General features: G+C 56.6%; 35 protein-coding genes (2 of these 35 cut by a window edge). 4 read left to right on the top strand and 31 right to left on the bottom strand.

Features of this window, described 5'->3' with window-relative positions; translation table 11 throughout:
- The 4 genes from NSS83_RS14770 to xylA form a co-directional block, all read right to left on the bottom strand.
- Positions 1-299, bottom strand: partial view of a histidine kinase gene (locus tag NSS83_RS14770; protein ID WP_341183880.1) — the 5' portion only. The gene continues 1,480 nt to the left of window position 1, outside the view; 299 of the gene's 1,779 nt are visible here — the first part of the coding sequence; the start codon lies at positions 297-299; its stop codon lies off the left edge, out of view.
- A 195-nt stretch (positions 300-494) separates the two neighbouring features.
- Positions 495-2,039: a response regulator transcription factor gene (locus NSS83_RS14775; RefSeq protein WP_341183879.1), complete on the bottom strand. Its 1,545-nt coding sequence runs from the start codon at positions 2,037-2,039 to the stop codon at positions 495-497.
- Positions 2,040-2,256: 217 nt separating this feature from the next.
- The gene (gene xylB / locus NSS83_RS14780) at positions 2,257-3,753 is read right to left on the bottom strand and encodes a xylulokinase (RefSeq protein ID WP_341183878.1); all 1,497 of its coding nucleotides are present in this window, start codon (positions 3,751-3,753) and stop codon (positions 2,257-2,259) included.
- Positions 3,754-4,553: 800 nt separating this feature from the next.
- Positions 4,554-5,873: a xylose isomerase gene (gene xylA / locus NSS83_RS14785; protein ID WP_341183877.1), complete on the bottom strand. Its 1,320-nt coding sequence runs from the start codon at positions 5,871-5,873 to the stop codon at positions 4,554-4,556.
- 424 nt (positions 5,874-6,297) lie between these two features.
- Here xylA and NSS83_RS14790 point away from each other — a divergent pair, with 424 nt between their 5' ends.
- Positions 6,298-7,458, top strand: coding sequence for an ROK family transcriptional regulator (locus NSS83_RS14790; protein WP_341183876.1), 1,161 nt, complete (start codon positions 6,298-6,300; stop codon positions 7,456-7,458).
- A gap of 227 nt (positions 7,459-7,685) precedes the next feature.
- A complete protein-coding gene (locus NSS83_RS14795) occupies positions 7,686-7,880 on the top strand; it encodes a hypothetical protein (RefSeq protein WP_036694925.1) in 195 nt (64 codons plus the stop codon).
- A 177-nt stretch (positions 7,881-8,057) separates the two neighbouring features.
- On the opposite strand, the gene NSS83_RS14800 is transcribed toward NSS83_RS14795, so the two are convergent.
- The 14 genes from NSS83_RS14800 to NSS83_RS14865 form a co-directional block, all read right to left on the bottom strand.
- Positions 8,058-8,294 carry a glutaredoxin family protein gene (locus tag NSS83_RS14800; RefSeq protein WP_036694922.1) on the bottom strand — a complete coding sequence of 79 codons (237 nt, stop codon included), beginning with the start codon at positions 8,292-8,294 and terminating at the stop codon, positions 8,058-8,060.
- Between the two features lie 83 nt (positions 8,295-8,377).
- Complete coding sequence (gene trxB / locus NSS83_RS14805; RefSeq protein ID WP_340957931.1) at positions 8,378-9,319, bottom strand: thioredoxin-disulfide reductase; 942 nt, start codon at positions 9,317-9,319, stop codon at positions 8,378-8,380.
- 205 nt (positions 9,320-9,524) lie between these two features.
- Complete coding sequence (locus NSS83_RS14810; RefSeq protein WP_341183875.1) at positions 9,525-11,492, bottom strand: heavy metal translocating P-type ATPase; 1,968 nt, start codon at positions 11,490-11,492, stop codon at positions 9,525-9,527.
- Between the two features lie 757 nt (positions 11,493-12,249).
- Entirely contained in the window at positions 12,250-14,781 is a 2,532-nt protein-coding gene (locus NSS83_RS14815) for a glycosyl hydrolase family 65 protein (protein ID WP_341183874.1), read from the bottom strand.
- On the bottom strand, positions 14,778-18,992 hold the full coding sequence (locus tag NSS83_RS14820; protein WP_341348502.1) for a glycoside hydrolase family 2 TIM barrel-domain containing protein: 4,215 nt from the start codon (positions 18,990-18,992) through the stop codon (positions 14,778-14,780). The genes NSS83_RS14815 and NSS83_RS14820 overlap by 4 nt, the downstream gene beginning before the upstream one ends.
- A 2-nt stretch (positions 18,993-18,994) precedes the next feature.
- Entirely contained in the window at positions 18,995-19,660 is a 666-nt protein-coding gene (locus NSS83_RS14825) for a hypothetical protein (protein WP_341348503.1), read from the bottom strand.
- A gap of 721 nt (positions 19,661-20,381) precedes the next feature.
- Complete coding sequence (locus NSS83_RS14830; protein WP_341183871.1) at positions 20,382-22,679, bottom strand: helix-turn-helix domain-containing protein; 2,298 nt, start codon at positions 22,677-22,679, stop codon at positions 20,382-20,384.
- 84 nt (positions 22,680-22,763) lie between these two features.
- On the bottom strand, positions 22,764-26,840 hold the full coding sequence (locus tag NSS83_RS14835) for an Ig-like domain-containing protein (RefSeq protein ID WP_341348504.1): 4,077 nt from the start codon (positions 26,838-26,840) through the stop codon (positions 22,764-22,766).
- Between the two features lie 539 nt (positions 26,841-27,379).
- Positions 27,380-29,155 carry a hypothetical protein gene (locus NSS83_RS14840; protein ID WP_341183869.1) on the bottom strand — a complete coding sequence of 592 codons (1,776 nt, stop codon included), beginning with the start codon at positions 29,153-29,155 and terminating at the stop codon, positions 27,380-27,382.
- 31 nt (positions 29,156-29,186) lie between these two features.
- Positions 29,187-30,851 (bottom strand): extracellular solute-binding protein, encoded by a 1,665-nt coding sequence (locus NSS83_RS14845; protein ID WP_341183868.1) that lies wholly within the window; start codon positions 30,849-30,851, stop codon positions 29,187-29,189.
- Positions 30,852-30,906: 55 nt separating this feature from the next.
- Entirely contained in the window at positions 30,907-31,782 is an 876-nt protein-coding gene (locus tag NSS83_RS14850) for a carbohydrate ABC transporter permease (RefSeq protein ID WP_341183867.1), read from the bottom strand.
- A gap of 16 nt (positions 31,783-31,798) precedes the next feature.
- On the bottom strand, positions 31,799-32,650 hold the full coding sequence (locus NSS83_RS14855; protein ID WP_341185210.1) for an ABC transporter permease subunit: 852 nt from the start codon (positions 32,648-32,650) through the stop codon (positions 31,799-31,801).
- 283 nt (positions 32,651-32,933) lie between these two features.
- Positions 32,934-33,974, bottom strand: a complete 1,041-nt coding sequence (locus NSS83_RS14860) for an SGNH/GDSL hydrolase family protein (protein ID WP_341183866.1) — start codon at positions 33,972-33,974, stop codon at positions 32,934-32,936.
- On the bottom strand, positions 33,967-35,031 hold the full coding sequence (locus NSS83_RS14865) for a glycoside hydrolase family 88 protein (protein WP_341348505.1): 1,065 nt from the start codon (positions 35,029-35,031) through the stop codon (positions 33,967-33,969). Before NSS83_RS14865 ends, NSS83_RS14860 begins: the two co-directional genes overlap by 8 nt.
- Positions 35,032-35,263: 232 nt before the next feature.
- Here NSS83_RS14865 and NSS83_RS14870 point away from each other — a divergent pair, with 232 nt between their 5' ends.
- Complete coding sequence (locus NSS83_RS14870) at positions 35,264-36,064, top strand: polysaccharide deacetylase family protein (protein WP_341183864.1); 801 nt, start codon at positions 35,264-35,266, stop codon at positions 36,062-36,064.
- Positions 36,065-36,756: 692 nt separating this feature from the next.
- Here NSS83_RS14870 and NSS83_RS14875 read toward each other — a convergent pair.
- The 8 genes from NSS83_RS14875 to NSS83_RS14910 form a co-directional block, all read right to left on the bottom strand.
- Entirely contained in the window at positions 36,757-37,815 is a 1,059-nt protein-coding gene (locus NSS83_RS14875) for a hypothetical protein (protein ID WP_341348506.1), read from the bottom strand.
- Between the two features lie 867 nt (positions 37,816-38,682).
- Complete coding sequence (locus NSS83_RS14880) at positions 38,683-39,978, bottom strand: homocysteine synthase (protein WP_341183862.1); 1,296 nt, start codon at positions 39,976-39,978, stop codon at positions 38,683-38,685.
- A 145-nt stretch (positions 39,979-40,123) separates the two neighbouring features.
- Positions 40,124-41,122, bottom strand: a complete 999-nt coding sequence (locus NSS83_RS14885) for an alpha/beta hydrolase (RefSeq protein ID WP_341348507.1) — start codon at positions 41,120-41,122, stop codon at positions 40,124-40,126.
- A 199-nt stretch (positions 41,123-41,321) separates the two neighbouring features.
- Positions 41,322-42,044 carry a GntR family transcriptional regulator gene (locus NSS83_RS14890; protein WP_341348731.1) on the bottom strand — a complete coding sequence of 241 codons (723 nt, stop codon included), beginning with the start codon at positions 42,042-42,044 and terminating at the stop codon, positions 41,322-41,324.
- 10 nt (positions 42,045-42,054) lie between these two features.
- The gene (locus NSS83_RS14895; RefSeq protein WP_341348508.1) at positions 42,055-43,068 is read right to left on the bottom strand and encodes a sugar kinase; all 1,014 of its coding nucleotides are present in this window, start codon (positions 43,066-43,068) and stop codon (positions 42,055-42,057) included.
- A complete protein-coding gene (locus NSS83_RS14900; RefSeq protein WP_341348509.1) occupies positions 43,061-43,816 on the bottom strand; it encodes a KDGP aldolase family protein in 756 nt (251 codons plus the stop codon). The genes NSS83_RS14895 and NSS83_RS14900 overlap by 8 nt, the downstream gene beginning before the upstream one ends.
- Positions 43,816-44,922 carry a DgaE family pyridoxal phosphate-dependent ammonia lyase gene (locus NSS83_RS14905; protein WP_341348510.1) on the bottom strand — a complete coding sequence of 369 codons (1,107 nt, stop codon included), beginning with the start codon at positions 44,920-44,922 and terminating at the stop codon, positions 43,816-43,818. The genes NSS83_RS14900 and NSS83_RS14905 overlap by 1 nt, the downstream gene beginning before the upstream one ends.
- Positions 44,900-46,000 (bottom strand): amidohydrolase/deacetylase family metallohydrolase, encoded by a 1,101-nt coding sequence (locus NSS83_RS14910; RefSeq protein WP_341183857.1) that lies wholly within the window; start codon positions 45,998-46,000, stop codon positions 44,900-44,902. The genes NSS83_RS14905 and NSS83_RS14910 overlap by 23 nt, the downstream gene beginning before the upstream one ends.
- A gap of 269 nt (positions 46,001-46,269) precedes the next feature.
- On the opposite strand from NSS83_RS14910, the gene NSS83_RS14915 reads away from it, so the two are divergent.
- Entirely contained in the window at positions 46,270-48,606 is a 2,337-nt protein-coding gene (locus NSS83_RS14915) for a helix-turn-helix domain-containing protein (RefSeq protein ID WP_341348511.1), read from the top strand.
- A gap of 385 nt (positions 48,607-48,991) precedes the next feature.
- Here NSS83_RS14915 and NSS83_RS14920 read toward each other — a convergent pair whose 3' ends face one another.
- The 5 genes from NSS83_RS14920 to NSS83_RS14940 form a co-directional block, all read right to left on the bottom strand.
- Entirely contained in the window at positions 48,992-50,008 is a 1,017-nt protein-coding gene (locus NSS83_RS14920) for a glycosidase (RefSeq protein WP_341348512.1), read from the bottom strand.
- Between the two features lie 257 nt (positions 50,009-50,265).
- Positions 50,266-53,442, bottom strand: a complete 3,177-nt coding sequence (locus tag NSS83_RS14925; protein WP_341348513.1) for an alpha-mannosidase — start codon at positions 53,440-53,442, stop codon at positions 50,266-50,268.
- Between the two features lie 3 nt (positions 53,443-53,445).
- Positions 53,446-55,749, bottom strand: a complete 2,304-nt coding sequence (locus NSS83_RS14930; protein ID WP_341348514.1) for a glycoside hydrolase family 3 N-terminal domain-containing protein — start codon at positions 55,747-55,749, stop codon at positions 53,446-53,448.
- Positions 55,750-55,778: 29 nt separating this feature from the next.
- Positions 55,779-57,389 (bottom strand): extracellular solute-binding protein, encoded by a 1,611-nt coding sequence (locus tag NSS83_RS14935; RefSeq protein ID WP_341348515.1) that lies wholly within the window; start codon positions 57,387-57,389, stop codon positions 55,779-55,781.
- Positions 57,390-57,426: 37 nt separating this feature from the next.
- A protein-coding gene (locus NSS83_RS14940; protein WP_036694906.1) for a carbohydrate ABC transporter permease crosses the window boundary here: on the bottom strand, positions 57,427-57,671 show its end. The gene runs 667 nt beyond the window's last position; 245 of the gene's 912 nt are visible here — the last part of the coding sequence; its start codon lies off the right edge, out of view — the gene reads right to left on this strand; the stop codon is at positions 57,427-57,429.

A 57,671-nucleotide genomic window follows, 5' to 3' on the forward strand; every position in this document is an offset into this window, starting at 1 on the left:
TCGGTATAATTCAGGTAAGCCTTGGTCAGCTCCAGGATACTCGGATAATGCGTATTAACCAGCCGCTCCAGATCCTCATCGAAATAGAGCAGATTCGAAATATCTGTAGGGACACGCAGCTTGCTGTACAACTGGCTTTTGATCTTTTCCACGTTGTTGGTGGCCTGATCAATCGCTCTGTTCAAGGCTCCTTCCCGAAAATAATTTGTCAGAATAATCCCTGCAATCAGCACGGGAATCATCACCACTATGATATAAAAGAAGATCAGCTTGTATTTCAGCTTCATATTATTGACCATCCGCACCAGCTTCTTGATATCAATCTCCCCTCTCTATACAAACAGGCTGCTCCCGGTCTTCTGTAAGAAGGGGAACAGCCTGTATATCATAAGCCTCATACCTGATTTTCTGCAAGCTTGCCGGCCTACAGTTCCAAATTTCCCCTCCGCTTCTTTTTGCTTTTCGTTAAGTGCTTTAGCGCTTCTTAGATAAGTCTAGTTCTCCTTGCGGTAGGCGCTTGGGGAGACGCCGACATATTTGCGGAATTTGGCGTTGAAGTAATCGGAGTTCATGTATCCAACCTGCTCGGCCACCTCATAGACCTTCATGCCCTGGGTCAGCAGCTGCTTGGCCTTCTCGATCCGCACCTTATCCAGATACGTATTGAAGTGCTCGCCCACCTGGTTCTTGAACATTTTACCCAAATAGGCACTATTGTAGTTAAAAATCTCCGCAAGGGTGCCCAGCTTCAAATTCTCCTTATACCGCCGCTGGATCAAATCGGTGATCCGCTTAATCTCATCGCCGCGTCCGCCTCCGCTGCCCGTCAGCCGGGAGAGCTGCTCCATGTAGCCCGACACCAGCCGCTCTGCATCATGCAGGTACCTGCTGCTGTAGACCTCGCCCATCGGCGAAGCTTGTCCGGCAATCAGCGGGCGCAGCTCGGGACTCGCCGCCTCCAGCCGGGCAATTGTACTGCTGACAATCCGCAGCAGCTGATCCTTGATATAGGTCTCATCCCGCTGGGTATGCACAAGCTGGCGTATAATCTGCAGCGTAAGCTCCCTGGCCACCTCGCTGCTTCCAGCCTCCACTGCCAGTAACAGCTGCACCTCAATATCACGCTCGGGGTCCGGCTCCTCCTCCAGTTCCACCGCGCCTTGTGCAGGCTCCTCCCACAGGTCCGGCATTTCGCAGAGGAGGGTATTCTTCTGCCCGAAGAAGGCATCGTCCAGCCGGGCGCGTGCGGCCCCGAAGGACTCTCCAGCCTCCTCCGGCCGGGCAGCTGCTCCGCCCGCTGCGGCCACGAACTCCAGCCCCTCCTTCGAGATCAGGTGATGCAGCTCCTGCCAGAGGGCCGCCCGGGCGCGTTCATCCCGGAGCGGCTCCTTCAGCAGAATTCCCATATACGGGGGAAGGGTGAAGAAGAAGAAGCCCTCCGCCTCCTGCCAATGCCGCTCCATCAGCCGCTTCACTGCATCTTCGCGGGCATCCTCGCCCTTGTTAAGCCCTTTCAATTCCAGCAGCACCACTTCGCAGCTGCTGTCCTTAAGACCCAGCTCAGCCGCCGCCTCTCCGGCTTCCTTCGACTGCAGCAGCTCCCGCACCAGCACCTCGGTGGTTCTTGCCGGCTCCAGCGCCTGCCATTCGTTGATCCGTTCTTCCTGGCTGATCTTCTCCCGCAGCTCCTGCAGATAGCTGATCAGCTCCTCCTCATCCACCGGCTTAAGCAAATATCCGTCAATATGATAGGAGATGGCCTGCTTCGCATATTCAAAATCGGCATAGCCGCTCAGAATCAGCACATGGCAGCCTGGATTCTCCTTGCGCAGCTCAGCGATCAATTCCAGCCCGGTCATTCCCGGCATACGGATATCCGCCATCACAAGTCCAGGTTTCAACTCACGGAATTTGTCCAGCGCTTCATAACCGTTAGCCGCTGTCGCCACCACGGTATACCCCTCTTCCTCCCAGGGAATCAAGGTGCGCATCCCTTCCCTCAGCTTGGGCTCATCATCCACAATCAGTACTTTGATCAATTGGGGCCTCCCTTCACAGAGCTTATTACAAACTTTACAGCAAGCTTATACCATAACCTATATAAGTGGAAACGGCATTGCCGTCCTTTTAAAGGACGGTACCGTTTCAGCGAGAAATAGAAGGATAAATTATCGTGTGAAACATATAAATTCTTATATTTTAAAAGAAAATAAGCTGCCACCCTGTACAGGATGGCAGTCATTCCGTGCGGATATTCTATTTCCGGTAAGAAGCCAGCTTCTCATTCAGCTCGCGGGTCTGGCCGTATACATCCTGATACAAAGCGAAGATTCCGTCATATAGCGCCGCCTGCTCTGCATTAGGGGTATAGGTCTCTGCCGGACGGATGAAGGCTTCCGCACATGCACCAAGAGATTCGAACCAGCCTGCACCATAGGCTGCCAGCATAGCTGCGCCCATAGCCGGACCCTGCTCGCTCTCCAGCTTGATGATCGTAGCGCCGAAGATATCGGCCTGCATCTGCAGCCAGGCTTCATTCTTCGCCCCGCCGCCGATCGCCACAACCTCGGTAATCTCTTTGCCGGATTCACGCACAATCTCGATGGATTCGCGCAGCGAGAAGGTGATGCCTTCCAGCACAGCCCGGGTAAAGTGGGACAGCGTATGTCCGGAATCCATACCGATGAAGCTGCCGCGGATGCTCGCATCCGGGTGCGGTGTACGTTCCCCGCTGATGTAAGGGGTGAACAAGAGACCGCTGCTGCCAGCCGGGATTTCGTTCACTCCCTGCAGCAATTCGTCGAAGCTCTTGTCTTGCGCAAAGGTCTCCTTGAACCAGGTCAGGCTGTGTCCTGCCGCCAGGGTCACGCCCATAATGTAGAAGGCATCCTTCTCACTGTGGTTGAAGAAATGCACTTTGCCTTCGAGGTTAAGATCCTTGTTGCTCTCATAGGACAATACCACACCGGAGGTCCCGATGCTGCACATCGTCCGGCCTTCGCCCAGAATGCCGGCTCCCAGTGCGCCGCAGGCATTGTCTGCCCCGCCGGCGAACACCTTGGTGGTAGGCAGCAGGCCGGAGGCTTCGGCAACTGCCGGAAGCAGGGTTCCGGTCTGCTCGAAGGATTCCACGAGTCTCGGGCAGAGGGAGACCGGCAGATCGAACGCTCCGGCAATCTCCGCACTCCACTGCTTCGCGCCAACGTCGAGCAGCAGGGTTCCGGCTGCATCGGAGTAGTCCATGGCATAGTCACCTGTCAGGTGATAACGCACATAATCCTTCGGCAGGAGGAATAATTCAGCCTTCGCGAGCACCTCCGGCTCATGCTCCTGGACCCACAGAATCTTCGGAAGCGTGAAGCCTTCGAGCGCGCGGTTTCTGGCGATATCGATCAGCTTGCTGCCAAGCTTCTTCTCAATCTTACGGCATTCCGCAGTCGTACGTGTATCATTCCATAGAATGGCGGGACGCAGCGCCTTGCCTTCACCGTCAACGAGCACAAGCCCGTGCATCTGGCCGGAGAAGCTGATACCGTCGATCTGTTCAGGCTTAGCGCCGGATACTTCCATCAGACGCTTCAGACTGGCGATGGTTCCCTTCACCCAATCCTCCGGATTCTGCTCACTCCAGTTCGGCTGGGGTCTGCTGAGCGGATACGCCTCAGAGTGCTCAAAAGCCACTTTGCCCTGAGGATCTACCAGTACAGTTTTTACCGCGCTGGTTCCAAGATCGACACCAATTACATATTTCATAGTTATCCTCCTAAAAGTTATATGTAGCATTACTTCTTATGAAACTTCTCTGCAGCCGTTCAAAAGCACCTTCCACTAAAAGGTAAGGCGAAAGTAAGCGAGAGGTACGCCTAAGATGCGGCTACGATTGTATTTTCTGCAATAGATTCTCGTTAAATCGGCCGAAAATCGCAGGCTATTGCACTTTGTACACTAGAACTTGTTGAAAAGGCTGTTTTGTAGGGTACGCTCAAATATCTGTTGTACCAAATACAGCAGAATGCTATTTTCCAGCCAAATCAGATCATTCTGCTGCACAAAATACACTCACACGGTCCTGGTAGAGTATCAGATTAAAAGGATGGATAAGCTTATTAAACCCTATCCACCCAAAATCTAACGGACCGGAGAGATCTTATCCCCGCGAAAACGCCACTTTTGGCAGCGTAACGGACTCAGGCGACCTCATAGTCTCTCTATGAGACGTTTCTTAGCTGAAGTGCAAAGGATAAGGCCTGTGGAGTCCGTTAATCGCTCAAGTGACGACTTTCTTCCCGGATAAGAGCACCTCAGTCCGTTACGCTAAGCCAAACGTCCCCTGAAGAACAACACCCGCTTGGAAAAGATGTAATTGGAAGGGGCATTGCGTCTGATCCACTATTTTAAATCTGATGAAGTACTTGTAGAGTATCAGAACCATTCCGCCACTCAAGTATTCCAGTATTAAAAAAGGGGGCTGCCGAAGAATGCTCTCTTCAGCAACCCCCGTTGCGTGTATTCTCTAATGAATCTGCGGGCAATCCCGCAAATCCGGCAGCGTCTTACTCAGCAGTCAGGATGTACTGGTTAAGTGTAGCTCTCAGCAGTTCCTGACGTCCGGATTTGTTCGGACGCGGGCTCTCGTTGTTCAGCGCGTAGTCAGCCAGCGAAGCCAGTGTCGCTTTGCCGGATACGATGTCAGCGCCAACGCCTTCGTTGAAGCTGCTGTAACGATCAGCAATGAAGTTCTCGAATACGCCGTCTTCCAGCAGCTTAGCAGCTACCTTCAGGCCCTTAGCGTATACGTCCATACCGGAGATGTGTGCCAGGAACAGATCCTCAGGCTCGAAGGAAGGACGGCGTACCTTGGAGTCAAAGTTGATTCCGCCTTTGCCCAGACCATCGTTCTTCAGTACTTCATACAGAGTCAGTGTAGCATCGTAGATGCTTGCAGGGAATTCATCTGTATCCCAGCCGAGCAATGGATCGCCCTGGTTCGCATCGAGTGATCCCAGCATGCCGTTGATACGGGCTACATGCAGCTCGTGCTCGAAGGTGTGGCCAGCCAGTGTAGCATGGTTCGCTTCAAGGTTCAGCTTGAAGTGCTTATCCAGGTTATACTTCTGCAGGAATGCGATGCAGGTTGCTGCATCGAAGTCATATTGGTGCTTGGTAGGCTCTTTCGGCTTAGGCTCGATCAGGAACTGGCCGTCGAAGCCGATTTCCTTCGCATAATCAACAGCCATAGTGAACAGACGGGCAATGTTGTCCTGCTCCAGCTGCATGTTGGTGTTGAGCAGAGTCTCGTAACCTTCACGGCCGCCCCAGAACACATAGTTATCAGCGCCCAGACGTTTACCCACTTCCAGACCTTTCTTCACTTGTGCAGCAGCGTGTGCGAATACGTCAGCGTTGCAGGTGGAGCCTGCACCGTGCATGTAGCGCGGGTTGGTGAACATGTTGGCAGTGTTCCACAGCAGTTTTTTGCCGGAAGCCTTCATGCCTTGTTCAAGGATATCTACGATGGTATCGATGTTGCTGTAGAATTCACGCAGGGACGCGCCTTCAGGAGCGATGTCCACATCATGGAAGCAGTAGTACTGCAGGTCCATCTTCTCCATGAATTCGAATGCAGCTTCCGCACGGGCTTTAGCCTTGTCCAATGTGCTCAGTTTGTCCCAAGCGCGGACTGCAGTTTCAGCGCCGAACGGATCGGAACCGCCAGCTGTTAATGTATGCCAGTAAGCCATTGCAAATTTCAGGTGCTCTTCCATTGTTTTGCCGGCTACGATTTCTGTAGGATTGTAGAATTTGAATGCATAAGGGTTGGTGGAACGGCTTCCCTCGTAAGAGATCTTGCTCACTGTTTCAAAATAAGCCATTTGTAAAATCCTCCTCAATATTTGCTTTATCCGCAAGCGTTTACAGCAACATCTTAACACATCCCTCTGACTTTGTATATTGGTTAAACAAAGTTTTTTTATTTTTATTTTTCCCGCTGTTTCACAGAGATCCCGGAGCTTAATTTCACCTCCAGAAGTTCGGGTTATACAAAAATATGTTGCGGCGGGTTCGTCCGGATTCAACGGATTCAGTTGCATTTTTGCGCTCTTCATTCTAGACTAGGGGGCATACCCGCGCAGCGGAGCCTAGCTTCACAGCTACCCTCTTCCTGCACGTGCAAAGCCCCCGTTCTATCCTGAAACAACGGCTTTCCTCATTGTTACATGCCGCCGATCAGCAGACCGGACAAAACTTATGGTGTGAAACCTATAAATTCTTATATTGTAAAAGGAAGTGTGCTGCTTGAAAGTTACCGGTGATCAGGCGCTGGTCAAAAAAATAAACAAATCGATTATTTTACATACCATCCGTATGCATTCCCCCATCTCACGGGCCAAGGTATCCGAGGTGACTGGCCTTAATAAAGCCACCGTCTCCAATCTGGTAGCCGAGCTATGCGGGCAGCAGCTGGTTACCGAGGCTGGACCCGGAGAATCCAGCGGCGGGCGCAAGCCGCTGATGCTGCATTTTAATGAGATGGCGGGAAGTGTGATCGGGATCGAGCTGCGCGTGAAACAGCTTAAGGCCGTACTCTGCGATCTGGGGGGCGGCATTCTTCATGAACGGGACAGTGTGCTGGAGAACCACGACTTCCCTTATGTGCTCGGGCAGATGCAGCAGATGATCTCGGAGCTGATCGCTACGGCCCCGCCTTCTCATTACGGACTAGTCGGCATTGGTGTCGGCGTCCCGGGAATGGTCGATGAGCAAGGCGTTGTCCTGTTCGCGCCCAACCTGGGCTGGGAGATGGTAGACCTGCGTTCGATTCTGGAAAGCGCCTTCGCGGTGCCGGTCACCATTGATAATGAGGCCAATGCAGGCGCCCAGGGTGAGCTGAACTTCGGAGCGGCCCGCGATGTGCGGCATCTGCTCTATATCAGCGCAGGGTCGGGGATCGGGTCGGGGATTATTATCGGCGGAGAGTTGTATAAGGGCGCGCGCGGCTATGCGGGCGAGACCGGACATATGACGATTGAAGCGGAAGGCAAGCCCTGCAGCTGCGGCAGCCGGGGCTGCTGGGAGCTGTATGCCTCTGAGAAAACCTATGATAATCCAGGTCTCTCCCTCCCGTCGCGCACAACGACCGGGCTGGTCAAGTATGCACTTGAGGGGCAGCCCGATACGCTAAGCCATTTCAACTCCATTGGCGAGTATCTGGGGATCGGAGTTACCAATCTGATCAACAGCTTCAACCCCGAGCTGATCGTTATCGGCGGCGCTTTATCGGAGGCAGAGCCGTGGCTCGGCGAGCCGCTGCGCCGGGTAGTAGCTGAGCGTACCCTCCCCTACCACAAGCAGCAGCTCGAAATCACCTTCTCCAGGCTGGGAAGCCGGGGAACCATGATTGGAGCGGGTTTTTCAGCGGTGATGCATTTTCTGGGCAACATCCGCGTGACCCTATAGAGCACACTACAAGCGGAACGGCTGCGGCATACTTTATATGACGCGGCTTGTTTTTGCGTGAAGGTGGAGGATCACTTTTGGTCTACGGCATAAATTCATATATTTCTTAAAATCGCCGCATTTTTTTCTGCATTTCCTGCTCTAAAAGGAGTAGCTATCCTATATAATAAGGATACTTGTGTGACATTTGTCACCATACCCTTTTTTCTGAAATGGAGAGAGAATCCATGACTTATGTTGATACGTCTGATATTTCGGCGAAGATGTTCATCGCAGTGCTGCTGCTGCTGCTCATCATTGCTCCGCTCGTCAGCCTCGGTGTCCTGCGCCTGTTCCAGTCGCGGAAGAAATCGGGATTCCTCCTTATCGCCAGCGGCATTGCCGTCTATGCTGTCTTTCAGATGTTCATGTCACTTACCTGAGACCTGCTAGGAGACAGCAATGACGTAAGCAAGTGGAGAAGCAGTATTTAAGATTGTTCATATTCGCTGAAGCAGGCCAGGCCCATGGGCAGATTTAAATGTTGTTTTTCCGCCGCCGCACGCAAAGAGCCGCCTCCCACCGGGAAGCGGCTCTATATATTTCAGGATTGCCGGCTATTATTCCGTTGCAGCCAGAGCCTTGTCGAACTTGGTCTTGTTCATGCCTACGATCTTCATATCCCCGATCACCGTAATCGGTACGGCTCTCATGCCCATATCCCACACCTGCTGGGCGTACTCTTCGTTCTGCTCGATGTTGCGTTCTTCGTACGCTACCCCTTTATCGCTCAGGAAGCTTTTCACCTGACGGCAATGCGGGCAATTCGTCGATGTGTATACAATTACATTCTCCATAGTATGATTTCCTCCTCGTATCTAAGTATTAGACTCTGAGATCTATTGTAGCACCGGAATCCTTGCTTCTCCAAATGCCAGACTTACATAATTACTGCGCTGTGCTCCAGGCTCTCGATATATTTCTCGGCATCCATAGCCGCCATACAGCCGCTGCCAGCAGCCGTGATGGCCTGTCTGTAACGGGTATCCTGCACATCGCCGCAGGCGAATACGCCGGGAATGTTCGTCTCGGAGGTTCCGGGATTCGATACGATATAGCCGTTCGCATCCGTAGTGATCTGTCCGCCCAGGAATGCCGTATTCGGATGATGGCCGACCGCCACGAATACCCCGCTGGCTTCAATGAACTCTTCTTCGCCAGTCTCGTTGTTGACAACCTTCAGCCCGGTTACGCCCTTATCTCCGGCAATCACTTCAACAGGGGTACGGTTCAGTCCCCAGGTCACTTTGGCGTTATCGCGGACACGGTCCTGCATAATCTTCGAGGCCCGCAGCTCTTCACGGCGGTGAACCAGGGTTACCTTGGAAGCAAAACGTGTCAGGAAGCCCGCTTCTTCAAGCGCGGAATCGCCGCCGCCGACCACCACGATCTCTTTGCCGCGGAAGAAAAATCCGTCACAGGTAGCACAAGTGCTGACCCCGCGTCCGATGTTATCCTGCTCCCCGGGAATCCCGAGATACTTGGCTGTAGCACCCGTGGAGATAATCAGCGTATCCGTAATCAGCGTGCCCATGCCTTCCACGTTCAGCTTGAACGGACGGTCGCCCAGCTCCACGCTGTTCACCCAGCCGGTCACGAACTGTGCACCGAAACGCTCTGCCTGCTTGCGCATATTATCCATCAGATCGGGACCCAGAATGCCTTCCGGGAATCCCGGGAAGTTCTCGATCTCAGTTGTAGTGGTAAGCTGTCCGCCTGGCTGCGGACCTTCGATAACGAGCGGGTTCAGGTTCGCACGGGCCAAATATATAGCAGCTGTCAATCCGGCCGGTCCAGTACCGACAATAATTGATTTGTACATGATGATATCCCCCTTGAGATGGACGGAAAAGACGCCATTCCTTATTTAAAATAATTATAATCTAGTATTTATTATGATCACCTCAAGGGGAGTTGTCAATATGTCAGACCCGTTGTAAACGCTCCTTTTTGTGAACAATTCAATTTTAAGCAATTTAAAATAAACGGGCGCACATATTCTGCTGCTCCCTCCATTGTACCGGCTTCTAACGCAGCAGACGCAATCCGTTAAGGATGACGAGAATCGTGCTTCCCTCATGCCCGACCACCCCGAACGGCAGCGCAATCCCCTGCACAAAGTTGCTGATCATCAAGGCGGCAATGACCGTTACGGCAAAAATCATATTCTGCTTCACAATCCGCTGTGTCCGGCGCGCCAGGGCAATCGTTCCGGCAATCTCTTCAATATTGTCATTCATCAGCACCACATCGGCAATCTCCAGGGCAGCCCCGCTGCCCTTCATCCCCATGCCCATGCCAACCGTTGCGGTAGCGAGCGCAGGGGCATCATTCACCCCGTCGCCTACCATGACCACATGGCCGTATTGCTCCCGAAGCGCCTTGACATGCGATACCTTATCTTCCGGCAAAAGTCCCGCGAACACGAGGTCAACGCCGCTCTGTCCCGCAATTACCCGGGCTGTAGCCTCGCGGTCTCCGGTCAGCATCGCTACCTTGATCCCCAGATCATGCAGCTTGCGCACGGCAGCCGCCGCCTGGGGGCGTACGGTGTCCTGCAGGGCAATCATTCCGGCGATGGTCTCTCCGGCAAGGATCAGCGATACCGTTTTCCCTTCCTGTTCCAGACTGCTGCGCAGAGCCTTCCAATGGTCCGTGGCCGCCCCGGCAGCCGACCCTTCCGCTTCATCCAGCAGATTGGACTTGCCGATCCTCCACAGCTGGCCGTCGATGACGCCTTCAATTCCCCAGCCGGTAACCGACTGGCTCTCTTCAATATCCCGCAGTCCGATCTGCTCCGTTTCCGCCAGCGCGACAATGGCCTCTGCCAGCGGATGCCCCGACAGCTTCTCGATGGAGGCACTCACGGCCAGCAGTTCTTCCCGCACATACCCTTCTCCGGCGATGAAGTCCGTGACCTGCGGAATGCCTTCCGTCAGAGTACCCGTTTTGTCAAAAGCAACAACCGAGGTCCGCGCCATATTCTCCAGATGAACCCCGCCTTTGAACAGGATGCCTTTGCGGGCGCTCTTGGAGATAGCCGACAGCATGGCGGGCATGATTGAGGATACCAGCGCACACGGGGACGCCACGACCAGGAAGACCATAGCCTTGTAGAACGTATCGCTCCAGCTCCAGTCCAGCACAAACGGCGGCAAGGTGATCAGCAGAACTGTTGCAGCTACCACTACACGGGCATACACGGATTCAAGCCGTTTAATGAAACGCTGTGAATCCGGCACTTCGTTCTCTGCCTCTTCTACCATGCGGATGATTTTGGCGAACAGCGTATTCTCGGCAGTCTTCGTTACTTCTATATAGAGGGGGCCTTCTCCATTAACGGTACCGGCGAATACTTCACTGCCAACAGTTTTGTCTACAGGAAGCGATTCTCCCGTGATGGAGGCCTGATTCACAGATGATTCCCCCCGGCACACCTTGCCGTCAGCAGGAACCAGTTCACCCGGACGGATCAGCAGCAGATCGCCCAGCATGAGCTGATCAATGGTAACCTCACTCATCGCTCCCTGTTCAATGCGCACGGCGGTAGCAGGCTTGAGGGCCAGCAAAGCGGAGATGTCCTTTTTGCTGCGCTCCATCGTGTAGCTCTCCAGCGCTCCGCTCAGGGCAAAGATGAAGATCAGCATCGCCCCTTCATTCCAGTACCCGATAGAGGCGGCACCCAGCGCTGCGGCAATCATCAGCAGATTAACATCCAGGTCACGCTCCTTGACCAGCGTCTCCACGCCTTCCTTCGCCTTCATCCAGCCGCCTAGTGTATAAGAGATCACGTAGAGAATGACGGATAAAACCTCCGACCAGCCGCTGGTAGCCCAGGCTACCAGCATAATCAGCCCGCTCCCAAGAGCGGCCTGCATTTCGGAGTTGCTGAGCATCGCCAGCGGATCGAAGCGGCGCGGCCCCGGAGTGCGGGGCTGCTGCGCCCCTCCTTGACGCGCTATGGATTTGGGCATTGATTTCGAGGTTGCTTGCATAATAAATCACCTTCCTGAATGGTTTTGGTTAAGCGCACACTTGAGAATGAGAGCCATTATTAACACCCTTAAAATGACACATGCTGCCCCGGCATCGCCGGGACAGCATGTTGAATAGGTATGGTTGTTGAGGATAATGACTGGGATGATGGCATGACTCAAAGTGATGACTAAAAGAAAGACATGCCTGAGAGATAAATGAGAATGATAATCATTGTTGCAACAGAGAAACTATATTTCCTTCATGCAACTTATACCTATACTATACCACGCAAGGCGTAAAAGTAAACCCGGGGGCAAGCCTGATTTTCGGGAAAGAGGGTTGGCCTGGAGAAAGAGTCAGGATTGCTGGGGGCAGATGAAGAGAATTCCGATTAGGGAGGTTATTGAATGTACTTGGGAATTGGTGGAGTTAATGAGGTTGCGATTAATGAGGTTAATAGAAAGATGAATTTGTTTAACGTCATTAACAGTAACTTCTGGTTCACCTGCGAATTCAGGTGTACTTCTGCACCTCATTTCCTCATATCTCTCACTTTAGGCGAATTCAGGTGCACTTCTGCACCTCATTGATCCAGCGGTTCCATGGCGGGTTCCAAGCTGCGTAGTTCCTGGTTGCATCAGCCGGCTGTTCGTTGAACGCCAAAAAAATGTCCCGCACGGGCGTTGCTAGGAGCCGCCTACGGGACACTTTTTATATACTGCTTGTAAACTCTGTATCTAACTTAGTCCCTCTGTCTCTACAGAAAGCCTACCGTTACAGTATGACTTCCACTTTCACGGATTGTTTGTGCGGGTATGGGGGGATGACTGTCCCTTCGAGCCGTTCGCCGTCCACCCGGATTTCTTGAACGCCAGAGCAGACATGGCTGTTGTTCTTCACGGTAATCTCATACTCGCAGCCACGGAACCGGCGGGTGACCGAGAAGCCCTCCCAGGCAGACGGGATGCACGGGTTAATGGACAGTCCGGCCAGCACAGGCTTGATGCCCATAATATACTGCGTAGCGGCTACATACATCCACGCGGCCGTCCCGGTCAGCCACGATACATTCGCCAGACCGAATCTGTCCGACTCCGGCCCGAACAGGTTCGAGGCATAGACATACGGCTCTGCTTTGTAGCGCCAGATTCCGGCCTGCTCCATGGCGATGTTCGGGATCAGCTGGCGGTAATATTTGTACGCCTGGTCCCCTCTGCCCAGCATACACTCCGCAATAATCGCCCAGGTATTGGCGTGGCAGAAGACGGCCCCGTTCTCCCCGGTTCCTTTGTTATAGTTGGTTAACGGATCGGCGGGATCGGGGAAGTTCGTGATGGACGGATGCAGTTTTTTGATGCCCAGCTCTGTATCGAGAATGTCGCGCACACTGTCCATCGCCTTCAGCCCCTTGTCAGCCTCAGCCATCCCGGACAGGGTCGCCCAGGTCTGCGCATTGAGCCAGATCTGGGCCTCCTCATGCTCAGCGGTACCCAGATAACGCCCGTCATCCATCACCGCCCGCCGGAACCATTGCCCGTCCCAGCCCAGCGTGTTCACAAGCGACTTCTGCTCATCGTAGAGCCGGTCATACTCCGCCGCATGCTCCGGGTAGCCGGAGGCCGCCGCCAGATCCTTCATGCGCAGCAGCACGGTCCCGAACTGCATCGCTGTCCAGATGCTCTCTCCCCTGCCCTCACGGCATACGCGGAAAAGCTGGTCATTCCAGTCCGAGCGCAGCATCAGCGGGAAGCCGTTTGGCCCCAGCCGGGAGACGGTGAAGTCCACCGCCCGCTTCAAATGATCATACAGCGGCGCTTCACCGCCATCATAGAACGGGATACTCTCCTGAAGGAACGCCGCGTCCCCGGTCTCAGCCAGAATGTCCCATACGGCAAGCGCCGTCCACAGGTGATCATCCGAATGGATGCTGGTCACCGGGTCCCATCCCTCATTCGGGAAAAAGTAATGATTCACATGCCCGTCCTGATACTGCTGCCCCACAAGCAGGCGTACCTTATCCTTGGCTGCCTCGGGATCGTACGGTACGACCGCCAGAATATCCTGGGCGGTATCCCGGTAGCCTACGCCCCGGAAGGTTCCGGTAGCATAATACGAAATATTGCGCGAGAACAGGAAATTCCGCTGCGCTTGGTACGGATTCCAGGTGTTAAGCATACGCTGTGCATCCTGATCCGGCAGCTCGCAGCTCCAGGCCCCGAGGTAACGCTCCCAGTTCTCCTGAAGCGCCGCGTAGGAACGGGTGACGAAATCCGCCTCCCGCGAATGGCCGATGGCCCGTTCAATCTCGTCCTCGTTCATCGCTGTCCCGAGGAAAAAGTTCACGGTGCGCGTCTCACCGGGCGCAAGTCTTACCCGAACCTGGAGTGCGCCGCAGGGGTCGCCTCCCAGAATCGCCGAGCCAGTGCAGCCCCCCTGCTCAATAGCGGCCGGATTGGATTCGCTGCGGTAGCTGCCGATGAATTCTTCACGGTCTCCGTCATATCCGGCAAGCGGTGCATCGGACATCATATAGACCAGCGGGGTTTCGTCCGGCTTGGGCTGGTTTTCCACCCCGTATTTGTAGATCAGCGCTTCCTTGTCATGGTACTGCACCGACACCTGATGCTTGTTATAGCATTGCCATTGCAGCTCGCGCATGAATTCCATCATCCCAAATTCGGCGTAGGCATACACGTTCAGCTCTTTGACCTCTGCGCTATTGTTCGTCAGCGTCAGATTCCAGATCAGGGAATTCTCATAGGGCCCGACAAAATAAACCGTCTTCGCCGCCAGCTCATCCGCCTGTGCTTCAAAGCGGGTATAGCCCATGCCATGGCTGCTCCGCCATTCCTGCGGCTTCCGGAAGGCCGGCTCATACGTGGGACACCAGTAGCTGCCTGTTCCGGCATCCTGCAAGTAAATATACGGGCCGGAGCGGTCGGTCGGCAGATGGAAGAAACGGTAACGGGTAATCCGCCAGATCTGCGGAGATTTATAGAAAGATAGTCCCCCGCCTGCATGGGACAGCATCGTATGGAAGGTCCCGTTGGATAAATAGTTCAGCCAGGGGGTCGGCATATCATGCCGCTTGAACTCTACCTCCCTCGCCTCATCGTTGAAGGCAAAATACTGGTCCAGCTCATTTGTACGCGCAAGCAGACTGACTCCATTAGGCGGTTCTACAGCCTTGTTACTCTGTGCGTGGGCGGATGGGCCTGCGGGTGGTGCGGATGATGCAGATGCTGCGGATGGTACCGGTTCATTGCCGTTCATATCGGTCTGCTCCTCTCCATTGCTCTTGCTCATTTGGGCTCCACCTCATCCATCGTCAGGCGGAACTCCAGATCATTCATATACGTGCCGTCTGTATTCAGGAACACCATGCCGAAGGCGATATCCTCCTGCGCTCCCCGGACGATGGCGATCAGGCGGTTGATCCCGCTTACCAGCGAAATCTCCTGTTCAGGATTTGCCACCAGCCGTCCATTCATATAGATCTCAAAAGCGCAGGCCGAGTTCACCCGGAGTCTGCCGGTTCTTGTTTTGCCCACTGTCTCCGGCAGATGCACGAAGCAGCTCAGGAACAGAGGGCGTCCATCCGGTGCGGGGATGAGGAAGGTTCCGTCCGGGCGGCGTTCTTTTTTCTTCATCCAGCCATATAGGCCTTCCCCCAGGTTATTCAGGGAGAATTCGGGGTCTGTATAGTAGTCCTTCATCGCCTCGTAGTCGATGTGCGGCGGACAGAACAGCGTCATTGCGGCCTCCACCGCCCACTGCGCATCCTCCTTGTCATGAAGCAGCAGCTCATCGGCGAACGCGCCTCCGAGATTGCCGAGCAGGCGGGTGTAAAGCCTGATGCTTTTGTCGCTGTCCTGGTCCACAAGCAGCTGCGAGCAGAGGATCTCTCCCGCTCCGGCCGCCTGCCGGATCACAAAGGCCCCCGGAGCTGCGGCCTGGCGGCGGTTCAGCTCGACCAACGCCAGCCGGCTGTATTCCGCCGTATGCTGCCCGGCGAAATAGTCCTTCCAGGCTGTGCCTTCCACGCTGGTGCACAGCACCTCCGCGTCCGGCACCTCCAGCCTGCATACGGCCAGCTCCCAGTTGACGACATCCCGGGGCGAGAGATGCACCTTGTCGAAGCCGAACAGGTCGACCGGGCTGATGCCCTGGACGGCGGCGTGCGCATAGTCCGCCGCCATATGATACGTCCCGTGCGGCGCGATGCGCACGGGAGCGTCCAGCAGGCGGGCGAGGGCCTCCTGCCCGCCGGGCTCTGCCGGCAGCACCAGCACGCTGCCGCCGGCCAGGGCCGCCTGGCGCACGGCTTCCGCCGCGCCCGGCCCGCCCAGCAGTTCGGCCTCCACGACGAGGAGGCCGGGGGGCAGGCCGGACAAGCCTGCGGCGCTGTCCAGCATGTGGCCCTTGAGGCGGAGCTTGCTGAGCAAGGCCTCCGCCATTCCGCCGCTGCGGACCCACACCGCAGCGGACCTTGCCGCCGCGGGCACCAGCGCGGCGGCGGGCTCGGCTGCGACGGATCGCGCAGCCGTTGGAACGGCCGCGTGGACCGCGCGGCCCGCATACTGCAGCAGGCTGCGCAACAGCAGCAGTGCCTGGGGAACCCGCTGGAGATGGTCCATAATCTCCAGCTGATTCGCCAGGAACATGCCCGCTCCGCTGCGGTATTCCAGCAGCGGCGACCACAGATCGCCGCCGTCTCCAAAGTCCCCTGCGCTGCATTCCAGCAACAGGGTGAAGTCGCCGGTTACCGGCTTCTCGAAGGCCGCCCGGATGATCGGCAGCGGCCCGTCCTCGCGCAGCTCCTCATGCCAGTACATCAGATCCTCTGCGCCTAATCCCCGGAGCACCGGATGCCCGTAATCCCCGCTATGTGCACGGATGAATTCCCTGCGGTTGAGCGGCAGCCTGCCGGGAGAGAGATGAAGCTGCTCCAGCAGCAGCAGCCGGCCGCCCTGCTGCACGAACCCTCGCAGCCTCCGGTCCAGCGTACCGTCCTTATCCTCCATCTTGCTGCCGACAATCAGCAGAGTCCCGGCCGCAAGCTTCTCTACCGCGTCCGGCTCTGCCCGGACCAGTGCGGGCACCAGCGCGTGAATTGCCTGGAAGTCCCGGTCAGAACCGATGTAAGCTGCGGACAGGGCGATCTCCACCGGCTCGGTCCGGCAGCTCCCGGACACCAAACGGTAGCTTACGTTCAGTTCATGCATCAGCTCGCCGCCATGGAACAGCCGGGCGGACAGCTTGGCTTCCCCTTCGCCTACTGGTGCGCCTACTCTAGCCCCCTCTCCTCCCGCTGGTCCTATTCCTACTCCGGCCCCATCGCTTCCTACAGAACCTTCCCCGGAGACCGCCTCCGGCATCCATTCCAGCCGGATGCTTCTGCGCTGAGCAGGCTCATGACGGAAGCGGAAGGTCTCGCTGTGTACCCTGCGCCCGCCCTGCATGACCTCACATTCGACCGTTACTTCCTGAGCTGACAGTGTATCGTTATAGACATCGAAGCTGCGGGAGACCGGCGCATCATCGAAGAAGCAGCGGTTGTATTCGGCGGCAATCAGCGTGACCGGCTTGAAGGCCGCGGCCATAATGGCAAAAGCCGGATTAGGCCTGTAGACCGGATATTCCTCCGGCAGCAGCCCGTTGTTCAGCGAAAGCGAGTAGGCCGGAATTACGGCAGGCTTGGGACCGGGTGTGGTCAGGTCGGCCTGCGGCAGCTTGATCTCCTGCTCCGGCATCGCCCGCATGAAGTAGTGGACAAAGTTGAAGGTAGAGATACCTGATACGCCCTGCCGCCGTGCATATTCCACGAACAGCCGCTCCTTGATGGCCAGCCCGGCAGCACTTGCGTCCGAATCCTTATATACATCCATTCCCGAGTACATGCTGCTGTTCTGCGGACAGATGTACCACCAGCCGCCATGCTCGCCGAAGGTGAGCGGAACCTGCCGGTCCCACTGCGCGATCGTGCCGTCAATGTTGTAATGGCGGCTCTCCACCTCAGTCTGCTGCTTGGAGACCAGGCGGTTATCCCCTTCCACCATGACCGGGCGGGTGTCATCCAGCGCCTTCATCAGTTCAATCAGGCCGGGGATATGCTGCTTGTAGTGATCGCGTCCGTCCACCCAGCGCATCTCGTTCTGCACACTCCACAGAATGACCGAAGGATGATTCTTGTCCCGCTGCACCAGCCGCTGCACATGCGCGCAGCAATTGCCGATGAAATCGGGATGAGCCGCATCCATGCTTTTGCTGGAGCCGTAGATGGCCGTCTCATCGACAATCAGCACCCCCTCCTCATCGGCAATCCGCAGATAATCTGACGGATACGGCTGCGCATGCAGCCGGATGCTGTTAATGCCCGCTTGCCGGCACATCCGGTACCAGCCCCGGATATAGTCCTCTGTCTGCTGGGCCGCCCCCTGAAAATGCCAGGAGTCCCCCCGCAGATTAACGGGAATCCCGTTCAGCATAAATTGCGGACCCTCGCACCAGAACTCCCGGAAACCGAAGGTCTCGCTCCGGCGGTCCAGAACCACACTATCCGATTGCAGCACAAGCTCCAGCTCATACAGAACAGGGGAATCCGGGCTCCACAGCATAGCCTCCTGCCAGGGCAGGCTGAAGGCCGCTCCGCCCCATTCCCGGCTGCCGGTATTGCTGCATAACTGCCGCCCGGCAACATCCTCCGCAGGGCGGGACGCTACTGCTGCTTCCGCTTCAAGGACGGGCAGCGAACGGGCGGCCGCCAGCGGCTGCGGCCGATTCTGCGGCTCTGCCAGTGCGGACTGGACGACGGAATCCCGCTCGCGAACCTGCAGGAGCACCCGCAGTCCTTCGGGTAAGAGCCCCTCTTCAGTGCTGCTGATCAGAGCGTCCACTTTCAGCCTGCCCTGCCGGACTGAGGTGCGGATCGTAAGATCCTCCAGCGTAACCAGCGGATAAGCCTCCAGGAAGACATCCTGCCAGATGCCCCGGGCGATTCTGCCGAACCAGGAGCCGGAGAGTCCGGTGATTTTTGTCTCCCCGGAGGGGAGCACCGCCGTGTCAAAGCTGCCGCAGACTACATGCAGCTGCTGCTCCCGGCCGGGCTTCACCAGCGCGGTGATATCCAGCCGCAAGGGCAGGAATCCGTCCTCCCAGAGCGCAACCCGCTCGCGGTCCAGATAGATGGCCGCTTTTTGCATAATGCCGTCGAACCGCAGTACGATCCGCTGCCCCAGCATCGTCTCCGGCACCTGGAAGCTGCGGTGGAGTACCCCGGCTTCAGCCTCATTCCATTCCTCGGGGTATCTGTACACATCGAAGGGCTGGAATTGATATTCGGGGACTTCGCCGAATTTGCTGCCCGAAGGCGCAGTATAGCTGTAGCGCCAGCTCGAGGGAACCTGTATTTTGCGGGCCTCGTATTGCAATCTCTCCGGAAGCGCGCGGCTGCGCGGCTGGTCATAAAGCGGCATGAAATCCCACTCACCATTGAGACATATGGATGTACGTAGCATAATCATTCTCCTTTTCCTGTATGGGGGCGGGGGATGGTTAGGACTAGCGCAAGCTTTTTCCAAATGGCCTGATCCGGCTGCACCCCACTCCATTTCCTGAAATGCGGGTCCATCACCTCACCCCAGTTCTCCGGCCGGAGATTCGTGGCAAGCTTCCCGGCGTACGGGGCAGGCTCTACCGTTGCAGGCAGCTCGGAATAAAAAAACAGCAGGTTCTCATGCAGCCCGATGATCCCGTACTTGTCGCCGTCTCCCGGGCGCTCCTCCTGATACTGGTAATGGTGATACACGTAGCTTGCGACCTGCTCCGGCTTCAGCGCCGCCACTCGTCCGTAGGGGGTTCCCGCCGAATGACTGCGCTTCCAATGCTCTGCGGAGACCGGCTGCTGATAATGAAAAATATCCATCATAGGCACCCACAACCGGGGCTGCCCCCCTCCCGGCCATTCCTTAAGAATCTCTGCCGCACCCTGAAATAACTGCTCCGGCTCCACCTCCCGGCTGGTGCACTCATAGTACAGAAACAGCTCCTTGCCATCCTGAAAAATACTAAGCCGTGCAAGGCCCAGCCTGTCCATGTGTTCACTCAGCAGTCCGGTCTGTGCGCCCCAGTACGCTGACGGATTAGCATCCTCCCTGCACTCGGCTCTATATAAACAACGCTGCATCGTGTCCCTCCAACCTTATGTCATCTCCCCCTTTAGAGTAGCGTATCCGGCGGGCCGATTCCTTGACGATCATGCCCTTCTTTAGCATAATAACGACATACGAAAATTCAGCCATAAGCTCATGTGTTGCGGTAGCGGAATCCGGCTTAATCTTAGCGCAGTGCAGACTGCCCGCCGATGGTTGGGGAATAAGGAGAGGCGTGTTCCGGGAGAAAAAAAGAGGCTGATCGAGACCTGCCAACGGCGGCGTTGGGGGCACATATACACTTGACTCATGCGCCAACGGCAGATTTTCAGAAATGTGGTGTATTTATACCCTTCTCCCTCGCTCCCACGGCGGATTTCCGAAAATGTGGTGTATTTATACCCTTCATCCGCGCACCAACGGCCGATTTACGGAAATGTAGTGTATTTATACCCTTCATCCGCTCACCAACGGCGGATTTCCGAAAATGTGGTGTATTTATACCCTTCATTCGCTCACCAGGGCCAATTTACGGAAATGTGGTGTATTTATACCCTTCATCCGCGCTCCGATGAGAGGATTGAGGGGGTGGAAGGATTGGAGGGATTGGCGAAATAGCCGAATGTAGTGTATTTACAGCAGCGCCTGCGCAGCAGCAAGCACGCGAACAAGACGGCCAGGTTCCCCGGCCGTCTTGCTACACACCTATCAGCTCGTAATCGCTGGGCCCCCCGCTAATGCCACGCGCCCATGAGCCTAATCCTTCCCAACACCATCCCCATCCCCCTCAAGATCACCACCATTCAGGGGACTGCCCTGGGCTTTGCGGTATTCGCCCGGCGTGATGCCTTCAAGCTTCTTGAAGACGCGGATGAAGGACATGGGGTACAAATACCCCACACGCTCCGCAATGCTCTGCACCGGATCGGAGGTCCCGGTCAGCAGGCGCTTGGCCTCCTCCATCCGCAGGCGGGCCAGATAATCGACGAAGTTCTCGCCGATCTCCTCCTTGAAGATCCGGCTTACCGTCTTGGTATTCATGGCGAAGCTGTCAGCGACATGGGTCAGGGAGAAGTCGGGATCAGCGTAATTGCAGCCGATGTATTCGCGTACCTTATTGGCGAGCGTGTACTGCTCACGGTTCATCCGCAGACTGCGCAGCGCCTCCTCCATCTCTTCCAGCGAAGAGACCAGCTCCCCGTGCAGCTCCTCAATCCATTCAAAAGACTCCGGCGATTGCGGAATTCCCCGCAGCCGCCCGTTGTTCCAGATTCCCCGCATCTCCGGCGGCAGCTCCTGCATCTCCCGGGCCAGCCCGGTCTCCAGCAGCCTCAGCAGCCGGACGATATCCTCCTTGGAGTAGTTGCCGCCTGCCAGCAATTCAAAGATCCGCTCGATCAGCGGCTTCCACTCCGCGTTCCCCAGCCGGTACAGCTGGGGAACGGCGCCGATGGCCTGGACCAGCACATCCATGCCTTCTGCCGGAGGCAGCGGTCTTCCGGCTGGCGCCGCATAGACGCGGCCGGGACCGCCGGTGATTTTGCGCTCCAGCGCCCCCAGGGCCTTGCGGTACGCATCCGATAATCCGCTGAGACCCGCTACAGGTCCGCTGAGGCCGAAGGTTGCCGTGAATTTGAGATGCTGCTTCACCCAGGAGCAGGCACTCTCGGCAATCATTAGGGCCTTCTCCGCTGCACCATCGGCGTTCTCCCCACCGGCAGAACGGCGGAACAGCAGACCCAGACGACCAGGTCCGATCCACTCTGTCCAGAGAGCTTCCCCTTCCTTCTCGGCGATCTCCTGAATCACACTGCGAAGCGTGAATTTGAATAAGGCCTGGTCCCGGGCAGAGTAGCCTGCAGCAAAAGCCTCATAGAAATCAATCTCGGCAATTCCCACAACCGCGCCGGCAAATTCACCGGTCATTCCAATCCGCTCCGCTTCCCGGCTCCATACTTCCGCCGACTCCTGCCCGCTATTCTCCAGCAGTTCCTTGAACAATTGATTCCGCCTGTGCAGGATGCCTTCCGCCTGCTGCTTCTCATAGCTGTTGGTCTGTTCAATAAGACTCTCCAGCGCATGGCCGATGAAAGAGAATTCATCATCCTCCTTGCTCTGCGGCTTCCAGCCGAAGGAACGGTCCTCTCCGAACCTGTAGATCCGGCTCATGACCTGCTCAATCGGACGGTAATTCCGGTGGCTGATATAGGTCATGGCCGCAATCCCGCCAACGACTGCAGCGAAGCCCAGGACCGCCCAGACATTGGAGAAGGCCGACAGCAGCGAGAAGGCCTCTGCCCGCGCCATTCCCACCTGGATCGACCATCCGGTATAGGAGGAGCTGCGGCTGACCGCCTGCTTCTGAAGCTGCGGGTCAGAACAGGTATCCGCACCGGCAAAGGCACGCCCTCCGGCATCTTTTAGGCAGATTTCCGTATTCGCCATATTCATATCCTGAATCAGTGCCTGCAGAGATTCCTTGCGCACGTTGATGACGATCATCCCCTGCTCGCCGGAGAAGTAAGGCACCTGCTCCACAAGTGAAATGACTGATTTCGGCCGATCCTCCCCGGAGAAAAGCTGCAAGTCACGGATGCCGCTCCAGACATAGCCGCCGGTATTTCCCGTCGCCGTCTCAATAAAGCTGCGGTCCCCAAAGTCCGGCAGGCGGGATGCGAAATGCTGCATCAGCACTTTGCCGTCAGACGCACGGTATAAATAGACCGAATCAATCATCGGCAGCGGCGACATGAAATCCAGCAGCACCTCCGTTACCCTGTAATCCTGATAAGGGTCAAGCTTCCCCGGCCGGTCAAAATAACTGCCAACCTTCTCATCCAGCAGCAGGCTTTTGATCGTTGTTGTCTCCAGGTTGCGCAAGGTGGTATCCACGATCTGCAGCACATTCTCTGCGTACACGCCGTTCGCCTTGGCTGTCTGTCTCTCCATCGCTTCATTTAAGGTCAGGAAGAACAGGATAATCAGGCAGAATACCACGGCAAACAGGATCGGCAGGTAGGAAAGAATCAGTCGGTACAGCCATTTCTTATGCATCGGTGTCATCCCCTGTAAGTCCAGATGTTGGCTATCATCGCTTAATAATATCGGCTACGGGGCCGGATTGGGAAGCATCGTCTGTCAGTACCCCAGTTCTGTGCTCGCATTGCGGGAGACCAGCCCGAAGTACCCCGCTTCACCGATGGCTCCTGCGGCGGTGTCCAGATAATTAAAGATCTGCACCCCGTTAACCTTGAGGATCAGCCGTACACCCCCGGATTCTTGAAAAGCACCCAGCTGAACGCGGCTCTGCACCCCGAAGGTGATCGCCGTATTCGGAATCGCCGGCCCGCCAAGGCTGGTCAGGCCGTCAATCTTGCCATAGATCACGGTGCGTACCCCTTCGTTGAAGCGGTGCAGCTCAATCCCCGATGTCCCTATGACCACCAGATACATGCTGCCGGTGCTATAGCTTAGCTCCTTGCTCTGGTTATTGAGCATCAGGGCGTACCAGTTGGAGGAGGCCGCGCTGTCATTGATCTTCATTTTGAAATCCAGCAGCTCATTCTGATACTTGCGGTTCTGGTAGATGACATGCCCTCCGGGGGCCCTCAGCGTAAGGCTGTCTTGCCAGGTCTCCTTCAGCCCGTTCGCGGTTGCCGATACGTACCAGCCATCCGGGTCCTGCAGCTCTGCCGTCAGGGGATGTTCGTATTGGCTGGCCTCATCCCATACCTTAACCTCATATTGCCCCTGGGTCACGGTGCCCAGATATTCGGCCGATAACGTGAGGGTAGCCGAGCCGGTCTGATGCCCCGTCAACAGGCCGCCCCCGCTGACGCTGACGATGGAAGGATCGCTGCTCGTATAGGTGACTTCCTCCAGCTCCTCGCAGTTGCCGAACAGCGTCTCGCCGTAAGGCTGCAATTGCAGGTCTGTGCCTTCACGGATATACGCCACATTGCCGTCATGCCCCTCCAGGCGGACTGTGGCTAAGGTATCGCCCACAAATACATCTGTTGTGATGGTCCGCAGAATGGAGCCGTTAATGATGTTCACGATAAGCTTCGTCTGTCCCTGGCTGATTCCGGTGACCACACCCCCGCTACTCACCGAGGCTACAGCCGGATCAAGAATGCCGTAATAGAAGGTGCTGGTTTCCTTGCCCAGCGGCTGGTCTTTGCCATCCATGGCATGGATTGAGACCTGTCCGCTGCCACCCGCGGCCAGCTTAAGCGGATCAAGCTTCCAGCGGCGGACCTGACCGTCTGCTGCAGAGGCATATTCCGGCTGAAGCCCGGCCTGATCAATGATCGAGCGTGCCGCCTGAGGCCACTGTGCATCCGGCTGGACCGTATTGTTCTCGAACAGAACATTGCGCCCGTTGTTGGTATAGCCGTCCGTCGTTGTATAATTGTTCACGAAATCCACATCATGGATGGTCGGCACATACGCCATCGCCCAGCGGAACGCTGAATGCCATAGCGGAGCATCCTTCAGGTCGATCACATTGTGCTCAAATTTCCAGTAGGCGGAGCCTTCATCCGTGTACAGGGCAGAATTGCCGTCCATCTGGTTGCGGATGTAGTTGCCGCTGACCAGATTTTTGTCCTCTGCGGTGGCTCCGGTAGGTCCGAGACTGTAGATGGCGCCTCCGTCACGCAAGCCCATTCCCATGAGGTCATAGATCAGGTTATCCTGAATCTTCACGTTCCGGGTAGCGGCGTCGAACAGCTTATCCCAGCCATACCCGATATGGGTTCCGCTGTAAGGCAGATTGTACATTTCATTATGACTGATATCCATGTCTATCGGATACCCGGCAGATACGGCGGAAGCCGATTTGTAGTCAATCCCGATGTCGTGGATCACGTTGTTCAGCACATCATTATTCTTCATCAGCAGCCTGTGGTCTGCCGGATGATAGATATTCCGGTCGGAGGAATTCGGCTGTCCCACGTTCAGCGCACTGCCTGAAATGTCATAGAAGCGGTTGCCTTCCATCCGGCTGTTCTGTACACCGTTCTGCATCCGTACGGCCGTAATGCCCAGCTTGGTGAATTCATTGTTGCGGAAATTCACCGTATTGGCCAGCTCCAGCATCACCGCCGCATCGGTCAGCTCATCGGGGATCGACGGATAACGCAGATGGTTGTTCTGGGAATCGGAGTGTCCCGCTGCCGTACTCGGCCGGTTCCAGGTGGTATACATGAATTTCAGGCCTTCAAAATTCAGATTGCGCACCGGCTCGTCAGCCGAGCTGCCATAGACTGTGGCAAGCTGTTCCAGTACAGGAACCACAACCTTGGCCGTGGACAGATTCTCCCAGGCACGCGGTTTGTAATACAGCATACCTTCATTCCGGTTATAGTACCATTCCCCGGCCTCATCCAGCAGCTCCATAGCATTCTCATAATAGACAGGTACAGTCGCCGAGGTTAATCCCCGGTTAAAGACCGCGCTCCGGCCCGGCTCCTGCAGGACGATCTGTGCTTTGCCGCCTGAAGCGGTTACCGACCCTACCTTAATCCGGGAATTCGTCCACAGCTCATTGAAGACCAGCTCTATATCGGACGTATTGTTCCACCCGGCAAGCTCCGTATTATCCGAGGTATAGCCGGTTGCCGTCTTCAGCGGATTCACGAGTCCCGCAGTGCTCCGGGCCCGGACTGCCCGGATGCCATCTACGAACAGCTGCCTTGTCTGAAGGCCGGTTCCGACATCCGCCCGGTAGATGCCCTTGGCGCTGTCGAACACCGTCCAGCCTGTGACGGACCGCCCGCCGCTGATGGCTGCCTGCTCCCCGGGGTAGCTGCGGTAAGTGACAAAATAGCCGTTCGTCCCCGAATCCTCCGGTGTGAATTCCAGCGGCTCCGTCAGCGTATACATCCCTTCCCTCAGATTGACAACAATGTCGGCGTCCATATCCTCATTCAACAGGCGTACCGCCTGCTGGGCACGGGCAATCGTCCGGAAAGGCGCCGCTTCGGTACCATTATTGCTGTCGTTCCCGCCAGGAGCGACATACAGCTCTTGACCTGTCGTTCTTCCGGTGACGGTGACTTCCGTCTCCGCGCGGACGCTTCCGGTCTCATCCGTGACGAACACTTCAGTCGTTCCGGCGCTTACCCCCGTCAGCTCTCCATAGCGGTCAATCACGGCAATGCTCTCGTCCTCTGTTCCCCACCGGATGCCTGTATCCGTGTTGTCTTCCGGTGATACTGTTGCCTGTAACACCACACGGGAGCCTACAGGAACCGCCCGCTGAAGCGGAGCGAGTACAATATCCGTGATCGGATCTTCGTAGACGGCTACCGTAGCGGTTACCGCCGGAAGCGCCTCGTTCGGCTGTGCCGTAACGGTCGTCACCCCCTCGCGGATACCAGTAACCAGACCGTTGGCGTCCACCGTTGCCACCTCTGCGCTGCCGGTGGACCAGGCTGCCGTCTGATCCGTAGCATCTGCAGGTGTGAACTGGAGCGGCAAGGACAGCTTCTCCCCTCTTCGCAGCCCGTAAGACTGCTGGGAGAAGGCTGCACTTACCGCCTGTTTGTATCCGCTTACAATAAAATCGTCAAAACCTATCTTGCCGATGCTGTCCTTATAAAAACCCATGTAGAATAAGGATAACGCTCCTCCCTCGGCCATGGGCTCCTTCGTCAGCAGACGATTGCCGTCAATGGACAGATCGAAGTTGTAGCTGCCGCTGTCGAAGGCCACCCGTACGTCATACCACACCCCTGCCGATATTGGCATTACAGAGGTCCATGATCCGGCACCTTTTTTCATATAACTGAACGCACCATTATTAATGGCGAACTTCACCAGCGTGACAGAGCCGCTCTGCGGGGTGGGCAGGTAGATCACCGCTCCGGTCTGCTCCGCTCTGAACGAATAGCTTAACAGGCTTCTGTACGTAACATCCGTAACGGATCTGCTTATAATATAGCTGCCCGCTGTTTTGGCTGCCTGCTGAATCTCCAGCAGCTTGCCAGCGTAGCCTTCCCAGGTCTGTACGGCAACGCTCACCCCCTGCGGCGGCGTCTTGATGGTCCAGCCGGCCGGCTTCGTGCCGGGGCTATACGACTCGAACGTCTCATCCAGCTTATAGGTGCTGTCTGCCCGGGCCACCGAACCAGGATTTGCCGGGAGAAGACCTGTCAGCAGCAGCATAATGATAGCGCATACAAAGAACGGTTTCCGATTGGATTGTCTCATAATAGCCACCTTTCCGTATGGAAGCATGTATAGTGTTCCGGTTGAGCATCCGAACTTAAGCAGTGAATTCATTCCATAGATGCAGCCCATAGATACGGAAATTAAGTGGAAACGGCCTTGCCGTCCTTTTAGGGGCGGCACCGTTTCAGCGATAAATGCGGCCTCTATGGAACTGCGTTCGACGCGAACATTTAGCGATAGTTGTATTTTGTACATTTAAAAACCGTGAAACGGAAGGATTTCGTCTTCTAACTGCATTCTGTACAACTAAATTCACCCAAATGGGTGAGAAGCGGGGTATAGGGGGATTTTAGTTGTACCAAATACAGCTAAATGGATATTCGGCGGTACATCGGACGATTTAGTTGTATGGAGTGCAATTAAGCCTACTGCTTCCGCCTGCACCTTAATCGGGACACGGCAACCCCTGAGGCATGCAATGGGTCAAAGGACCATGCAAGGAACAGAAAGGAATACAGTAATGAATAACAACGAACAGAAAGGCTTGCCGCTTGAACTGCGCGGCTTGGTTAAGTTGGTTAAGGGGCGTACGGATCAACGGTGAGCTGAACCGGGGGCTGGTGGCCCGCAGTCAGCTTAATGCTGCGGATCTGAGCCCATGGCTCCCGCGGCACCTCCCGATCGTCCGTCTCGATGTCTTCGATCCGCACCGCATCCAGCAGTCTGCGGACATCGCCAGCTTCCGCTGCCTCGTCCAGACATACTACCGCCCAGCCCGTTTCCAGGCGGGACTGCGCCAGCAGGGTGCTGTCGCCGGAATAGAGGACCTGGCGGAGCCTGATCCTCCCTTCCTCCCGCACCACAGTGACAGGCTGCGCGGCACGCGCCTCCGCTCCGGCACAAATCCCACTGAGCGCCGTGACCGCCACCGCACAGCCCGGATAACGCAGGACCAGCCATTCCCGGTCCCCGGCGGCGTTCACTACCCGCTCCACCTCACCGTCATAGCGGTGGATGACCCATTCATCCGCGATCTCCGCAGCCCGGTTATGCAGCCGGGTCATTGAGCGGACCACCACCAGCGCATTCGCCTGCTGGGCCGAGCGGGTCTTCACCTCCGGGTACAGCGGTTTTGCAAACAGCGCGGGCATCAGATAGGCGGTCCGGTAATCCTCCGCCGGATGCGTCCGCACGGCTGTGGAATCATCCACGTACCACCGCAGATAGGATACCTGCTGATCCTTCACGCTGAAGCTGACCGGAAAGCTCTGCCAGCCCAGCCCCCAGGTGGGATGCTGGTAGCTGCCCGGCATCACCGGAAAGCGGTTGATGCTGCCCAGCCGGGTATGCCGTCCGATCCAGCTGTAGGAACACGAGGCATCGAAGATCCGTTCCTCCAGCATCCGGGGTACGGGCAGCGCAGCCAAGGGGGCACCCCCTTGAAGCAGCTCCTCTTCAAACAGGAGCAGTGCCGCCACATCATTAAGCGAAAACTTCTGTTCCGCCAGACGGCTGAACTCGGCTACACCCGCAATCGCCCACAGCAGGCTCGGCCGCTGCGTCTCTCCCCGGAAGTTGTAGCTGCGGATGGTGGGAACCAATTCCTCCCCGTCATGGAACACGAGAATGCTCTTCAGGGTATCCATATGCTCTGACAGCCGCCCGGCCAGCTCCCGGTCATGCTGCTGAAGCACCGAACCGGCAATCCTCAGCGCATTCATCATCACCCCCTGGTAGACGAGGCTGATATTCTCTCCCCAGCCCCAGCCCCGGCGGCCGGTATATTCCGCCCATCTGGCGAAATATCCGCATGCGGTCTGCAGATGCTCAGGCTCCTCCAGGAAGTGGGCGATGGCCAGCAGCATGGCGCCGTCGCTCATCGTCTTGTTCGGGTAGAACAGCTCCGGGGTCCGGCATTCCCTGGAGAACCAGGCCGCCGCATGGCCGAACATCCGCTGCATCACCTCCAGATGACTGGCCGGGAATACCTCCGGCTTGCTAAGACGTACCGTTATAAGCGGCATGAGGATAAAAAATGCCGCATTCGAATCCTGTATCCCGCTCTCCTCCCGGTACCAGAGGAATCCCCCGTAATCCGGATGCTCCGGATCTGTAAACTGCAGCCGGGCGATGGCCTCAAGCATCTCCAGCCCGGCCTGCTCCTCCAGCCGGCCCAGCAGTGTGCCATAGGCATAATACCCTGCTGAGAACCGCGCCTCATGACAGTACGGCAGCTGTGATACCTGCCGGGTGTGGCCGGGCCAATTGTAGCGCACCAGCCCTTCCTCCACCACAATCCCCTCCGAGGCAGCCGCAAAGCTCTGCTCCAGAATTGCCCTTACCCCATTGTTCAACGCTTGCTCGCCTCCTATGCCGGAATTCCGTTTATTCGGCCGTGTCCAGCTGTTTGCCCATCTCATAAATATCCTTCAGCATGATCGCATCCGCTTTATGGTCCTGATACCAGGCTGCATAGAACTCATCGACCTTGGGTCCGCCTGCCTTCTCCCAGATTCCTTTCGCTTCTGCAATGAACTGGTCCACTGAACCGGGATCAGAGCTGACAATGGCCTGCATGGCCCGGTCGAGAATCGTTTTATTCGCGTTCGTGTTGATCTGGGTCAGATCCTGCGGCAGCAGCGGCAGGAAAGCCTTTTGCGTAATGCCGACAATCGGGCGGGCAGGATCCATATACAGCTTTTCAGACATTTCATAGATTTTGATTAAACTCTGCTCGGCAGGGGTAGGGTTAACCTTGTTCTTCAGCCCGTAATTCTTGCCGATCAGCGGAGTCAGCATGCCCATATCGCGGTTGTACTCCAGCTCCTTCTTGTTCTTCTCAGGGTCGATTACCTCCGCACGGCCGTCGGCAGTTTTCTTGTAGTGCACGCCTTCAATGCCGTTCTGGATCGTAGTGGTGTACTGCTCCGTGACCATGAAATCAATCATTTTCATTACAGACTCAGGGTCCTTGGCCGCTGCGTTCACCATACCGGTCATTTGGATCGGGGTGGTCAGGGTCGGGCTGAACTGCCCGAACTCTGTCGTCGGCAAGGCAATCGGAATGACCTCGGCTTCAGGAGAATTCTTCATCAGCGTCTCATAGGTGCCGATATCGGCACCGTTGGCCCCGTAAATCCCCAGCTTGCCGGAGATCCAGTCCTGCTTCTGCTTCTCGCCGTTCTTATCGGTGACGAAATCCTTATCCGCCACACCGGCCGCATACAGCTGCTTCTGGAAGGAGAGCGCCGCCTGAATCCGGTCCCAGTCATGCACCACCTGGTCATTCTCCAGCACCCACGGGTACTGGTCTTCGCCGAACAGCGTAAATCCGGTACCGAACATGTTGTTCAGAATAATGCCGGCCACGAAGCTGAGTCCGGTCCCGTACGTATCCGCCTTGCCGTTGCCGTCCGGGTCCTGCTCGGTGAACGCTTTTGCCACATTCAGCAGTTCTTCGGGTGTAGTAGGCACCTGCAAATTCAGCTTCTTCAGCCAGTCATTGCGGATAAACAGATAGTGCTGCGGGCCGAACTGGACCGGACGCCCCACCGTATACAGCTTGCCGTCCGCCATAGTGCCTGCCTTGCGCAGCGCCGGATATTTCTCCAGCATCGCTTTATACTCTGTACTGCTGTTCTTGATCAGGTCATCCAGCGGAAGCAGCTGCTTCTGGTTATAGAGCTGGCCCTGGTAAGCGGTATCAAATTCAAAGATCAGATCCGGGGCAGACTTCGACGCGAACAGCACATTGAACTTTTGCAGGGATTCGAAGCGCGGAACCGTAATGTATTTGACGTTCACCGGGCCGTTCTCGTTGACCCATTTCGTCCAGCGGTTGTCGCTCATTGTCCCCTCTTCCGCCGGCACGCTGCCGCGGTCATATAGAGAGACGGTGATGGAGCCGCGTTTCCCCGAAGCTTCTCCCTTGCCCCCGTCTGCGCCCTGCGTGGCGGCATTATTGCCGCCGCAGCCTGTGACAGCGATAACGAGCATCAGGGAGGCTGCTCCGGCAGCGGTTTTTTTTCTAAACCATAGTGGTTTGGACATATGAATGTGACCCTCCTATTGTGGTGTTCTTGATCGTTCGGATAGGATGCAGCGGTTAACCCTTGATCGCACCGATAGTCACGCCTTTGACAAAATACCGTTGCAGCAGCGGATACACGATCAGCATCGGAATAACCATCACCATAATCCCGGCGGCCTTGATGCCCTCCGGTGTAATATTGACAACCTCCTGCGAGTTCATCGTATTCAGCTCCTGCAGGACGGCCTGGCTCTTCACCATCTGCTGGATGAGCACGGTCAGATTGATTTTCTCCGGGCTGTTCATATAGATCATTACGTTAAAGAAGGAATTCCAGTAATACACGCCGTAGAAGAGGCCGATGGTCGCCAGCACAGGCAGGGACAGTGGCAGAATAATGCCCGCCAGCAGCCGCCATTCGCCGGAGCCGTCAATTCGGGCCGCTTCTACCAGCTCCTCCGGGATGTTCTCGAAAAAAGACCGCATGATCATCATATTATAAGTGCTGACCAGAGCGGGCAGCCACAGTGCCGAATACGAATCCACCAGGCCGAGACTGCTGACCACGAGATAGGTCGGAATCAGTCCGCCCGTGAACAGCATGGTGAACACAATCGCCAGGGTCAGCGTGCGTCTTCCGTAGAAATCACGGCGGGATAAGGGATAAGCGGCGAAGATGGTGAACAGCATGCTGGCGGCCACACCGACCAGAGTAATCAGCAGGCTGTTGCCAAAAGCGCGTACCACCGGCGTTCCCTCGAACAGCATGGTATACGAGCTGAGTGTGAATTCCACCGGCCATAGGGTGACAAAGCCGGAGAGCACCGCATCCTTGCCGCTGAGCGACAGGGAGGCCAGATGGAGCAGCGGCAGCAGACAGAGAATGCCTGCGAGCGTAAGCAGCAGATAATTGAAGCTGTAGAATACTTTTTCACCTTTTGTACTTTGCATAAATAGTGTCCTCCTGTTACCACAAGCCTTTATTGAAGCGCCGGGCAATGGCGTTGGAGATCAGCACCAAGGTCAGCGCCACCAGAGAATCGAACATCCCCAGGGCAGCCGTCAGGCTGAACTGTCCGCCTTGCAGGCCAATCGCGTAGATGTAGGTGCTGATGACCTCGGAGATCCCGGATACAATCGAATTCTGCAGCACGTAGACATGGTCGAAGCCCACCTCCATCACCCGTCCCATGGCCAGAATCAGCATAATGACGATGGTCGGACTGATCCCGGGTAGCGTAATATGGCGGATCTGCTTCCATTTGCCTGCCCCGTCCATACTCGCCGCCTCATAGAGACTGGGGTCGATGGAGGTTAGCGCAGCCAGATAGATAATGGCATTGAAGCCCGCATCCTTCCAGATTCCCGAGCCGAGGAAGATCGAGACCCAGGACCACTCCTTGAACAGGAAGGGAAAAGCCTGGCCGGTCAGCTTCTCAACCACCGCATTGGCTACCCCGGTCTGGGCAAAGATCGTTACTACCAGCCCGCCGACAATGACCCAGGAGAAAAAGTAAGGCAGGTAGACGAGGGTCTGGACTGATTTTTTGAAAAACTTGTTCCGGACCTCATTGAGCATAATCGCCAGGGCAATCGGGAACGGAAAGCTGACCAGCACCGACAATATACTGAGCACCAGCGTATTGCGGATAATCTGTACCGATTGCGCCTGGGTGAACAGATTGGTGAAATTGTCCATGCCGACCCACTGGCTGCCCCATACCCCCTCATAGAAGGTATAATCCTTGAAGGCGATGACCAGCCCCAGCATAGGGGTGTATTTGAAAATGATATAAAATGCGATAACCGGAACGAACATGACCCACAGGGGGACATTATTCTTGAAGCGGCGGGTCTGCCAGAAGCGTCTGCGGCTGCTTCCGCTCTGCCGTGAAGTGTCCAGCCGCAGCACCGCCTCATTGCTTGTATTCGCTTTCATTACGGTGCCTCCTTTCACTTGCGTGTGATGCGTGATTGCGTGATGAATGAATGCTATGGAGCTGAAATGGCCGATTTCATGTCCTCACCATAGCTGCTTTAGCGGGCCAGAGCAATATCCAGTTTTTCTGTTAATCGCCGCTGAACCCTTATACCGCCTGGGTTTACAGGATTCCTTCCAGCACCCGGGCCAGATTCTCCCCCATCCGTATATGTCCCTCATCCCCCGGGTGAATCAGGTCGCAGGACAGCCCGGCAAGGTCGTCCAGCACTTTGTTTCCCTCGATCAGGCTCAGCTTCGGGTGGTCCAGACGCTTCACATGACTGCGCAGAATATCGTTGAACTGAACATCCTTCTCCGCTATCCCGCTTCCCGGGAACCCTGCAAAATTGGGGTAGATCGTAATGACCGCCACCGGCTTCTCCGGATGCCTGCTTACCAGCTGGTCCAGCAGATAGCCGGTCCGCTCACGGAATTCGTCCGGGGACATGTGGTCACGCATATTCACGCCCAGCTCCAGCGTCATGAACGACCAGTCCTGCTGCGCCGCAAGATAATTACTCATCTCCCGTTCACAGTGGCAGGAGCCGCTCATGCCGAGACCCAGTACATCGGCGGCCAGCCTTCTTGCCGCGTGGGCAATATACGGCAGGCTGCCGTTCTCTCCATAGGTGATGGATGAGCCGTAAGCAATCCAGCGCTTGCCGGGGGTCTCCCCTTCCACCGGCGGACGGAGTGGATGGCCGAAGGTCTCAATGCCGCAGACCACACAGGCATACCGTCCGAAGCAGATCCGCCATACCTCCGGCGCAAAGCCCGCTGCCATCAGCAGATCACGCTCCGCCACCGCCAGCCTTGGCGGTTCGCTTAACTGGAGGGTGCGGATCGTCCCGGCCTGAAGCTCATGTCTGGAGTGGAACAGCCCGCCCTTGTATACCGTTACGCTGCCGTCAGTCTCAGGTAAAGTAAGCGTGACACGGATATTCGGAGCCGTGGTGACGAACCGGAGCTCGCAGCCGCCCGCTTCCCCGGCGATGAACCGCCCCCGCTCATTCAGATGCTCCCTGACGCTGCGCGGAATGCGGCGGAGATACAATCCGTAGCCCGCTGCCGGTTCCAGCTCGGCAACGTTATGGAAGGCAACCCGGTCCAGCCCCGGCAGCCCCTTGGTGCTGGAAGAATGGGTACTGGCGGAATTATACATGCTTCATCGCCTCCACCAGCAGCAGGAGCGCCATGGATTGCCCGTACGGCATCGGGCAGACCGGAATCTCGCGGTAGTCCTGTAGGGTAGCCCCCATGCCGGTGCCATAGGACACTCCCTGCACCACGCCTTCTTCATCAATCTGGCTCAGCACGTACTGAAGCGCTGCCATTGCAGGCTTGCGGCAGTCCTCAGGCAGCAGACCCTGCCGCACTGCCTTCAGCATGCCGTAAGCAAAGGCGGCGGTAGCCGAGGTCTCCAGATACGAGCTGCTGTCGTCCAGCAGGGTGTGCCATGCCCCTGACGGGTCTTGCAGCTCCGTCAGCTTGTTCACCTGGCGCGTAAGCGAGGACAGCAGGAAGCTGCTCACCCCTGACGGCAGCTCCACCATCTCCAGATAATCCGCCAGCCCGGCGGTATACCAGGAATTGCCGCGCGCCCACAGGGCCCGGGCAAAGTGATGGCTGCCCTCGAAGGTCCAGCCGTGGAAGAACAATCCGGTCACGGGATCAGTCAGATACTTAAGATGGACCAGAAACTGGCGGATGCTCTCCTGAATGCACTCCTCCTCCTTCAGTAAGATCCCCATCCGGGCCACGAACAGCACTGTCATATACAGCGTGTCGTCCCAGAGCTGTCCGGTATTCGGACTGCCGGTCACCTCATGCTGAAGCCCGCCTTCCTCCGTGCGGGGCATGTCATACAGCACGTACTCCAGCCATTCCCGGCATAGCCGGAGATAATCCGCGCGCCCGGTCTCCTCTGCCAGATAGCTTAGGGTAAGCATCGGGCACATGGTATTGACGTTTTTCTCCGGGATGCCCCCGTCAAGCTTGCTGTCGAACCAGCCGGTCAAATAGCGCAGAATCTCCTCCTCCCGGTTCTCCCGGTAGTAGCTGTATAGGGCAAACAGTCCCACCCCCTGCGGCCATTCCCAGTTGTCCATCGAGATGATGCCGATCGGGGCGATCTCCTGAATGGAGCCTTTCATATCCTTCATCCGCTCAATGACGCGGGCGATCTGTTCCTCAAGCGCTGTTCGTGACATGGTGTGCATAATGTTCCCCCTTGTGAATGTCCTGACCAGGGCTTGCCGCTGCTAAACTGCTGCCCAATCGCCCTGTTCGCCACCTCAGTGTAGTCAAGCGGCGGAATGCCGTCCATTAACAAGAATCTTGCTTATGGCTTTCATTTCTGGCATTGTTCTTGGTGGAGCCGTATTCGTCTTAGGCGGGACCGGTGCTCACATGCAAATTCGGTATATTTTATAGTTAGGGAGGATAACAGCAATGAGAATCAAATTCGATCTATTTCCAGGCGGGGTTTCTAAAGCGCTAACAACGAGCTGGGATGATGGGAGAATCCATGACCGGCGGCTTGTTGAGATTCTGAACCAGCATGGGCTAAAGGGGTCTTTTCATCTCAATTCGGGGTTCTTCGGCAATGAAGGCTACATCTCGGGGGACGAAGTGGCTGCGCTCTATGAGGGGCATGAGATTTCGGCGCATACCCGCACTCATCCCTTCCTCTCCATGACCCCGCGCGAGGGCATCGCCGATGAGATTCTGACGGACCGCAAGGCTCTGGAGGCCATCGCCGGTTATCCGGTTCGGGGCATGTCCTATCCGTTCGGCAATTACAGCGATGCGGTGCTGAGCGTGCTTCCGGCCCTCGGGATTGAGTATTCCCGCACAGTGAAGTCGCATGGCAGCTTCAGCCTGCCGGACAACCTGCTGGCCTGGCATCCCACCTGCCATCACCGCGATATGCTCGCCCTGGGCAAGCAATTCCTTGAGGAGAAGCCCCGGTTCCCGCACATGCAGCTGCTGTATGTCTGGGGACACAGCTACGAATTCAACGACAATGACAACTGGCAGGAGCTGGAGCAGTTCGCCGCCATGATGGGCGGCCATGAAGACATCTGGTATGCCACCAATATTGAGATCGTGGACTACCTGTCCGCTGTGCAGGGACTGCGCTTCTCGGCTTCGCAGGAGATGGTGTATAATCCGGCCGCTACGGAGGTATGGATCTCTGTGGGGGATGAAGTGCGCCGTGTTCCGGGCGGGGGGACGGTTAGACTGGGGTAGAAATTGCTGGCCACGAAGGAGAAATGTTGCATAAATTGCAGCTTTGATTCATTACTCCCGGGGTTTTGAGAGGAATGTTGTACAAAATGCAGGAATTGTCTCGCCCATCGGTTCGGGAGATGAGAAATGCTGCATTTCATGCAACAATCCATAGTTACAGCCGACTTAACGCGGGGAATGTTGTATTTAGTGCAGGATTTCGGATACAGCAGCCGGTTAGTTCAAAGGTACACTGTGGTGTGGTAACTCCCTGCTATATGCAGCACAATATAACCCGATTCCGCCGCAGCCTGAATGGCTGGTGGAGTCGGGTTATTGTTATAGTAGAATCGCTTAGGCACTGAGAGTTATCGGTAATGTATATATAGTCTGGCGGCCCAAAGGCCTGATTACCGGCGTGTGACGGTGATAATGCTTCAGGCGGTGGCAGCAGCTTAAGCAGCTTGAGTCGTAGCGCTGGCAGTGCGGATGAATGCAGCCTACAGCCTGATTACCGGCGTGTGACGGTGATAATGCTTCAGGCGGTGGCAGCAGCTTGAGCAGCCTGAGTCCTAGTGCTGGCAGTGCGGATGAATGTAGCCTACAGCCTGATTGCCGGCGTGTGACGGTGATAATGCTCAGGCGGTGGCAGCAGCTTGAACAGCTTGAGTCGTAGCTCTAGATGAATTAGGAGCAGCCGCCCTGTCCGCCTGCTACTGCCACCCTCCGGCGGCGGCATCTGGATTGTCCTGCCGGGCAATCCAGGTCAGGCAGGCCGCCCGCAGCAGCGCGTCGGTCCGCTGGGCCGCGCTGCAAAAGACCCCGCTCATGCCGATCTCATACAGATCGGCCAGCGCATACGCCGCCGGTGCCCCCGCGGCGAGCACTGCCGCCGCCGGCCGCACCCGGCGCACGGCGGCCAGCACCCCAGCCGCCGCCAGCGCGAAGCTCTCGGCGGCGTTCTCTCCGGGCGCGGCCTCCGCCGCCGCGCCGTCCAGCACCAGGAAATCGGCGATACGCGCGATTTCCCCGGCGGCAGCCTGCCCCACATCGGGCGCGAGCAGCGCCCCGATGCGGCAGGCTGCCGCATAAGCGTGGCCGAGGGTCTGCTCGGCCACGCCCTCAATGAATTCGCGCTGCGCCGCGAATTCCTCCAGGCTGGCGGGGTACGGCGCCAGCAAGTCAATGCGGCTGTCGCCGCCCAGCCGCTGGCTGTGCAGCGCGGCGGCGAACAGCGCATCAAGCTGCGCATCCTGAAGCGCAGCGAGTCTGGCCGGGCGGGCAGCGAGCTCCGGCGTATAGAGCAGAGCAACTGCGGCCCAGACGCCGTCCGCCGACTCCAGGAGGTCGGCAGCAGCAGCCCGCAGCCGGTGATAGATCCGCTGCAGGATACGCTCCGCCTGCTCCTCATCACTGCATGACATCCAGCTTGAATAGAGTGCTGCGACCTCCGGCGCAAGCAGCCATTCCTCGCCCCGGATCAGGCAAGGTCCCGCAGGGTAGACACCCGGCTCTGCGCGTTGAAAAGACCGCTCGCCCGCTCCATCACGCAGGACCAGGAATGCCTGACGCTCCCCCGGGCGGCGGGAATAAGTCCGCTCCCGGTTCACTTTTCCCTTACGCGGCTCCCCCTCAGCAAGAAATTCCGCTGCGGCGGAAGCTACAGATGCGGACTGGCTCATCTCTATGCCAATGGTCCGGTCGCCGGTGTTATACTTGAACGGGCGCTCTTCCTTGTTTGGATCATCCTTCTGCTGGCGTTCACCCTTCATCCTCGCACCCACCCTTTACCTTTGAATTACTGCCGCTCCGCTCCCCCTGAGGAGAAGCTGCCAGCATTTTAAGAGGCTTCAATCTATAAATACTGGCAAAGGCACTGAAATATGCAAACGGTATCAAATGAATGCAGCAGCACAATCTTACCCGGATGGGTAGTGGACAAGCGGTGGGGGGACGAGCTTCAATCGGCAGGCGAGCTGAAATAGGCGGGAAGTAACCTTTACATATTCTTTTATTAATCTCTATAGACTTCGAATTGATTTAAGGTTCGGGTTGACGCTTGGTGATCTATTGTATTTACTACAGCAGATCCTCTCATTATCGGCTGTAAAAAGCGATCTGTTGCAGTTTGTACAGCAGATTTTCGCGGAAAGGGTGTTTTGGAGGCGTATGCCGGAAATCTGTTGTATGGAATACATCAGAACGGATTTTAGCGCCAGATATGGCCTAATCTATTGTACAAAATACACTCACTGGCCCATTTCTTGCGAATCAACTCCTTACAAACCGCTTCTCTCACGAACCACTTTTCTCACAAACCCATTTTCTCATTTCCTTGCGAATCAGCTCCTCACAAACCACTTCCTCATTTCTCACATCCTCGCACCCCCGCCTCCCTCTTCCCATTACTCCCACACCCACCCCCTGCTCCCGCAAAAAAAGACCACCGCCTAATACAGAAACATTCTGCATCAAACAGTAGTCTTTAATTTATCTTCCTAATTTTCCAGGAACTGTGATCGATTGAAAGCAGTGGGGGAAATCGACAGCTTTTGCTCACCGTCTATCCAGCTACAACTCTCTAGCAGCTTAGCGGCTCAACCTCTCCCTCCAGCACAGCCCGCTCCCGCTAATCCCGCTTAAGCCTGCTGGCTGGCAGCGATCGCCTGCTCCAGGTCGTAGAGGATATCGTCGATGGATTCGGTGCCGATGGACAAGCGCAGCAGCTCCGGTGTAACACCGGCGGTAATCTGCTCCTCGACCGACAGCTGCTGGTGAGTGGTGCTGGCCGGGTGGATGATCAGCGACTTGGAATCGCCGACATTGGCCAAATGGGAGAACAGCTTCACGTTCTCGATCAGCTTCACCCCTGCGGCCGCCCCGCCCTTAATTCCGAAGGTCAGGATCGCGCCCTGGCCCTTAGGCAGATATTTCTGTGCCAGCTCATACGAAGGGTGACTCTGTAGTCCAGCGTAGCTGACCCATTCTACCGAATCATGCGCCTCCAGATACTGGGCAACCTGGAGTGCATTCTGGCTGTGGCGCTCCAGACGCAGGTGCAGCGTTTCGAGACCCTGCAAAAGCATCCACGAGTTGAACGGTGAAATAGCCGCGCCAAGGTCACGAAGCAGTTGAACCCGCGCTTTGATGATATAAGCAATCGGTCCGACTGCTTCAGTGTAGACTACCCCGTGGTAACTCGGGTCCGGCTCGGTCAGGCCGGGGAATCTGCCGCTGGCCTTCCAGTCGAACTTGCCGCCGTCCACGATGATTCCGCCGATGGAGGTACCGTGGCCGCCGATGAATTTGGTCGCCGAGTGTACGACGATATCCGCCCCGAATTCAATCGGACGCAGCAGATACGGGCTTGGGAAGGTATTATCTACAATCAGCGGAATTCCATGCTCATGAGCGATAGCCGCCACTGCTTCGATATCCAGTACATTCCCTTGCGGGTTGCCAATGGTCTCGGCGTAGAGCGCCTTGGTCTTGTCCGTAATCGCTGCCCGGAAGTTCTCCGGATTGTCGGAATCCACGAACTTCACTTGAATCCCCAGTTTAGGCAACGTTGTAGAGAACAGATTATAAGTCCCGCCGTACAGACTTGCGGAGGATACAATCTCATCCCCTGCTCCGGCAATATTCAGAATAGAGAAGGAAATGGCCGCCATTCCGGAAGCGGTCGCCAGTGCCCCTGCCCCGCCCTCAAGCGCGGCAAGACGCTGTTCAAACACATCCGTCGTCGGATTCATCAGCCGGGTGTAGATATTACCGAACTCCTTCAGCGCGAACAGATTCGCGGCGTGCTCCGCATCACGGAACCCGTAGGATGTGGTCTGATACAAAGGCACGGCACGGGCTAAAGTAGTGGGATCAATCTCCTGGCCTGCGTGGACGGCGAGGGTTTCAAAGGACAGCTTGCGCTCTTCTGACATGGGTGTTTCCTCCTCTAAAATAGGTAATGTCAAATGTTAACTCTACAAGATTGTACCTATTCTCTCACAAACCATGTCATTTGAAAAGATAAAATTCTTATTAATTCACTGTGTTTTATTAAGTTTAGCAAACCCCGGCAGAGCCTCAGGGCTGCTGCGCTATCCCCCTCATGAAGCTCATGAATTTCTCCGCAATTTGCTTGGGATGGGAACGGTATACATAATGATTGGCATCCAGCAGCTCCATTTCTGCATGTACGGAATTCTTAATCAGCTTCTCATGCTCAGGAATCCATTGATCCGTTGCCGGATGCTCCGCCTGGACAAAGAGCAGGACAGGAAGATTGGGAGGGAACGTTACCTTCCGCTGTTCAGCTTTTTCAAAATTGGAAAACATACTCTCCGCCTCATTTAACTGCGTCGTATTGTACATATTTTTCTGTATCAGCAGGTTCAATTGTTCTTTGGTATGTGCATCATAAGACAGTCCCTCATAAGGGTCGGCACTCAGCTTCAATTGCAGCCTTGCGAAGCCCAAATCGCGGAACCATTTAACCATGGTTGTCTCTGAAGACTCAATCTTTTTCTCACTGAGCGAGGGTACACTGCTGTCCAGTCCGACAAATGCACTGACTTCATCTGAATATTTGTTCACATAATAAAGACTATAAATGCCTGAAATAGAATGGCCCATAAGAATGTAACGGTCCATATGGAGCTGCTGTAATGCTTCATGAATTTCACTTACGATATTCTCTGAGGTTCGTTCTTTCTTCGTTGCGTCGCTTAAGCCGTAGCCGAAAGGCTCAACCACTACAACCTTGTAATGTGGTGACAGCTCGTCGATAAGCAGTTTGAAATCAAGCGCCGGTGAAGCAGTTCCGAACCCGGGAAGCAGCACGACCGTGTCCGGGCCAGCGCCCTCTATGAACACATTCATATTCTTGCCGTCTACGGATACATGCTGGCCGTAAGGCTCTATCCTTTTGGCTTCGGCATTGCTGCTGATTACATTCGTGATATACACAATCCCCACAAAAAGTACAACAGCGAGCAGGATGACTCCCAGTATTTTAAGCAGAATGTTGCGCACTTTCTTGAACCCCGTCTGCTTTCCCGTTGTCTTCTTCTCCGGTGATCTCATATTCATCTTCTCCTGTCTTAACTGGTAGTAAGCTTGCGTCCTTGCCGTTCATGCAAGCTTACCGGACGAAGATGTCCTCTCTATGACGACAATATGAACGGAAGATGAACGGAAGATGTACTAAAAATGCTACGGTTACCTACAAGCAAGCTTGTAGGTAACCGTAGCATTGTGATGAGAGTGATGAGAGTGACGAGCCTCAAGTATCATAGCTGACCAGATAATGATGGAGCTCCGTATTATAGCAGCCGATACTGTGTTCGATCAGCCGGCCCTCCCCGTCATAGGAGTTACGCAGACGCTTCAGCACAGGCGTCCCCGGCGGCAGCTTGAGCAGCAGGCATACCTCGGGTGGTGCCGGCTCCACGAAGAAGCGGTCCCTGAAGTTCTCCAGCACAATGTCGTTCTCCTCCAGCGAGTCGTACAGGGACTGGATGTCTGCCCCCATCTCTGCCGCTCCCCCGCCGGGCAGGGCTGCTGCCGTCAGGAAATGCACCAGATGTATATAGGGCTGGCCATCCAGAATATACAAGCGTTCGATCCGCTGGCAATACGGCCCGTAGCGGCTGTATTCCTCTGATCCTGCTTCATTCGCGAGGCGCTGGGATGCGAGCAGCTTCTTTTCCAGCTTATGGCCTGCTTCAACCAGCAATTCCGTGAACCGTTTGCCCTTGGAGAGCTTCTGGTAGGCGGTATTGCGCATGACAATGGTTCCGACGCCGCTTTTCTTCTGCACATAACCTTCCTGGGCCAGCTCCTGGACCGCGCCGCGGACCGTCATTTTGCTGACACCGAACTCTTTCTCGAGCTGAGGCTCGGAGGGGATAATGCTGCCGAGCGGGTATACCCCGTGCAGAATCCGGTCTTTGAGGATCTTCTGGATCTGCTGGTATAAGGGGCCTTGCTTGCGTTTCAGTGACACCTTACGTTCACTACCTTTCAACATCTAAGGTATGGCCATCCAGCGCCCGGAGCACCTCGCTCTCGGTAAACAGCGCGGTATCGCCCGGGAGGGTATGGGCCAGCATCGCTGCGGCTGCTGCCATCTCCACCGTCTGCTGCTGCGGATACTCCTGCAACTCACCATGGATAACAGCGCTGGCAAAAGCATCACCGGCACCAATCCGGTCAAACACCGGGAAGGTCAGCTTGCGGGAGAACGCGAATGAGCCTTGACGGTACAAATATCCTGTCAGGGAATGCGTATTGTCCGCATTAATCTCACGGTGGGTGCCCGCTGCCGCTTTGATTCCGAAGCGCTCCGCTACAGCGGGAACCGCTTGCTTCAACTGTGTTATTCTATCATAATCTGCTGCGGCGGTGCCAAGAATGTACAGCGCATCCTTTTCGTTCATCAGCACCAGATCGGCAAGCGCAAGCAGCTCCTCGTAATGAGGACGGGCTTGGGCATACCCCGCCTCACCCCATAACGCCGGACGGTAATTGCAGTCAAAAACCACCATGCCCCCCGCATGCTTCACCTCCGCCGCAAGCTGCTTCATCTGCCCGCGCACTCCGTCATTCATAGCCAGCGTAATGCCGCATAGATGGAGCACATCCACCCGGGAAGCCAGCGCCGGCATATCATACTTACCAGCCTCAGCGGTATTGAAGCTGCTGCCCAGCCGGTCGGTATACGTGACTCTTCCGGGGCGGGCGCCGAAACCGTTCTCCAGGAAGTACATTCCGAGGTGCTTGCCGCCCCGGCGGATCAGTGACGTATCCACCCCAAGCTTGCGCAGATAGGCCATCGCAGCTTCCCCCACTGGAGTCTCCGGCAAGGTTGTGATCAGTGCTCCATTATGGCCGTATCTGGCGAGCGCCGCCGTTACATTCACCCCGCTGCCCGAAAAAGAGTACTCCAGCCTGCTGCTCTGGGCCAGCGTCTCCACCCCCGGCACCTGCAGCCGCATCATCACTTCGCCGAAGGCCGCGATTCTAGGCATACCGGTCCACCAGCGATTTCATCGTACGGAGCAGCGTGCGGACATCCTGCACCTTCGTGCTTCCGGTCTGCGGATCGATAATGGAAGAATAGATATGCGGGATCACCTGCGGTACGCCTGCCTGAAGCGCAATCTCCAGAATGGGCGCGAAGTTATCGAGATCGATTCCGCCTGTAGGCTCCAGGGCAAATCCGGCTTCTCCGCAGGCCTGGGCCACCGCACGATATTCTTCTTCCAGCTCCAGCCCTTTCATCGGAAAATATTTGAGTGCATTGCCGCCCATATCCCGGACAAGGGCGATGGCGGCGTGAACCGGAACGATGGCCTGCGAAGCATTCCCCGCGCTGACCGGCCCGGTGGAAATATTGACATAGCCCGGCTGTCCGCAGGGAGAGACCAGGCTGTTAATCCAGCTGTCCTTCGCTCCCAGATTAGCACGGGTTGCGCCTACAGCCGGAAAGACCTGGTTGATATGGCTGCCCGCATAGCTTGCAGCAATCTCTGCAACCACCGCCGCCTGGCGGTTGTCCCCGGCGCCAAGCCCGATGGATACGGCATCCTGGATCGCCTGTCCGTACTCCGTCATAGCGGCGGACGCTTCCTGGGCGTTGGCGTAATTTTTGGAGAGTACGCCTACCAGCACATGCCCTTCGGCAGCCTCGTAGATATCCTTGGCGTTCCCGATACTGCCGGCCAGGACATTCAGTGCCGCTCTGTTCTTATAAAAACGCTCCTGAATCTTGCTCATTATGATCTGCCCCCTATAATCTCTTGAATTCTGCTGACGATGACCTGAAGATCATCGCCCTGGAGCGGCCTTGGATCGATATCGAAATACCCCTGCTTCACTCCATAGTCCCGCGTATACACGGCAATACCGCCTTCCCGCAGGCGGTCATTGACCTCCCTTGCATCCACACCCGCAGCAGCGGCATCAATCTGGATGCGTCCCCGGTAAATTGCCCGGCCCGCTTCATCCTGCACGATGCGTACCGACACTCCGGGAAGACCGGCCAGCGGCTGAAGCGCCTCCAGCGCCTGCTTCTCCTGCTGGCTGTTGTCAGCCTTGTCCTGGTATTCGTCCAAAGCCTGGAGCAGTCCGAAGGTGGTCTCTTTGCCCACCTTCATGCTGCGGCCGATCCCGTGCAACTGCACCTTCAGCCACTGGATGTATGTCTTCCCGCCCGCTACAATGCCCGAAGTTGGACCTTCCACAGCCTTCGAGCCGCTGTAGATGGCCAGATCGGAATACTGGACATACTTGCGCAGATCCTCTTCCGCAGCCGCATCCACAATCATCGGCACGCCTCTGCGCTGTGCAACCTCCCAGGCTTCCTCCACAGAGATCATATTCTTCTGAACAGCGTGGTGGGATTTCACATAGAGAATCGCTGCAGTACGTTCCCCGATGGCCTGTTCAATATGCTCCTTGCGGCCTTCGTTGGCATACCCAACTTCGACCACCCGGCCGCCACCGAGGAAGACCATCGTCTCCACCGGCGCTCCATACTGCACATTATGGCCCTTCAGCATGATGATCTCATTCTTCAGCACCGGCTCCTGGTGCAGGCGCAGGCTGAGCCGCGGATCTCCTGCGGTTACAATAGCTGCGACCGACAGCGCAATGCCGCTGGAAGCCGAGTTCACGACAACAGCCCCTTCGGAGCCGAGCAGACGGGCGATATAATCTCCCGATTTGTCCACCAAATCCGCGATTTCCACATACCGCTGCCCTCCTTGCTTCATTGCCTCCATGACTGAATCCGCCGGTGCAGACACGCCAAGGATGCTCATTCTTCCGCTCGCATTAATCACACGCTTCAATCCATATTTAGCCTGTAATGAGTGATCCATTGATAAAGACTCCTTTTGCTTCAATATAGTGGTGCGCGGTCCGGACCTCGCCTTCCGAGTCCTGCAGTTGCTTCTCCCCTGCTTCCAGGGTGAACAAGGTCAGATTCGCCTGCTCCCCTACCCGGATCTGCCCCAGCTCCGGCTTGCCGAGCCACGCTGCGGCGCTGCTGGTGACGGCACGGATTACCTCTTCCAGACTGTAGCCGAGATAGAGGAACTTGGTCAGTACATCCGCCATGCTGTACACCGGACCGTTCAGCCGGTTGCCCCGGTAGATGTCTGTGCTGATCGTATTCAGCACGATACCAGCCGCCTTCGCCTGTTCCGCCACCCGGAAGGAGAAGCTTGCGGTGCCATGCCCTACGTCCAGTTGGACACCCCGGTCTACAGCATCCAGCAGTTCCGGCAGCGGTGTGCCGTCCGCCCGGAACAGATTGTTGGCTTTGCCGTTCAGGTAATGAGTAATTACATCGCCCGCCCGCAGCAGCTCCAGCACTTCAGAGATAGCAGGCGGCGCGGAGCCGATATGCACCATGAGCGGAAGCTTCGTCTCATCCGATAATGCCCGTGCCAGCTTAAGCGGCTCTATGCCGCTGCCCTTAACGACGCTTTGGCTGATGCGGGCTTTCAGGCCGACGATAAATTCAGGATACGCTGCTGCTGCGGCAAGCGCGCAGGTCCGGTCAATCCAGTCTAACTGAGAGAGCTCATCGGTCCGCGCAAGTCCGATTCTTGAGATATTGAGCAGCGCGAATACCCGGGTATCGGCCAGAAGACTCGCACTGTAAAAAGCCCCGATCCGGTCTGCTCCGCAGCTCCCGGCATCCACCAGTGTTGTCACTCCCTGCTTCACCCCGATCTCGTCGATCTGATCGCCGTAGGGGTCAAGCTCCGGCACAGCATGCACATGCAGATCAATCCATCCGCTGGAGCCGTATAATCCGGAGCAGTCCAGCAGGGTCCTGCCTTCCGCCTGGCCCGGCGGGGTAATCGCGGTGATGAGCCCCTCCTTAATGGAGATATCCACACTCCGGCCGTCCACCAGCCGCAAATTGCGCAGCACGTTCTCTGTGCCCACTCGTCCCATCTCCTTCTTCAATTACAGATTTACAGGGGAATTACAAAAAATGATTAATGACATGAACTCCATACATCCTTATATTTAACAATAAGCAACGGCTCTACCGTCCCGTCATTAAAATATAAAGCTGCTTCACTCAAAAGATTATAATGTTATAATGTTTATAGTAGCACAAGTGTAATCCGGAAGAGAACTGCAATTTCTAAATCAACAGGTTCCATCCAAGCTTTCTGGTCCGAATATCTTAACACTGGAGGTACTGCTGCATGTCCAATCCCGCACCCCAGCCATCCTTGCTGAACCGGTTCCGGCTGACCTGGAATCACTTCAAGTCAAGGCTGCTGCTGAAATACGCTTTTTCCTATATCCTCATGTTCCTGATCCCGCTCACCGGCGTTACCATCTTCGTCTATGAAAACGCCGTCAAGGGCCTGCGGGTCGAAATTGAACAATCCAATGTTAATCAGCTTAATCAAGTGAAAAGCACCATCGACGGCCGGATGAATGAGCTTCAGGAGATCGCCGGACGCATCGCTTATGACAAGCATCTGACCCCTTATATGGTCCGGCATCCCTATTACAGTCTGGAGGCAATTCAGGCACTGGCGAATTACAAGGCCAGCAGCAGCATTGCCGAGGATCTGTTCCTCTATTTCCACGGCGATTCCAATATCTATTCTTACCGTGGGCTGGCTGATCTTCACGTCACCTTCGACACCCTCTATCAGTTCGAGCGCTGGACTCCGGAGGAGCTGCGGCGTGACTTGAACGAGACCCGTCAGCCGCTGGTCCGTCCGGCCGAGAATGTGACGGTCAATTCCCGGATGGAACCGATGCTCGCCATGCTCGTCCCGGTGAAGCCGAATGACCCGTTCCCTTACGGAACAGTCGTCTATCTGATGAAGGAATCCAATCTTACCGGCGTCATGGATTCAGTTCTGAGCGATTTCTCCGGCAGCAGCTATATCTTCGGCCCCTCCGGCGAGGTGCTGACCGCGAACAGCCATGGCGTCAGCTTCCCCCAGAACGAGCTGCAGACCCTATCCGCTCTTAAGCCGGGGATTCACAATCTGGAGCTGGACGGGGAGCAGTACTCCGTGGTCTCTGTAAAGTCCGAGGAGAACGGCTGGACCTACGTCACCACGATGCCCAGCTTCCAATTCTTCAGCCGGGTTGCCCATGTTCAGACGCTGATTCTGATTGTCTTCTGTATTACAGTCGTTACCGGCATAGCGGCGGCGCTGCTGCTGGCCAAGCGGCAATACCACCCGATCCGCGATCTGATGGAGTTCGCCAAGCCGCGGGGCAGCAGCAACGAAGCTCCCAAGCTGCGCAATGAATGGGAATCCATCCGCCAGACGCTCCATGACTACAGTGCCCGGATTGATCTTCAGGAGCCTTTTGTCCGCAACCAGTGTATGCTGCTGCTGCTCAAGCACGGCCAGCCGGATGATCCCGAGATTGAACAGATGATCCTGAGCGCAGGCTTCAGGCATCCGCAGGGACAGGGCCTCTACTTCTCGGCCATCCTGTCCTGGGATGATGCAGCGCCGGGCGGCAAGTTCTGGCAGGAACGCCATCTGCTGCAGGAGATGCTCAGCAATATCTGCCTGCCAGGCCCGGATGCGCAGATCTTCGGGATTGAATTCTCGGTCAAGGACCAGTTCGCTCTGATCATCTCCCTGCCAGGGGAGGGGGAGCTGCCCGTTCAGCGCCGGATGGAGCAGGTCATTGAAGGGATTCAGGATGTGATCCGTGAACACTCGCAGCTTGCACTGAGCATCGGTGTCGGCATGGCCTACCGTGATCTCGCCCGGTTGAACCAGTCGTTCATTGAAGCCGCCGCTGCCCTGGAGCACCGGATGATACGGCGCAGCGGCCAGGTCACCTACTTCGAGCAGCTTGCGGAGCTGAATCCCGCCGCGGCCGAGAGCTTCTGGATTCCGCGCAAATCCATGCTGAAGCTGGAGCAGAGTCTGAAGCAAGGGAACGAATCGGTAGCGGCCCAGATGATTGCCGACACCATTGACACGATCAAGGACGAGCCGCTGCAGGTTCATCTGCTGCGGTGTATCTGCTTCGATCTGCTGAATGCTTTTCTGCGCACCGCCTCGGAGCTGGGTATGGATGAGGTGTTCACCAATATGCCGGAGCTGACCTCCTTCGAGACACTGGAGGAGCTGGAGAGCCGGCTGCTCTCGCTGGCTTCCGCCATTTGCGCCCAGGTGGAGCGGAACACCGAGACCAGCGAGTCTTCCCTGATGGATGACATTCTGGCGTATGTGGACCAGCAGTTCGCAGACTATACCCTGAGCCTTGAGCATGTGGCGCTGAAGTTCGCCATCTCGACCTCTTATTTGAGCCGGAGCTTCAAGGAGAAGACCGGCAGCAATTTCTCGCAATATATCTGGCAGCGGCGTGTGGACGAGGTGATCCGGCTGCTGGAGAACACCAGCGCACCGCTCAAGGAGATCATCGAGCAGGTCGGTTACCTGGATGCGCCCAACTTCATCCGCAAGTTCAAAAAAGAAACCGGCCTGACGCCGGGGCAATACCGCAAGGAACATGCCTTGAAGGGGGCCGCTGCGAAAAGACCGGTTTGAAAAACGGGCGGAGCGTCCGCCCTGAATGTTGGCATACAACCAATCCTGCACATAATGCAACATTTTACTCATCCTATGGGCCCGAACGCATAATTGTTGTACAAAAGGCAGGATTCCATCTTTATCGGGCAGCGTGGCAGGTTTATTCCTGCATTCTATGCAACATTCCTCCCGCAAAGCTCGCTATCTGTGAACCGGGGCTGCAAAATGTGCAACATTTATATCACCAGCAGCTATGCAGGTGATTCGCCACTTCGCCATTTGCGGGACGAATCACGCAGCCTGCCTCACCAGTGCTTGGGTTACTCCGCTTCGCGGGGTGATTATCTGGTACTCCGCTTGGCGGGGCGATTATCTGGTACTCCGCTTGGCGGCGGCTTCCTGGCTACTCCGCTTCGTTCAGAATATGCTCCACCAATTCATCCAGCGGCACCGTGGCGAGCGCGATCGCTGTGTCGGTTACCCCGTAATAGATATAGAGCAGGCCGTCCTTGACCACATTGCCGGTCGGGAAGATGACATTCGGAATCTGGAAGCCAAATTTCTCGTAATACGTCTCCGGCTCCATAATGAAGTTATGGGTCCGGGCAATGATTTTCTCCGGCTGCTCCAGATCCAGCAGCATCGCCCCTACACGGTATACGATCTCTTCATCGACGCCGTGATAGAGCACCAGCCAGCCCTTGTCTGTCCGGATTGGAGGCGTTGAGCCGCCGATCTTCCGCGACTCCCAGGACAGGTTCCCGGCGATGGCGAGCAGCTTGGGCTCTTCCCAATTCACGAGATCCTCGGAATAGGTAATCCACATAGCGGCTTTTTCCGTCCCGTAAGCTTCGCCCACATATTCTTCGGGGCGGCGGAGCAGCACGAATTTGCCGTTTATTTTCTCAGGGAACAGGATGTTGTCCCGGTCGTTAATGTCGAGCGGCGTGGTATCGGCCACGAACTCCCAGTCCAGCAAATTGGTTGACTTCAGAATCGAGGAGCGGGTCAGCCAGTGGCCCTCCTCTTCCCCCCAGCCGTCCGGGTAAGTCGGAATGGAGCGCTCAGGGACGCCGCGCCCGGTAGGATAATAGCTCATGGCGCAAGGGCGCAAGGCGTAGTTCAGGTAGAAGGTTCCATCGATCTTCACAATACGCGGGTCCTGCACACTGCCGTACGGGAAGCCCAGCATATCCGGCGTGACAATCGGCTCATCCTTCACATGGGTGAAGTTCACGCCGTCTTCGCTCGTAAGCAGCCCCAGATAGTTCTTGCATGGAGTCAGGGAACCGGCAGTGCGCTCGATCATATAGAACTTGCCGTTATCGATGATAACCGCAGGATTGAACACGGTCACCTTGCGCCATTCATAGCCGCCCGGGACGACAATCGGATTATTGGGATGTCTTGTAATTTGCATGTCTATTCCTCCTGCGAATGATGTTCGTGGTATATAAGAAGCACTTAGGCTTTGAACTTGAAGCTTGATCGTCACTGCGGTGAACATTTGGACTTCCGGCCGCTGTTGTCAACAGATTTCTAGATTTAATCCGCTTTTCAGCGGTTGAAATCCGTTGACTGCTGATGCTTCCGAAGTGAGCTTTCCTGCGGAAAGCTTTCAGGCGGACGCTACCGCTCCTACAGTTCCAAATTCCCCCTCCGCTTCTCTGCTTTCTGTTAATTACTTTCGTGCTTCTTATATAACTTAAGCGTCTGTACCTCATAGGGTCTGAAGGACAGCGGGATGACGCCGCCGGTGGTCTCCACGGAGCCGGTCCTGCTCTCCAGCAGATTGACGCGGCAGGCGCGGACGTCCTCGTCCTTCCAGTCCAGTGCAGCCGTCTCTCTGCTGCCCGCCGCTTCATACAATCGGACAATTGTGCCGCTGCCGTCCTCGGCTGGCTTGATCGTGTCAAGCATGACGTGGCTGCTCTGGAAGGCAAGCCAGGCATGGGTGCTTGGATAGCGGCCGGAATGTGCAGCTTCGTTAATCGCCAGCAGCGGCTCATTCAGCGCTGCCGCTTCCTGTACTGTATCGGCCTGCCGCCACTCTCCGCTGTGCGGATAGAGCGAGTATGTGAATTCATGCTCCCCCTGGTCGGCATTGCGGTCCGGCCAGCGCGGAGAGCGCAGCAGCGAAAGCCGCAGCACTCCGTCATGGATGTCATAGCCGTATTTGCAGTCGTTCAGCAGACTAACGCCGTAGCCGCCTTCGGACAAATCGGCCCAGCGGTGTCCGCAGACCTCGAATTGCGCCTGCTCCCAGCTGGTGTTGCGGTGGGTCGGGCGCTCCAGCGCGCCGAACGGAATCTCATAGGTAGCCTTCGCGGCCACAATGTCCACCGGAAAAGCAACCTTCAGCAGCTTATGCTGCTCCCTCCAGCTTACGCGGGTGCGGAAATCCACTCTGCGGCTGTTCCGGGGCAGTATAATCTCCTGCTCAATCTGCGATTCACCGAGCTGCCAGCGGAACTTCAGCACGGTCTGCACAGGACCGCTGCTGACCACCCGGCGGTCCAGCAGCTTTGCTTTGCCCGCAGGCTGCTGCTCATAACGCGGATCTATATCCCAGGCATCCCACAGCGGCGGGGTGTCATGATAGAACTGCAGCTGGTTCCCGGTTTGGCCGGGCTGGAGCAGCTCGCGGCCAGCGCTTTTGTCATACCAGCGGCTGATCTCTCCATCTTCATTGAAGGTCAGGATATAATGGTCCGTCTCCCATTGCTCCGGGAAGCCGTCTCCATTAGCAGAAGAATCTGCACGCGACACATCCCTTACTCCGGCTGGCTCCGCAGCCTCCCGCAGCCAGATTGCCCGGCAGCCGAAGGCCGGAACCTTGCGGACCTGCACAGCCAGCGTGCAGCTGTCCCCTCCACCCTCTGTGTTCCAGCATTCACTAGGCAACAGGCCATCTTCATCGAAGGCCTGCATAGCAGCCAGCTCAGGCCCCCCCTCCAGCCGAAGCAGCTCCGTCCGCTCCCAGCCCAAGCTGTTGAAGACCACATAGGGACGGCCCTCGCCCGATGTATTCACCTCAGCCGCCAGAGCATGCAAGGAGCGGTCCAGCACCTGCCTGCCCAGACGGAAGATCTCCGCATATTCCTCCCGCGAGGTCGTATACACCTCCGGGATGGAAGTCCCCGGGATGATGTCGTGGAACTGGTTGAGAAGCAGCAGCTTCCAGCCCCCGGCTAGCTCCCCGGAGGGCAACAGATGCTGCACATCCGGCTGATCCGGCTGCTCCAGATCCAGAGCACCGTCCTTCTCCGCCAGCACACTCCAAATCTCCGCCTGCCGGTACAAAATCTCCGCCTTGCGGTTGCTGCGCTTATTGAAGGCATGGGTCGTGAAGGTTCCCCGGTGCAGCTCCAGATAGAGATCGCCGTGCCACGCCGGAAGCTCCGGCTGGCGCGCGCCAATCTCCGAGAAGAAGGCTTCCGCCGTCGAGAATTCGCTAACCGGCTGGCCCGGCGCAAGATCGGTGCGGCTCACATATTCCAGCATCTCGTGGGTGACCCCGCCTCCGCCGTCGCCGTGGCCGTAGAGCAGCATCAGCTCATCGTGCTCTTCCTTCTGGGCGTAGGCCTCCCAGTGCTCCTGCACATCCTTCGGATGCGTATGCTCGTTCACCCCATGGTTCTGATAGGCCACAATCTTCGTCCCGTCAATGCCGACCCAATGGAATAAGGTATGCGGGAAGGGATTGGTATCATTCCAGCCCAGCTTGGTGGTCATGAAATAATCGATGCCCGCCTGCTTCAGCAGCTGCGGCAGGGAGGCGCAATAGCCGAACGTATCCGGCAGCCATTCAATCGTGGACTGCTTGCCGAATTCCTTCATATAGAAGTCCTGGCCGTACAGCATTTGCCGGACCAGCGACTCCCCGCCGGGAATGTTCAGATCGGGCTCCACCCACATGCCTCCGACCAGCTCCCACCGGCCTTCGGCAATCCGCTCCTTGATCCGCCCGTACAGCTCGGGATAATGCTCTTTGGCGAAGGCATAGAGCTGGGGCTGGCTCTGCGAATACCGAAAGTCCGGGTACTTGTCCATCAGGGTGCAGACGGTGGAGAAGGTCCGGCTGACCTTGCGGACCGTCTCCCGGACCGGCCACAGCCAAGCCACATCAATATGCGACTGGCCGACCATGTGCATCGTCCCCGGGTTCAACCCCGCAGGCCGCTCGGCTGCCGCAGCTTCCCGCAGCTGTTGTTCTGCCGCAGTTACGGCACCGCCGTCCAGCAGCAGCTCCTCCTTCATATAAAGCGTGTCCATGACCCGCTCCAGCGCCTTAAGGCTGCGGAGGCGGCGCATGTCTCCCTCCGGCAGCAGGAGGGCCGCTTCGTGTACGATTCGCACCGTATGCAGCAGGCTGTATACCGGACGATTGACGCGCACAAGCTTAATTTCAATGCCCGTCAGCGGCGGCTTAATCACCGCCTGCCGGTTCAGCGGGTCCTCCGGCTCAGGCACCGGATCATACAGCTCGATGTCAAGCGTCAGGCATTCGCCCGCACGGCCGGAAGGCAGCGGAATGAACCAGTGATTGCTGTCCAGGCCATGATAGGGCGTTCCGCCCAGCCTCAGCAGGCCTTCCCCGCGTCCCAGATAGAGCAGCGCCGCTTCTTCCGGTGCCCAGTCTCCCGGAACCGTAATCTCCCGGTGAAGGAAATACGTAGTGCCATACCCACCGTCCAGCAGAGAAATATTGTATTCCTGATGCACTTCCTCCTCATGCTCATAGCAGCCGGGAGTAAGGTAGCGGGATTTACGCATGCTCCACTCCGCAAGCTCAATCTTCTCAGCCCACTGCCGCTTCGCCAGCCACGCGGTGAACCGGTTCATACGCTTCATGGCTTAGCCCTCCTCCCGGACCCGGAGCGGTGCACTCAGGTACTCGGCGGAGTGCGGGCCTGCCATCACCGTGAATTCACCCGGCTCCACGATCCGCGTCAGATCCGCCGATACATACTCCAGCTCCTCCCGGCCTACACGGAACGTAACCGTCTGCGTGTCTCCCGGCTGAAGGCTGATTTTGCGGAAGCCCTTCAGCTGCTTCTCGGGCCGGGTAATGGAAGAGGCCAAGTCGGAAATATACAGCTGGACCACCTCGCTGCCCGCCCGGTCACCGCTGTTAGTTACATCCACGGAGACAAGCGCTTCTTCATCCGCAGAGATTACAGGAGGCTCCACCTTCAGGTTGCTGTAGTTGAATTCACTGAAGCTAAGACCATAGCCGAAGGGATATTCAGCATGGAAGTCCGTCTCCAGATACCGTTTGCCTCTCGTCCGCCGCTTATAGTAGTACACGGGCAGCTGACCGACATGCTTCGGGATGCTGATCGTCAGCCGCCCGGAAGGATTCACCTCACCGAACAGAATGTCGGCAATCGCATGTCCGCCCTCCTGGCCCGGGTACCATGCCTCCAGAATAGCGTCTGCGTGCTCTACAATCCAAGGCTCGGCAATCGGGCGGCCGTTGATATAGACCACAATCAGCGGCTTGCCCAGCTTGTGTAGCTCCTGCGCCAATTCAAGCTGCACGCCCATCAGATTCAGCGTGGACCGGTCGATGCCCTCCCCGCATTCCATGTCGCTCCAGGAATGCTCCGTCACGACAGAAGCGCCGGTGAGCAGATCAATCGTCCCCTCCCCGAAGTCTCTGGCGCTGGAGCCGCCGATCGCCAGCACTACCGCATCGGCTTCGGCCGCACAGGCCAGCGCAGGGGCAAAGCCTTCCCGGGAATCCCCCTTAATCCGGCAGCCGGGCGCATACAGGACCTTATCCGCTCCGCCGCCCAGCGCCTGCCGGATCCCCTCCAGCACCGTAACAATCGCGCCTGCGGGCTGCGGCGAGGTGTAGTCGCCAAGCTGGTTGTACGGGGCATCCGCATTGGGACCGATCACAGCAAGCTTGCGAATCCCCTTACTCAGCGGCAGCGCTGCGTTCTCATTTTTCAGCATGATGATGCTCTCACCGGCAATCTTCCGGGCCAGCTCACGGTGCTCCGGCTTGCCGATGATGCTCTCCGCCTGCTCAGGATCGGCATAGGGTCGGTCGAACAGCCCGAGCTTGAACTTCAGCTCCAGAATCCGCGCCGCCGCGCGGTCCAGATCGGATTCCTGCAGCCGTCCGTGTGTGATAGCAGCCGCGATATGCTGCTCGAACATCTCGCCCGACATCTCCATATCGATGCCTGCCAGCAGTGCCTGCGCTACAGCTGTTTCTCCGCTATCTGCGGTGTTATGACCATTCGTCAGCATGCCCAGCGCTCCGCAGTCCGTGATCACGAAGCCTTCGAAGCCCCACTCTTCCCGCAGCACATCCTGCAACAGATAACGGTTCGTCGTACACGGCACGCCGTCAATCTCGTTGTACGCTGTCATAATGGACAGCGCACCCGCCTCTACCGCCTTACGGAACGGCAGCAGATCAACCTCATGCAGCTCGCGCAGTCCCATATGCACGGGCGCGGAGTTCCGCCCGCCTTCCGAGCTGCCGTAGGCGGCGAAATGCTTCAAGGTGGCCAGCACGGAATCCTCCGCGTCCAGCCGTTCTCCCTGCAAGCCCTTCACAGCCTCCACACCCATAGCCGCAATCAGGAACGGGTCTTCGCCGAAGGTCTCCTCCGTCCGGCCCCAGCGCGGATCACGCACCACATCCAGCACCGGCGAGTAGGTCGCCGCCCCGCCTTGGCTGCGGGTCTCCAGCGCTACCACCCGGCACATCTCCCGGTACAGCTCCGGGTTCCACATGCTGCCCAGTGCAAGCGGCACCGGAAATACAGTCGCCCCGATCGCCATATGTCCGTGGGAGCATTCCTCCCCGAACAGAATCGGAATCCCGAGCCGGCTCTCCTTCATCGCATAGGCCTGAATCGCATTGACCGCCTCCGCCCCTTCCTTCGGGGACAGGCCGGTCTCCAGCGTAACTCCGGTCCACGGGTCGGCGCGCAGCGTTCCATACAGGGAGCCGACACCTCCGGCGGCCACCTGCCGCTTGAAGGCTTCGGTCATGCCTGTGGTTCCATCCGGCTGCTTCTCATAGCACTGCCAGCCGAAAGGCTGGACTAATTGTCCAGCCTTCTCTCCAAGTGTCATGCGCTGCTGCAGGTCCTGTACCCGATCCGCCACAGATTGTGTTTTATCCTTATAGATCATTTTTACAGCACCTTTCTGCCGAGCCTGAATTAGTTGGTTTTCCAGCGGTCATACGCAGCCTGGTTAATCTCAGCTACACGCTCTCCGCCCATCTTCTTGACAGTAGCCACATAGTTGTCCCAGCCGGTCAGCGGCTCGGCACCGGTGATGAACTTCGCTTCCATCTGCTTCACATAGGTACTCAGGTCGGAATTCAGACTGCTGATTTCCGTCTGCTCTTCCACGGTTAGGAACAGGGCCGGGAACGGAATCCGCGCGCCTTTATCCAGCAGCTTCTGCTTAGTCTCTTGCTCTACCCAGAGGTCAAAGTCTGTCTTCAGCCCCTTGTTAATATCATCCATGGACAGGGTTGGGGCAGGAATGCCGTAGTTCGGCGTCAAGGTGGCCCGGAAATCCTCCATTTCCTTGCCGTCCGGTACAGGCAGGTATTGCTTCACGCGGTTGTCTTTGTCGGTGTACTCCCAGAGCGTACCCTCCGGCCCTTTGTTGAAGAACAGGGCGCCTTCATAGGAATAGAGGTAATCTACCCAGCGGAGCGAGGCTTCCGGTGCAGGGTTACTGTTCGTAATGGCGAATGCGCCTGTTGTAATTCCTCTGTTCTTGGCAATCGCCGGAGCGGACACCGATTCACTGCGCACAGGGGCGAACATCGGATCTGCCGTGGACGGCTCTCCGCCCTTCGTCATATAAGCATGCCAGTCGGAAAAGAGCGCCACGCGGTTATTCTGCGCCTTGGCCTTCTTCTGCTCCGCCGTCTGTGAGAAGCTCTCATGATCCAGCAACTCCTCGGACCACAAGCGGTTCATATACGTCAGGTACTCCTTATAGCCTTCTTCAAGCGGTGTGTAGTGGACCTTGTCCGCATCGTCTACATAGATTTCTTCTTCATAGATGCCAAAAGCGCCCAGCAGCCAGGTACGGATATCGCGGAGGTTCGCAGCAGTTGTAGTCACTGAGGAGATTGGAATCTCATCGGCAGTTCCGTTGCCGTTCGGATCTTCCTCCTTCACGCGCTTCAGGTAGGTGTATAGCTCCTCGGTCGTTTCCGGCAGCTTATCGATGTTCAGCGCCTTCAGGAAGTCGCCGTTGTACCACATCGGGTTACGGTACCAGTGCTGGCTCATTTCCACCACCGGCAGGGAGTAGATATGACCATCCGGGGCGGTAATCGATTTGCGCACATCCGGGTTCTCTTCCAGCAGCGCCTTGAAGTTCGGGGCATACTCTTCGATCAGATCCTCCAGCGGGATTAAAATCCCCTGCTCGCCGTAATTCATCTGCTCGGCAGTCGTCAGACCGGCCGCATAGAAGATATCCGGGTAATCGCCGCTGGCGAACACCAGATTCTTTTTGGTATCGAAGCTGTCCTTCGGCGCATTTTTATATTCCATCGTAATCCCGGTCTTCTCCTTCATCTGCTGGAGCACCGGCATGTTCTCCCAGTTCTGAATGCCTACATCCGGGGCCATCATGCTCAGAGTGATCGGCTCACTCACAATCGGGAAGCCCTCCTTGTTCACCGTAGCCTCGCCAGTACTCTTATTCGCAGTGCCTTCATTGGAGCTCCCGCAGCCTGCCAGCAGCCCAACAATCACAGCCGAAGACAGCAGAATCTTCCATGGTTTACGTGTGATCTGCATTCATAATTCCTCCCTTAGGTTCATTACATTTTAACCTTTAGCCTTTCACAGAGCCAATCATGACCCCTTGGACAAAATAACGCTGCAGGAACGGGTAGACCGCCACAATGGGCAATGTCGAGACAACGATGACTCCATATTTGACCAGCGATGCCGTCTCTGCCTTATTGTTCATGGCCATAGCTACCTCGCCGTTGATCGCTGCACCTGTGGTCTCGGCCGACATCTCCTGTAGGACCAGGATCTGGCGCAGCACCATCTGCAGCGGATATTTGGCTTCAT

It is taken from the genome of Paenibacillus sp. FSL H3-0469, from assembly GCF_038051945.1.
Taxonomy (GTDB): domain Bacteria; phylum Bacillota; class Bacilli; order Paenibacillales; family Paenibacillaceae; genus Paenibacillus_AQ.

Excerpts from the sequence above, each read along its gene's own strand:
- xylB (WP_341183878.1), bottom strand. The coding sequence starts at position 3,753 with ATGAAATATGTAATTGGTGTCGATCTTGGAACCAGCGCGGTAAAAACT.
- xylA (WP_341183877.1), bottom strand. The coding sequence starts at position 5,873 with ATGGCTTATTTTGAAACAGTGAGCAAGATCTCTTACGAGGGAAGCCGT.
- NSS83_RS14795 (WP_036694925.1), top strand. The coding sequence starts at position 7,686 with ATGACTTATGTTGATACGTCTGATATTTCGGCGAAGATGTTCATCGCA.
- NSS83_RS14800 (WP_036694922.1), bottom strand. The coding sequence starts at position 8,294 with ATGGAGAATGTAATTGTATACACATCGACGAATTGCCCGCATTGCCGT.
- trxB (WP_340957931.1), bottom strand. The coding sequence starts at position 9,319 with ATGTACAAATCAATTATTGTCGGTACTGGACCGGCCGGATTGACAGCT.
- NSS83_RS14810 (WP_341183875.1), bottom strand. The coding sequence starts at position 11,492 with ATGCAAGCAACCTCGAAATCAATGCCCAAATCCATAGCGCGTCAAGGA.
- NSS83_RS14815 (WP_341183874.1), bottom strand. The coding sequence starts at position 14,781 with ATGAGCAAGAGCAATGGAGAGGAGCAGACCGATATGAACGGCAATGAA.
- NSS83_RS14820 (WP_341348502.1), bottom strand. The coding sequence starts at position 18,992 with ATGCTACGTACATCCATATGTCTCAATGGTGAGTGGGATTTCATGCCG.
- NSS83_RS14825 (WP_341348503.1), bottom strand. The coding sequence starts at position 19,660 with ATGCAGCGTTGTTTATATAGAGCCGAGTGCAGGGAGGATGCTAATCCG.
- NSS83_RS14830 (WP_341183871.1), bottom strand. The coding sequence starts at position 22,679 with ATGCATAAGAAATGGCTGTACCGACTGATTCTTTCCTACCTGCCGATC.
- NSS83_RS14835 (WP_341348504.1), bottom strand. The coding sequence starts at position 26,840 with ATGAGACAATCCAATCGGAAACCGTTCTTTGTATGCGCTATCATTATG.
- NSS83_RS14845 (WP_341183868.1), bottom strand. The coding sequence starts at position 30,851 with ATGTCCAAACCACTATGGTTTAGAAAAAAAACCGCTGCCGGAGCAGCC.
- NSS83_RS14850 (WP_341183867.1), bottom strand. The coding sequence starts at position 31,782 with ATGCAAAGTACAAAAGGTGAAAAAGTATTCTACAGCTTCAATTATCTG.
- NSS83_RS14855 (WP_341185210.1), bottom strand. The coding sequence starts at position 32,650 with ATGTTCGTTCCGGTTATCGCATTTTATATCATTTTCAAATACACCCCT.
- NSS83_RS14860 (WP_341183866.1), bottom strand. The coding sequence starts at position 33,974 with ATGTATAATTCCGCCAGTACCCATTCTTCCAGCACCAAGGGGCTGCCG.
- NSS83_RS14865 (WP_341348505.1), bottom strand. The coding sequence starts at position 35,031 with ATGCACACCATGTCACGAACAGCGCTTGAGGAACAGATCGCCCGCGTC.
- NSS83_RS14870 (WP_341183864.1), top strand. The coding sequence starts at position 35,264 with ATGAGAATCAAATTCGATCTATTTCCAGGCGGGGTTTCTAAAGCGCTA.
- NSS83_RS14875 (WP_341348506.1), bottom strand. The coding sequence starts at position 37,815 with ATGAAGGGTGAACGCCAGCAGAAGGATGATCCAAACAAGGAAGAGCGC.
- NSS83_RS14880 (WP_341183862.1), bottom strand. The coding sequence starts at position 39,978 with ATGTCAGAAGAGCGCAAGCTGTCCTTTGAAACCCTCGCCGTCCACGCA.
- NSS83_RS14885 (WP_341348507.1), bottom strand. The coding sequence starts at position 41,122 with ATGAGATCACCGGAGAAGAAGACAACGGGAAAGCAGACGGGGTTCAAG.
- NSS83_RS14895 (WP_341348508.1), bottom strand. The coding sequence starts at position 43,068 with ATGCCTAGAATCGCGGCCTTCGGCGAAGTGATGATGCGGCTGCAGGTG.
- NSS83_RS14900 (WP_341348509.1), bottom strand. The coding sequence starts at position 43,816 with ATGAGCAAGATTCAGGAGCGTTTTTATAAGAACAGAGCGGCACTGAAT.
- NSS83_RS14905 (WP_341348510.1), bottom strand. The coding sequence starts at position 44,922 with ATGGATCACTCATTACAGGCTAAATATGGATTGAAGCGTGTGATTAAT.
- NSS83_RS14915 (WP_341348511.1), top strand. The coding sequence starts at position 46,270 with ATGTCCAATCCCGCACCCCAGCCATCCTTGCTGAACCGGTTCCGGCTG.
- NSS83_RS14920 (WP_341348512.1), bottom strand. The coding sequence starts at position 50,008 with ATGCAAATTACAAGACATCCCAATAATCCGATTGTCGTCCCGGGCGGC.
- NSS83_RS14925 (WP_341348513.1), bottom strand. The coding sequence starts at position 53,442 with ATGAAGCGTATGAACCGGTTCACCGCGTGGCTGGCGAAGCGGCAGTGG.
- NSS83_RS14930 (WP_341348514.1), bottom strand. The coding sequence starts at position 55,749 with ATGATCTATAAGGATAAAACACAATCTGTGGCGGATCGGGTACAGGAC.
- NSS83_RS14935 (WP_341348515.1), bottom strand. The coding sequence starts at position 57,389 with ATGCAGATCACACGTAAACCATGGAAGATTCTGCTGTCTTCGGCTGTG.